The organism is Gammaproteobacteria bacterium (assembly GCA_013697705.1).
Taxonomy (GTDB): Bacteria; Pseudomonadota; Gammaproteobacteria; order UBA6002; family UBA6002; genus UBA6002.
In genome coordinates, this window is record JACCWJ010000001.1 from 1 (window position 1) to 45,234 (window position 45,234).

Consider the following 45,234-nt stretch of genomic DNA (forward strand, 5'->3'; position numbering starts at 1 on the left):
GAGGCTGGATCCCGCGATCAAGTCGCGGGACGACGTGGGGGGGGGTGTCGCGGGACCCCTGTAGGAGTAAGTCGCGAGACCAGATAGGAGTAAGTCGCGAGACCAGATAGGAGTAAAATCGCGTGACCCTGTAGAAGTGTATATCGGGACCACGCGGTGTATATGTCACGAAGGCGAGTGCATAACTTCTTAGTATGAACCGATTGCTACGGACGACCTACTGACGATTTCAAATAAATGGAATATAAACCTCGATCAATAAATTTCGTATAATCGGCAGAATTAAAAAATTCCACCAAGGCGTCCTGGGGAGAAACAATCATATTATTCACGACGACAACAAGATCGGGCTTGCTATTGAGGCGCCAATATTCTAATGCAAGATGATTATTTGAATTCGGGGTCAACCATAACGAGCTAGTCATAGGTTTAAGAGCAGTTAACAAATAAAATCCAGCGCTACTAGGATACACAGCAATATTTGCGGGATGATTTTTGCCAATAATGTCGTGCAGGTCGCTAGACAAAGCTTTTAACGCAATCGCCTTTTTTGAAGTGGTGTACAAAAATTTGTAAGGGCCTTCGGTAATTTGCGAATCCATTTGTGAGTAGTTTGCTTCTCGGTAAATAAAGGCAAATTTATAATAAATCAATGTGCCCAAAACTGCGGTTACCGTAGTGAGGGCGATCATGGAACCTACTACTGCATTTTTTATTTTAAAAAATTTAAAAGTGCTGAACAAATTGATTAATGTCAGATAGATTAAAATAACCGTAGCCAGAAAAGCTGGTAATAATCCAACCATTGCATTCAGGAAACCATTACTGCTGGCAAAAGCAGTGACGCTGCCAGCGATGACAGAGGGTAGCCACATAATCATTACCAAGCGCTTTGCGAAGTGCGGGTGATCTGTAAAACGCATATAGATTGGAGCTAACAAGCTAAAGTTAATAAATAATGGATGCCAAACTTGTAGATTGCCACCCAGGCTATATTCAGTCAGATATATTATCAGCAACATGATCGGCAATAAAACTAAACTACCGTAACACCACATTTCTATGTAGCGGCTCCAAGGAGACGCATTTTCATTCATGGAATTTTTGGTAAAGAAAGATCTGATCGTTTGTAACAGAATTCCTAAAAGCAAAAATACAAACAGCCCCCAATAATAAATACTACCTAACCATGATTTAAATAAGGCAGGTAATTGCGATGTATTTTTGTTTCCATACCCTATTTCCTTTAAATTGTAATAAATATTAAGGACTTCAGTTTGATAGTTAAACACAATTAAGGACAATATAATTATGACGGGTAAGGCGCCTAAAATAAAATTAGAAAAAACTCGTTTGTATCCTAAAACAAAAGCTGCCATCACCATCGCAACCGCAACAGGAATCGCAAAGGGTGGATATGAAAAAACCGCAAGTGCGTAGAATAGGCCCCCCATTTTAAGATAACTATTGTGCGCTGTTTTTTGTTCGGAATATAAAAAAGTTAATAGAGCAGCTGTGGTGAAACAAAAGATGGCTAGGGTGTTATAAGACAATCCTTGAATGTTAAAGGGAACGTAAAGAATTGGAATGGTGGCAATTAATAATGCTCCTCCTTTGCCTACTTCATTTTTAAAAGTGACATAGGTTAATCCCCCCAATAACAGGTTAAATAGCATATACAGATGTCGCGCAAAAAGTATTACGCCATCCGTACTATGATTGATGGAAAAAAAAATTTTGTAAAATGGATAAAGTAAGATAGCCGCAAATTGGCAAATAGAGTACTCATCAATAATAGGTCTACTACCTAAAATAAAACGATAAGGGAGAGCTGCATAAAAGGATTCATCAGTGACATCAACTCCTAGATAGAGCCTTAAGTAGGAGGCTATGCATACCATACTTACTAGCACAATCGCGTATTTTTCAATCCATTTGATATTTTTCATGAAAGATCCCTAATTTAAGACTTAGTTGCTACGGCTAAAATAGAGCCACCAAAAGGAAATTTTATTCCGGAACTAATCAGTATTCTCTCAACATTTTGGATGAATTTAAAACCCGTATTTAACAGGTTAGGAATCTCAAATTCTACTGGCACATTCCCTTTAGAAAGATTGAGTTTATAGCGAAGTCTAGAGAGATACATGATTGGAAAAAGTAGTGTCATAAAAGAAGTCATTTTTGTAATCTGAAATCCTGCCGCAGTTAATTTTTGCTTTAAATCTTTTGCTGTATAGCGACGAACGTGATGTGCGTAATCATCGCTACCACTCCACATAAAAGGATGTTGCGGCACCGTAAGAATCAGGCCGCCCTTAGGCTTAAGCGCTTGGTAAATTTGCGTTAGTACTAGCTCGTCCTGCTCTATGTGTTCTAAAATATCAAAGGCGCCCACCACATCGAATTTATTTTCAAAATCAATTTTCAGTGCGTCCATTTGCACCAGTTCAACATCTTGCGTACGTTGCCTGGCAAAATCTAATCCTTCAATATGCAAATCTCCACCGGTAAAGTGAATATTGGTAAATTGGTTGGAAAGAAATGACAATACACAACCCGTGCCACACCCAATTTCCAAGAAATTATTAGCAGCTGAAAAATACCGCTTTAGCATAGCGCAAATTAGCTTATTTCTTGATTGAAACCAAAAATGATTATTTTCTATTTCAAATAATTTTTCAAAGGCATCAGTCGGGTAAGAATCTGTAAATGTTTCCATAATTAGTCTTTCAATAAATGATAAATATCCTGGGCATGTCTAAATTTAAATCCTAATGAGCTGTAGAGATTTAAAATGGTGGTGTTTGCCATGGAAATTGAACTTGTGATTTCTTTGTGGCCAGTGAGAAATAGTTTTTGACAGATTTGTGTCCAAAAAAATTTGGCTAAACCTTTACCACGGTAATTGCTCTGTAAAGCATGTAGCACAAGTTTGTTATTTACATAGGCGACAAAACCTGCAGACTCCCCTCCATAGGTAAACCTAAAAACATTGCCCGATTGTACTAGCTGCGTTAACCATTGACTATACCTTTTGTCCGCAACGGAATTGTCGATGTTGAAATCACGATAAAAACGACTATAGACGAAAACATTTGCTATCATCGCCTGGACTTCCTGCGTATCGGTAAACTCCATTAAGCCAACTTTTTCATCATAGTGAGCAATAAAGCGCTCTTCGCTGCAAAAGGGCTCAACTAACGTATCGCAATAATAAAATCCCGCATCGATAAACTGTTTCGAAGGAAGAAGAGGGTCAATTTTCAATGTAAAATGGCCAGAGTTAATCTTAATAAAATCAAATATTTCATTAGAAAACTGGCTAACTTCATAGGATGGCATGCCCAAACAGGGGTAATCCCAGGGTGTTTGTTTCAAACCCTCAGGAAGCATTGCAAGTACGCTCTTTAATTATATATAAAGGACGGCGTTTAACCTCATCAAAGGTTCTGCCTAAATAAATTCCAATGATGCCTAAGTTACCGATAATTATGCCACTTAAAAAATAGAGTGACGCCATTAGGCTACTCCAGTTTGAAATGGGAGTATGATAAATAACAGATTTCAGCAACAGTGTTATACCATATAACAAAGCAAGCGCTGAAATTCCAAATCCCACTTTAACCGATATTCTAAGGGGCTTGTCCGAATAAGCGATAATGGCGTCAGTCGCTAATTTAAGACGTTTTCTAAACGTGTAAGTACTTCTACCCACATGCCTATCTTCTCGCTTAGCTTCAATGGCGCCGACGGAAAACCCCGTCCAATTGATCAAACCGCTAAAAAAGCGCGCCTGTTCTCGCATGGTCTTATAGTTTTCTAAAACCGGCTTCGATAAAATACAAAAATTCCCTGAGTACTCTTCATGCTCCATTCCAGATAAGAGACGAAATACTCTATAAAATGATCTGGTAAGTAGCTTATGTAACGGAGACTCTGGACCATTCAATCTTTTGACAAATACAATATCATGCTGTGCATTTATTGCTTTTTCGTACAGGATAGGAATAGTTTCGGGCGGATCTTGCAAATCACAGTCCATCACCACGACCCAGTCTCCCTGACAAAAATCAAGCCCCGCTGTGATGCCATAATGTTGACCGAAATTTCGCGTAAATCGCAGCCCTTTAACACGCTTGTCTTGTTTAGCAAGCGTTGAGATGAGCAACCAGGAATCATCCTTGCTGCCATCGTCGACTAAGATCAGCTCATAATCGAGAGGAAAATTTTGTAAGGCTAAAGAAATACGCGTGTAGAGCACATTGATACATTTTTCTGAATTATAAATAGGCACTACAATGGAAAGCATTGAACCGCTCATACGACTAAGGACGCGGATGTTGATTGGGCTTTATAAATGGCTCCAATTACCGCCTCTATTCCTGTAAAGCCCTCCCACAGGGGTAAGCGCACAATTCTTTTATAAATACTTTCACAAACTGGGAGAGATTCAACAGGCTTACCAAATTTTTTACCTGCAGGAGATAAGTGTAAGGGAATATAATGATGAGGAGCGGTAATGCCTTGACTAGCCAAAAATTGCCGAAGTTGCGTCCCCTCTTGTTCCGTGGGTGCTATCAAATAATAAATATGGGCGTTGTGGAGTGAGCCTTTAGGCACAGAGGGTCGTGAATAGCCCCATTTTTCTATATCTACTAACCCTTCATGAAATTGTTGCCAGATAGTTTGTCGATTCTTATTAATCACGTCCATTCGTTCTAATTGTCCCAATAACACCGCCGCGCCAAATTCGTTCATGACGTATGAAGAACCTAAATCTTGCCAGGTATATTTATCCACAAGACCCTCAATAAAGGCATCACGATTAGTGCCCTTTTGGCAGATCACTTTGGCACGATCTATCAATGCTTCATCATTGATAATTAAAGCGCCCCCTAGGCCCGCTGTAATATTCTTAGTGTGATGAAAGCTTAACGTGCCGAGCTTTCCGAAAGTCCCCAAATATTTGCCATTAAATTGAGCGCCTATACATTGCGCAGCATCCTCGACAATAGGAATACCTTTCGCATCAGCAATTGCACAGATGGCAGCCATATCGCAGGCTACGGCGGCATAATGCATCACCACGATCGCCTTTGTTTTAGGGGTGATGGCAGCCTCTAAGGCAAGAGGATCCATATTCAAAGTATCTTTCTGTATATCAACGAAAACAAGCCGGGCTCCAAAAAGGGCAAAGGCATTTGCAGTTGAGACAAAGGTAAAACTGGGTAAGATAACTTCATCACCGGGCTGAATGTTGAGTAATAGAGCACTCATTTCTAACGCGGCGGTGCAAGAATGTGTCACCAGCATTTCGCGTTGGTAATAATTTTTCAAAAAATCGCGACAGAGCTTGGTGTAAGTCTCGCTAGTTAGGTGAGATGGGTTAGCCAATAGGTCGTTTACCGCGGCTATTTCTTTTTCGCCAAAGTATGAGAGACTGTAAGGAATTTTGCTCATGCACGATACCTGTGAGTAGTTTTTTCCAAGGGTGTATCTTACCAGCTTGCGTTATTTGTGAAAATATTTTTTGAATCTTCGTCGCCTTATGAACGAATGCTTATCTCTTTACCCCTCCAGTCCTCCGCCGTCGTCCCGCGACTTGATCTGACTTGATCGCGGGACCCAGGAATTAGGTGTTACAAACACAAAACGATATACTCCACAGGTTTTTCGAGAAAACAAAAAGGAGTATTCAAAGACCTTAGATTCTCTTCTGGGTTCTTCTGTGGTTCAATTCGTGTCATTACATATTTGGGCTAACAGTCTCGATCCTTAGTTCAGCTAGGGTTTAGCTAGGATCGTTCGTATTCATATAGGTTTAATAATCTAATTTTAGGGATAATGGTGAAAATGTTTGGCGAATCTATAATGAATCGAATAAGCGTCCGGAATCTGTCATTGACAAAATTTGTTAAGGCGGAATTCTTTATCTTTTTAATGTTAAGTGGCATAAATTCTCTTACGACGTATACAGTATATTTATTATTGATAAATATTCTCAACTATAAAGTCGCTTACAGTATTACTTATTTGTTAGGAATAGCCCTTTCCTATTTTACGAACAGTACCATCACGTTTAAAACCCAGCTTTCGTTCAAAGGCTTAGTGAAATTTTATATTATTTATCTGTTGCAATATTTAGTAAGCATCGCTCTATTAAATGTTATGGTCGAACATTTCAATGTTCATAAATCACTGGCCCCCATATTCGTGATGGGCATAGTTGTTCCTATTTCATTTTTCGTAGTTAAATTTGCAACTACAAAGCCGTAGCACTTACACGATATATATAGCAAAAAGATTATTTATGTAGCGGGAAAGAAAAGTGGGCCACTGAGTGCGGCCCACAAATATTAATAGGGATAAGGACGAACAATAGCGCCAACTGCACGTCTATCATTGCGACCATAACAAACTAACTTGGTAACAGGATAAATGAAGTAGCGTTTTGGATGGAAGCAAGTGTATTCACCACGACGCCATTCACAAACAGTCACCCGACGATTAACTCGCACACCTGTTTGATAATAGGTTACATAACGGCACACACGGTTATTTTCGCTCCAAAAATAACGACTTAATTGACGTTCACGCCAGATAAGATAGCTTAACTCTTGGTCACGATCATAGATATCATCCCATTCACGTACTTTCAGTTTTCCGTTATACCATTCACGATCACTCAATGCGCGCTCTCTGTGTGACATGCGATAATCTCTATCCTTTAAGCGATTTTCTCGCTCTTTAATCTGCCAGTCTCTTGCACGAAGTTCGCGTTCACGTAATTCGCGTTGACGAAATTGACTCTCGGTATCCCTATCATGAGTTACGCTTGTTATCTTGCCACTGCGAACATCATTCACCGTTGAGGTTACATCAGAGACAAAGCCCCTTCGTTGTTCTACTTGCACTCTGGGCGTAGGATGTACAACGGAGGTTGTGCTGCCGTCGCGACTATCGCGCACATTGGTAGAAAATGAATTTTGCGAACGTGACTCCTCATTACGGCTTTGAGTATTTCTATCCGAAGGACGTTCTCTGTAAGTATGTTGAGTTACCGTAACACGATTCTCATCGTTAGCTTCCGTTCTTACCGGAGCAGTTTGCCGAGTGTAGGGTCTCGTATACTGCACACGTGAGTTACTTCTCATTGTAGGAGCAGGTGAAGTTTGGGCTTGGGCTTCTTCCGCTTTTTTTTGTGCTAATTCATCTGCTCTTTTCTTCGTTAATTCATCTGCCTTCTTTTGAGCATCCTCTTCAGCTTTCTTTTGCGCTTCCTCTACTGCTCTTTTTTGATTATCTGCCATCTCTCTCGCTGCGTCTGCATTTTGAGTAGAGGGTGATACATTTTCAGTAGCAGCGGGAGCACTGACACTCGATTGGAAGCCAGCCGTAGAGTCATCACCAAAGGCGACACTACAAGGCCCTAATATCAAAACAGCGAAGATCGATTTAGTTAAAATTTTCTTCATAATTATTCCTTCTTATAAACTTTAATTGTAAGTAATGAGACTCATGACATGATCAGCGCGATCTGGGTAATGATTCGCCAACCATTCTTTGAAAATTTTTGAGTTAATGTATTTTAGAAGCCAAGCGATTTTTTAATTTTAGCAGTAATGGATTGCTTCGTCTCAAAGAAATCCTTCCACGGGTCAGTTTTTAACTTCTTTAATCTAGCCTTAATATTTTTAAGGTTAAATTCATCGGGTTTTATTCCCTTTGATAATTCTTTCCAGGTGATTGGAACAGAAATTGAAGCGTTAGAACGAGCGCGGGTTGAATATGCCGCGACGGCTGTTGCTCCCCGTGCATTGCGTAGATAGTCGATAAATATCTTGCCTTTGCGTTTTGCCTTACTCATGGTCGCTATGTACTTGGACGGATCTATTTCAACCACAAGGTCCGCAACTCTTTTGGTAAAGTCACGAATTTCATCCCATTCTAATTTAGGTTTAATGGGAATTACAATATGCAAACCCTTGCCGCCCGTTGTTTTTACAAAACTTTTTAGATTAAGTTGCTCAAAGATTTTACGAATTAAAAAAGCACACTCTACCACTTCGCTCCAGCTAACATCCGGGCCAGGATCTAAATCGAAAATAATCTGATCCGGTTTTTCAACATTCTTATTGTTACTGCCCCAGGGGTGAATTTCCAGTACGCCCATTTGCACCAACCCCATCAATCCATTGATATCATCAATAAAAATATAAGGCTCTAATTTTCCATGCTCTAGTATAGGAATACTTTTAATTGCGCCAGCGACTGTTTCATTCATATGTTTTTGATAAAAACATTTTTTATGATCACCCGTTGGACAGCGCACCAAGGTAATCGGTCTATTTTTGATATAAGGCATAATCCATTTTGCCGCAGCTTCATAATATTCCAACAGATCTTGCTTGGTTAGATTTAGTTCAGGGTAAAACACCCGATCTAAATTAGTAAAAACAATGTTACTTCCCGATTTTTTTGCACGGGTTTTTTTTGTCAGTTTAGGGGGATCTTCCACTATGACAACCTCCTTGGGCTGTTCTAAGGAAACTTCTTGTGGTTTTTTATCTTCCCTTAAACCTTTAAATGAAGGATGACGTAAAATACCTTCCTTCGTCATTTCCAAAAATTCGATTTCAGCAACCACCTTGGGTTTGACCCAATGAATGTCTCGCGTGACCCTTTCCGGAAAGAAATCAAATGCGCTCTTTTTCTGTTCATGCTTTTTTATAATGTGTGCGATTTCTTGTAATGACAGCTGAGTAAAGCCGGTGCCCACTCGCCCACAATAAATAAATTTTTTATCTTTATTATAATAGCCTAACAAAAGAGCACCAAAGTATTGTCTAGAAGACTTCGGATCTGTATAGCCGCCAATAACAAATTCTTGTCTGTGCGTACATTTTATTTTTAGCCATTCTCGGGTTCGCTTAAAAATATAAGTGCTATCAATTTTCTTGGAAATAATTCCTTCTAATTTATACTTGCAAGCATTGGAGTACACTTCATCGCCATTCCCAATAATATGATCATTATATTTGACTTCGTTAACAGCGGACTTACTTTGCAGTATTTTTTGCAAAATATTTTTTCGTTCTACCAAGGGGAGATTTGTTAAATTATATCCGTCATAATAGAGGACATCAAAAACGTAATAAATTAACTCCGCATCAACATTTGCATCCTCCATTGAATTTTGTAGAATTTGAAAATTTGTTTTGCTCTCTTTATCCAAAGCAATCACTTCGCCATCCAATAGAATATCTTTAAACTTAAGAGACTTAAGGGCTTGAGTTAAGGCAGGAAATTGATAAGTCCAGTCATTATTACGCCTTGTTAATAACGTAATTTTCCCCTCCTCTATTCTTGCTATTAGCCGATACCCATCCCACTTAATTTCATGTAACCAATTTTCTCCTTTAGGAGGATCAGTTACTAAGGTGGCTAATTGAGGCATTATTTCTGAAGGCATGCTGCCCTTTTTAACGCCTTTGATTTTTGATAAATGAAGAGCTAGTCGTGTTTTTTTAATTTTTGCTTGGGGGGCTTTTTGCTCACCTTTTCTTGTCCAAATTCGCGCTTTATCTTGCTGAATCTGTTTCATGGAACGATCAGTATCGGCACTATTAGGTGCACTTTTTTTGATATCATACTCAGCTTCACCACGGCTATATTCATCATTAATCTTAAACAGTAACCACTGCTGTCTCTTCCCTTCAGGAGAATTTTTAAGTCGAATTAATTTCCAACGACCCTGAAGTTTCTTACCATGTAAATTAAAAGTAATATTTCCACTGTGATAGGCTTTGCGTACATTATCATCCAAGGGTTCCCAAATACCTTTATCCCATACCATTACGGTACCGCCGCCATATTGACCTTTGGGAATGATGCCTTCGAAATTCGCGTACTTCATAGGATGATCTTCTACATGCACGGCGAGATGTTTAACTTTTGGATCTAAACTCGGTCCCTTGGGAACGGCCCAGCTTTTAAGAACTCCGTCTAATTCTAATCGAAAGTCATAATGGAGATGGGATGCTGCATGTTTTTGGATGACGTATAAAAGTTTAGAACCCTTGGTAAAATCCTTTTTTCCATAGGGTTCTTTCGTTTTGCCAAAGTCCCTTTTGTGGTGGTACTCTTCTAAACTCAAAGTAACATCCTTTTTGACGTACGAATGAAGTATAGCCTATCTTTGTAAATTACCAGTGTGGCAAAAAAAAATTAAAACTGTCTATACTTTAATTTATTTTGTTAAGGGAGTTACAATATGAAAATTGGTATGCTTTCACCTCTCTATGAAAGTTGCCCTCCAAAATTATATGGAGGTACTGAGAGAGTAGTGGATAATCTTTGCAAAGGATTGTCAGAACTAGGGCATGAAGTTGTCCTGTTTGCAAGTAATGATTCAACAACTAAAGCTACCTTAGTGCCTGTTGTACCTCAAGCTTTGCGTCTCGCTAATCCCCCTATAGAACAAGACCTACCGTATATTACTTTACAGCTTGCGAAAGTAATGGAACAAGTCGCAGAGTTTGATGTCGTGCATAATCATATTGATTTTTATTCTTACCCTCATATTGATAGTAGTCCCTGCCCCTGGTTAACGACACTTCATGGTCGATTGGATTATCCTGATCTGCAATTGTTATACAAACATTATAAACATCTGCCACTTGCGAGCATCTCCTACGCACAACGCAAACCTCTTTCTTTTTGTAATTGGCTTGCGAATGTTTATCATGGTTTAGATGTAGAGATGTTTAAGCCCCGTTTCAAAAAAGGCAAATATTTAGCTTTTTTAGGCCGAATCTGCGAAGACAAAGGCACGCATGTCGCGATTGAAATCGCAAAAAGAACAGGCATACCGTTAAAAATTGCTGCCAAGATTGGCCCCCACGATAAAGAATTTTTCGAAAGCAAAATTAAGCACCACATTGATGGTAAACTTATTGAATTTATTGGCGAAATTACCGAAGCAGAAAAATCGGATTTTTTATCAAATGCATTAGCATTACTAACCCCTATAGATTGGCCAGAGCCCTTTGGTCTAGTGGTGATCGAGTCATACGCCTGTGGCACCCCCGTGGTAGGCAGACCCTGCGGTTCATTACCAGAGATTATAGAAGAGGGTAAAACTGGCTTCTTACGCAACTCTCTCGATGATTTAACTGCAGCCGTAAATCAAGTTGAAACATTAGATAGAAACTATATTCGAAATTTTGCTAAAGAGAATTTCTCGTATCAAATTATGGCGGCAAAATACGTAAATTTATATAAAGACCTGATCCATTTACGTGAAGGTAAAAAGCCCTATATTGTGCGACCTTCAGCGGCTTAGTTTATATCACTAATTAGTCTTAGTGATGTTTACGCGGAAGGAGGAAATTCAATAGGATTGTCATAACCTCTCCCCTTCCGTAAGGCTTTCATCTACTTCTGAAAGTAGAGAAGGTTTAATAACCTGTAGAGCCTCATTAATTAATACCGGTAAGGGGTTTTTACTTTCAGGATCCAATTCAATTTTTATCCCTCCTTTTTCAACCAAAACTTTGAGCCATTGTTGATGATATTGCAGATTAAATTGTAAACTTTGGACGCGCATCGGTAATTGCGGAGTGAAACTTAAAGTATTGTTTTTGATTTCCATACCCGCAAAACACATAAGCGCAATATTAAGGCAAGAGGCCATTGCCCCGAGATGGATGCCTTCGGGAGTAGTGCCCCCTTGCGTATCCATTATATCGCTATTGAGAACATCTTGATAAAATTTGAGCGCTATATCTTGCTCTATATATTTAGCCAAAGAAGCCAGCACTACCTTACTCAAGGTTGATCCATGCGAGGTTCGTTCAAGGTAATAAAAAATATTTTTAATTAATATTTCATCGTTGAATGAATAGCCAAGTTTGGCAAAAATTGTGGCCAGCTCTTCACTCGTAAATAAATAAAATAACATCAACACATCGGCTTGCTTTGATACTTTATAGTTATCGGGTGAATCGTTTTCTGCTTTCAAAATCCGATCTAACCGTTCAATATTACCGTATTTTTCTTTGTAATATTCCCACTCAAATTCGGGGAGGATTTCATATCCTTCAAATTGGCTAATAATGACATCATCATGAAAAGGAACTTTCATTTTTGTAGTGATTTCATTCCAGCGTGCCAATTCAATATTATCAATATGTAATAACTCTTGGAGTTCTTTTGATCTCGAGGGACTCAGCAAAGTTAAAATTTCTAAGGCACGCTCAACAGACCAGACCGCCATAATATTGGTATAAGCATTATTGTTAACACCATGATAATCACTTTGTGGATATTTTTCATGATATTCATCCGGGCCCACGATATTCTTAATTTCATATCGCGCTTCGATTTCGTTATATGTCGCAATACTTGACCAAAAACGTGCAATCTCAAGTATCATTTCGGCGCCATAGTCCGCCAAAAAATTCTTATCATTGGTCACTAAATAATAGCGCCAGATGTTATAAACGATCGCTGCATTAACATGTCTTTGATAATGACTATAATCCGGCAACCATTCATTAGAGCGAGGATTCAAATGAATAGGCTGAGTCACTTCATCCCCATTGCTCGCGCTTTGCCAAGGATACATTGCACCTTTATAACCAGAATTACGCGCGAGTAATCTAGCCATATTTAAGCGACGGTAGCGATATAAGAGTAAAGAACGCGCCATCTCCGGAAAGTAAAAAGTATAAAATGGCATAATAAAAAGCTCATCCCAAAATATATGCCCGCGATACGATTCACCGTGCAGCCCACGTGCCGGCACACCAATGTCTAAATCAACAGAATTTTTTGACACGGTTTGTAGCAAATGAAATATATGTAGATGCAGAATTAATTGATCGTCACCTTCGGAGACAATTTTAAATTCACAGCGACGCCATAAAGTATTCCATGCCAGCTGATGTGCCTTCAATAATGACTCAAATTTTTCTTTCTTGATGAGACGCATCATATTTTTGGTATCTGTCAATGAGTCGCTACTTGCCGCATCTTTATTAGTAGCCACGGTCACAAATTTTTCAAGCACCAAGGATTCTTGTGGATTAATAAAAGTCGTAAAATAGCAATAAACTGTGGCAGAATTTGTCTCAATAAAATCAGGTAAATCCTGTAAAAGATTGTCCTTATAGAATCGGTGATGCGCCGTATATGCAACCTCAATGTGGGATTGATGTGTGCGCACTAGCAAACTAATTTTACCATTCTTATAACCCTTTACTTTTAATGTCTTAAGATGATCTTGATTTAAATCACGATAACGCGCTACCCCACTGTTTTTGATGCTTCCATCCAGTCCCGATTTTAAAGTAACGCGACCTGCCCAATTTTCAGCTTTGAGGTGAAATTTCTGACAAGCAAGATGCGAATTCGCCATGCTCACAAATCGAGTATATTCGAGATGGGTAATCCGTCCCTCGTTATCTTCAACTTTTAATTTACGTGTTAACACACCCTGTTTTAAATTAAGGTTTTGGTAATAACTTAACACTTTGAAATCAGCAAAAGAAAACCAGGGACCTTCTTCTATTTTAAAAGTGAGTGGTAGCCAATTCGGCATATTTACCAAATCCTCGTTATAGATATCCTTACCCCCGATAATACTTTTGACTCGGTTGTAACAGCCTGCAAAATAAGTGCCGGGATAATGAATATCATCCGCTTGAGATTCTTCACTCGCCCCACGGGTTGCAAAATAACCATTGCCTAAGGTGCAAAGTGCTTCGCGTAAAGTTTCACGTTCAGGTTCGTAGTCGTTATAAGTTAAATTCCACGTGTGCTCTGAAGAGAGGTTAGTATCAAGTAAGTTAGCAAAAATAGTGTTAAAAAAATGATAAACGTCACGCGGATTATGTAATCGGTAATGCGCATGCGTCTTTTTTACTTCATCAGAGATTAATATTCCAATGCCTATTTTTTTGATGGTATAAAAAACATCTTCGTCGGTGACATCGTCCCCAAGATAAATAGGCAGGACATCTTTGCCCTTATAATCAAGTTGCTCCATTATCCACTTGAGTGCCTTGCCTTTATTCCAATTAAGATTAGGCCGAAGCTCGAATACTTTTTTGCCATAATGTTTGATAAGCGTAGGCTGACGTTTTAACACGTCATCTACAATCTGTTCGATTTCAGGTACATATTTTTCATCAACAAGGCGATAATGCACCGATAAAGAAAGTTTTTTATTTTCAATAAGTACATTGTCAAATGTAGCTAAATCTCGGACAAGGTCTAAGTACGCGGCTTGCACGGCGTCAGAAAACTCTAAGCCTCTTTCAAATTTAGTTGCAAAATGAGAAGGGCCAATGATTTCGAGGCCGTGATTTCCGGCGTAATATAATCCATTGAGTCCGACCATGGTTTCCAGATCTGAAAGTTCTCGACCGCTGATGATTGCAATGGGAAAATAGTTTTGTAATTTTAAGAAAATATCCTTTATATCATTAGAAAGCTTGGCAAGTTCTGGTCGTTTAACAATCGGGGTTAACGTACCATCATAGTCACAGAATAAAATAATTCTCTTACCTTCTAACTTTTTTTCTATTGCTGCATAATTATCGCTCGCTAAGGGTGGATATTTTATGAAGCGTTCTCTAATACGGGAGAGAGGCAGTTCAGACAAGTCATTAACTACGATATCTGCTCCCTGCTGCTCAAATTGAGCAGCCCATTTCTTTTGTCGATCAATACCAATAACTAAACCAAACTTGCCTGCCTTACCCGCTATAATGCCGGACAGCGCATCTTCTATGACCACTGTTTTTGACGGCGTCGCTTCAATTCTTTTTGCAGCTTCCAGAAAAATAGCGGGGTCAGGCTTACCTTTTAAGTTGCAAAGCTGTAATGCCTTACCATCTACAACAGCATCAAAGAGATGAATAACATCTGCTTGAGTGAGAATATCGCGACAATTTTTGCTAGAAGAAATGACGGCCGTTTTAATATTATTTTTGCGTAACTCTTTGACCAGATCAATAGTGCTTTTAAACACACTGACGCCTTCTTTCTCAATTAATTGTAAAAAAAATTGATTTTTGACCTCAGCAATTTTTTCGATTAACTGCTCTTCACTCGGGTTTAGGGTGTCAGCGGATTCAATCAGCTTTCTTGATTGCAAAAAATATTTGATGCCATCTATGCGACTCAAACCATCCACATAACGAATATAATCATCGATGGTAAATGGCTCAAAAGAGATATTTCTTTGTTTCGCATTGTCTTCAAGATAGTGATCAAATATTTTTTTCCAAGCCTTAAAATGGACTTGGGCAGTGTCGGTAATTACACCATCCATGTCAAAGATCGCACTCATCAATTCCATTTTGAGCCCTTACTTCTGGTAATCTTCACATCCAGTGAAGCTAATATCACATAGAGAAAAAATAATAGTAACTATTCAGCACTTGGCAAAGAATGCTCAGATGTGGCTGAACAGTTACTAATAATAATACATGTTCTAGGTTTTTGTATCTACTCGCCCCCACCCAAAGTAATTAGTTGGCTGGGACGTCTTTTCCACCCATCCTTATCTCACCTCTCCCCCTGAATGAGGGAGATGACCTGCATCCAAGGTACGGTATTTAATTATATATTCCTTATTTGGCACCAGATCCATACTATTGACACCTATTTGTACCCTGGCTTGTTGCTTAGGCGTTCTAAGCGGTTGCAGGGTAAGCCAGGCCCGATCAGCATGCATTATCTGGAGCTTAATAGTTTCCTGAGTAATAGATACGTGGAAATTAAAATCTAAATAAGCGAATTGGAGTGACACATTATGCAAGTTGGGAGGAAGCTGTGGATTTATCGATAGTTGTCTTTCTTCGATACGAATACCGCAAAATCCATAAACCAGCGCTACCCAAGAACCCGCCACGCCTGGCATATGCATGCCCAAATGAGTATTTCCGAAAATATTTTTTTTATCAGTGTTCAACGATATATTGAAATATCGATAGGCTTTTTCATCAAAATTGAGTTGCGAGGCGACCCCAGCATAAATAGGAGCACTCCATGAGCTCTTGTGTAATGACCTTGCATCATAAAAATGGAAATTGCTCTCGGCTGTTTTTCGATCAAATAAGGTGGGCAACAAAAATAATAACAAGACAACATCCGCTTGCTTAATCAACTGAGTCTTGTTTAAATCAATTAAAAGCAAGTCTGGAGGGAAGGTAGGTAAACCAAAAACATCTAAATTGGGCAATCTTACATTTTTAAGGGATAAAAAATCATCAAATTGTAAGATGATTTTTTCATGCGCAGGAAAATGTAGACGATGAGAAATTTTTATTAATTTTTGTTTTTCTTTGGCATAAAATTTATTATCTTTTAAAATTTTTGTGGTTTCTGTTGGATATTCGCTTAGAAATAATTCAATTAATTCCAGCGTTTTTTCCAGAGACCATGAGACTAGTTTATTGGTATACGCATTATTATTGACATTATCATGAAATTCATCCGGTCCCATAACCTCTTTTATTTTGTATAAATCATGTTGCTTATTATAGACGGCCTTACTTTTCCAAAATCGCGCCATCTGAATCGAGAGTGTTAAGCCCATTTGAAGCATGAACTCGATATCGTCTGTGGCAAAAAAATAATGATAAATGGCATAAAATATAGCCACATTAATATGCAGTGATTGCTTACCCGTATGGACGATTTTGAGGGTGGCATCTAAATCTTCTGACCAGGGAGGCGTTTCATCCTTGCCAGACTCTGCTGATTCCCATGGAAATAATGCACCTTTAAATCCACGTTTGTGGGCCAATTCTAACGCTGCAGGTAAACGTTTAAATCGATACTCCAGCAAATGACGAGCAATCAATGGGTCATAGAATAAGGCGCTGGGGACAAACAGTAATTCCGTTTCCCAAAAAGAATGTCCTTTATAACCCTCACCGGTAAGTAATTTTGCACCAATGCTTACATCTTTAACTTCTGGATGCGCTGCGATCAAAAGATGATAGAGGTTGAAACGTAAAACAGATTGAATATCAGTGTCACCCACTATTTGTATATCGAAGTTGACCCATTTTTTTTCAAAAATTTGAATATGATCGGTTAATAACTGATTAAAACCTTTTTTTATTGCATTTTGTAAGGTGGTTATAGTAGTGGATTTTAATTTTTGCCGGTCTGCCGTATTTCCTGCAGTATCAAATGTAATAATTCGTGTAATTATGGCCGTTTGACCTTTACTAAGATGAATATCAAAAATATTTGTTTCAGAAATACTCCGAGGCTCACCGTCTACGGTTAAAAATAATTGTTGCGCATAACCAATTTCATTTTGGCAGTCTAATGACTCCACGGAAAGATAATGTAGACCATCCTTCTTTTCAACATCAAAAATATTAAAGGTTTGCACGTCTTTTTCCAGAATGATGCCTTTATTTTTAATGGAGATATTTATGGACGCATCGATAGTAAATTCTTCAGAGACATCCAAGGGGGTTAATACTACTTGCATCGCGGCTAGATTGAGATTATGACTCGACAGAAAGCGCATGCTTTGATAATCGATTCGATTCCCTTGTGCCATCTTAAAAACGGTTTGGCGTGACAATAAACCTTTTTTTAAATCCAAGGTTCGTTGATTCGTTACAAAATTTGCGTCTTCAAGTGTAAGCTTATTATTTTTTGAGATAACAGAAAAATGGAATAGATTAGGAGCATTAATTAATTCTGCAACTTTGGAGGCTGCGTGGTCAAAAATGCCTGCGAAAAAAGTGCCGGGAGTGGAGTTAACAGATGCTTCCTCATAAATACCACGACTTCCAATATAGCCATTGCCAAGCGCAAACAATGATTCATTAATCGGCTGCAAACTAGGATCATACTTATCTTCCTGAAACAGCCATTCAACTTCTGATAAATATTTTTGGAAATAGTCATCCATACCTTATCTCATATCATGACAGGAGAGTAATCGCTTTATCTGTGGTAAAGCTTTACGACCTGCAATAAGCCCCTCTTGATATAATTTTTCTTTGTTCGATAAATCAAACATTCCCACACATCCTACCTCGGGGCGAATAACCACATCCGCCTCTTTGAGATTATAACGCGTCAGGGACATCATCATTAAATCTAGACTCTGACTTAAGATATTAGTCAAATTTAAAGGGAAACTGCGTTGAAGGTCTGAAGCTACATTAATAGCAATGATTACTTTTGGGTGATATTGCTTAGCGACATCGACAGGAACAGGATCGGTGATACCTCCATCCACTAAGGTCATATTCGCAAAATGAACCGGCCTCACAATAGTGGGCACCGCGCATGAGGCCTGAACTGCTAAGGCTAAGTTGCCACAACAAATAGGAATGGTACGTCCAGAATGCAGATCTGAAGCCACCGCGATAAAGGGAATTTTCGTTTTGTTGAGAGTACAATACTCAGTATGCTTACCGATGAATTTTTGGAGTTGTAGTCCAATGACAGGGCCGAGCAGCGCTCTAAAAATAGATATATCCACATAATCAGAATAAGAGCTCTCCATCATAATACGGGTAACGCATTTTATGTCTGGATTAGCAGCATAAAGACTGCCCACCAAACTTCCTGCACTCGTGCCTACTATAAGATCAATAGGAATGCCGGCTTCCTCAAGTGCTCTAATGACACCCAAATGCGCAAAGCCTCGCGCTCCTCCCCCTCCTAAGACCAATGCAACACGTGGTTGTTTAGACAAGCATAGAGGTTTTAAATTTAAAGGCGGATAAATTTTAGGGGGAACACAGCTGCATGCGGTTAAAAAAATTGCACACGCGATGGCAATTATAAATTTCATAAATTCCTTATCGTCTTCTTTGTAATAGCTTCGCCTCCTTATACAACTCCCGTCGCCCCAAGAAGTCGTGTGACGAAATAGTTTGAGAAGGCTCTTACCCCGACGCTTTCTCAAACAACAAACTACTATACTATAATATCTTGAAAGTTGAAGGAGCCGATAATGTTTAAACGCGTGGCACTATTTCTGATAACCAATATTTTAGTTATTGCAACGATCTCTATTGTGACCTCTTTACTTGGGTTACACCAATATTTAACAAGTAAGGGCATTGATTATCGAACATTGGCAATTTTCTGCGCCATTTGGGGTACGGGCGGCGCGTTTATTTCACTCTGGATGTCAAAGTGGGTCGCAAAAAAAAGTATGGGTGTCACGATAATTGACCCCCAAACGGCAAGTGGCAGTGCGAGAGAACTTATCAATATGGTTTATGGACTCGCTAATCGCGTCGGTATTACGAAAATGCCAGAAGTGGGCGTCTATGACTCTCCCGAATTAAATGCATTTGCCACTGGACCCTCTAAAAATAACTCCTTAGTCGCCGTCTCAACAGGCTTATTAAATAATATGGATAATGCTGAAGTCGCTGCTGTTTTGGGTCACGAAGTATCGCATGCGGCGAATGGCGACATGGTTACGATGACATTGATACAAGGCGTTGTTAACGCTTTCGCCCTGTTTCTCTCCCGCATTTTGGCGTATGCCCTGTCGGTGGCTACCTCTCGAGGAGAAAACGATACCTCGGGTGGTTTTTCAACCATGACGTTTTACGCACTTTCAATGGTGTTTGATATTTTATTCACCTTGTTAGGATCTCTCGTCGTTGCGGCATTTTCACGACACCGAGAATATCGAGCAGACATTGGGGGCGCGCGCCTAGTAGGTAAACAAGCCATGATAGCTGCCTTACAAAAGCTCGGCATGAATCAACCCCAGATGGAAGATAAACGGGCTCCGTCGTTGGCCACTTTGAAAATTTCTCATCGAAGCGGTTGGTTATCCTGGTTCGCGACACACCCCCCTTTGGAAAGTCGGATTCGTCGTTTAGAAGAGATGCAATAACGTCGCTAGTGATGAATGCAATGGAGTGTGCATGTACTTAAAATTACTAGCTATTTTTACGTTATTATTATTGGCAGGATGCGCAACCTTTCCCCACCAGCACTCTCCTATTGCACCAAAATCACGCCATACCCTTCGCATTGCTACATACAATGTCTATTGGCAAAATAATAGTAAAGATAAAAAAAATCCGGATAGTATTCTGAGTGTAATTCAAGAAATTCAGCCGGACATACTCGCTTTACAAGAGACATTTTGCTTTTCAGCTGACCGGCTTGGAAAGTATTTTAAAGCATCTCACCCTTATCAATTATTTAGACAAAGCGATAGTTCAACTCATGAAGATGGTTTAGGTATCCTTTCAAAATATCCCATTGTAAAACAAAAGTATTTTCCACCTGTTTATGGCTGGTTTCCTGGATGGTTATTTGTCATTAAAACCCCTAAAGGTTACATACAAGTATTGAATGTGCATTTGCATCCTCGCCTGGTAAGTGAGAATAACATTGGATTATTTGCCGAGGGTTTATGGCTAACGCCCAGGATGAGGTTGCAGGAAATTGCCTATTATTATAAATTTTTAAATCCCTATCTTCCGACCATTATTGCCGGCGATTTAAATGAAAGTGATTCTGGAGCCGCTTGTCATTTTCTAAGACAACATCATTTTGATGACCAATTGCAGAAGGTAGCGCCCCATATTAAAACCTGGCACTGCCCTTTTGGATGTTTTGTTTTTACCGGACGTTATGATCGGATTTATACTTCCCCCTGCATTCGGACTTCAAAATGCATTGTGCTACAGAAAGGGTATTCAGATCATTTCCCCGTCTTTACTGACTGCATGTTGCCTTAGCCCCGTTTCTTTTTTAGATACTGCTGATGATATTCTTCAGCACGGTAAAAAGGGCACTCAGGTAAAATCTCGGTGACAATCTTCGATGGGAAAATTCCAGACTGCTCTAATTGCTCCTTAAACTCTTCTGCTTGTAACCTTTGCTCTTCAGTATGATAAAAAATTATTGAGCGGTATTGCGAACCCACATCAGGCCCCTGTCTATTGAGTGTCGTGGGGTCATGCAGCTTCCAAAAAACATCTAATAATTGTTCATACGAAATTATCTCTGGATTAAATTCCACCTGCACAACTTCAGCATGACCACTATTATGCGAGCAGACTTGCTCATAGCTAGGATCGTGTGTAATACCTCCCGCATAACCCACTTGAGTCAATAAAACTCCGGGTAATTTCCGAAAGGCTTCTTCTACTCCCCAAAAACACCCTGCCCCGAATGTTGCTTCTGCCATTATTTCCCCTAATTACATACTAAAGTGGCGCCACTGTAATAACAATGTCTGGAACTAGAACCATAATGATAATTATAGTAATTAGGTGTTCCACCATACCAATAAGTACTCGTGGTATGAGTAGCAGGATAGACTACATAATGGTGAGTATTATGAGTAGCAGGATAGACTACATAATGGTGAGTATAAGGTTGCGGGGAAACTTGCGCTCCGTAGTAACTCGCCGGAAAATAAGAAGGATGATAAGTGTAAAAATAATCCGCAAATACAGGAGTAGCAGCTATTAGCGAAAGGCCAAATATAAGGTTTCGTAATGGATTAAAAACGTTCATACGCACTCCTCTTTTTTATAAATTATAGTATTTATGCTATATCCGGGACAAAAATTAACTACGACTTATTTCGTTAGTGACCCATACTTTGCCAGCGTTTAGTTACTTACAGCCCCTTGCAGCTATGTTGGTCTAGGGCCTCACTGCTTAATGCCAAGCTAACTTATCGAATTCATATAATTCATATTGTTTATTATTAATTTTGTCACCTTCTTGGAGCTTCTTACCTACCGCTACTTTTTTACCTAGAAATCTAAGTTTACCAATATATTTCCCTAATCCTTTAATTTTGCAATCGTATTCCTTACCGAATTTTTTCATATCTTTGTCTTCATCGTAGAATACAAAGCCCTGTCTATTTTCAGACTTACCATTGGTATAGACTTTACCTCGTTCCGCAATATCATTAAATCTTTTAAAAATAACACTATTCGCCACTTCGTATTCTAAACAGGCATTGATGAACCAATAGGTAGTCGTGCCATTTTTCTTACGCATTTTCTTATACGGCGAATGAATATCCCCTTTTATATGAGGAGGATGATTTGAGTTATTCCATTGAATTATGACAGGTGAGTTTGAAATGGAAATAGGAATTTTAGATACGGAGTTGATTATAGTAGCGTCTGGTTTCTGTATTGTGTGCCTAGATTCTTCCTCTTTAGGCCGCGCATACACTTTAAATAGATTTTCTGGAACGGCAGGAGAGCTATTATTATCAGTAAAATGAGATTCTTCCGAATCATGCGTGGGAGGCTTAAGTAAATGGAGTAGCTTGTGAATATTTATTTCAAGGAGATTAAACACAAAACAGTCGTCAATTTCTTCAAAGGGTATATGTTTATATTTCAGAGAAGATCGAAAAACGTCAACGCACTCAACATTCGGCATGATTGAAATTTCAAAATTATTATTATTATAAACTGTTTTGAGTAGGGTATCAGGCGCATTAGAGACAAAAAATTGGTATTTCTCATCACCTAGTTTTGCGTTTGAAATCCCTAAGAGTTTTTCGACAATTTCGATTTGCTTTACAGCTTGTGGAATTTCTTGGCTATTTTTATAAATGAAGGATTGCACCTCATCTGAAATAAGAATTTCCTTACGTCGGGCAAGCAGTAACAATGCCTCTTCGTACCATTCAATTGCAGATTCCCAACAATCCTTATTAAAATAATAGTGGGCAATTTTGCCGTAGGTGGCGACCAATTCCTTACCCACATTTTCACGCAAGGTAAAGCCTTGATCAATATAAAATTCAGCCAATGCCACATATTTTTGTGCCTGTTTTAAATTGCCACGATAAACCGCAATGATCGCTAAATCTGAATAATAGCGCTCATAAAAAAAATACTTTTGATTGGTATTAGGCTTGTGTTTGACACTTTCCTTGAGATATTTCTCCGCCAAATCAAACTGCTTGTTTAGTAGATAATAATGCCCCAGAAAATAGTAGTTTTCAGTTAAAATTTCACCGCACTTGATATGCACAATCTTTTTAGAATCCATTACATAATGTTTCTCTAAAAGAGCATCACATTTAAGTTGATTTTCCATTAATTCAATTGCTACAGCACAGAACCTGCCATTTATCAAATGTTGACACAACTTCATAATATTAGCTGAAATAAATTTGACGCTGTCTAATAAACCTCCCTCTAAAATCATTGTAGTGTCAGGTTCGCTCATCTCACGATACACATCGTTCATCTTCACCTGAAGCGTCTGTAAGGAAGCTTCCAGATTTAAATCGCCTTGGAGAGATTGTTTATGACACTGGGTTATGCACGTTTGTAACGCAATCAATCTCTCGCTCAGCCAACAAATAGCAAGCTCCTTGTTTTTCATTTTTCGAGAATCGGAGAGCTATTATGATTTAACTTTATCAGCCAGCTTTCTAATTCAGTCACTAAATTTTTGGCAGTATATTTTTTGATTGTTTCTAGGTCCTTGGAAGTAACTAGAGTGTTAAAAGAGAATTTTTCTTTTAACAATTGAATAAATTTTTCCTCAAATTCTTGCTTAATGAATACCCTATCATCCGAATTATTGTTATTAGAGTTATCCGTGGGTGAATTAATTACGATGCCTATTGCTTCTTTAACCTTGACAGCTACTGCCCTTTTATAAGCACAAATGGGATCTTGATCATTTTTAAGATTATTACCGCTTAGCCTTCTCCCCATAAAACTAAACCGACTGTGTTTTTGGGAATCCAAATCTGAGGGAGACGATGTAGGGCTGGGAGGGTTTTTTGGATCATGAGTTGTTTTTTTAACTGCAAATTTTGGTACGAACTCAAACTCAATTCTATCGATAATTAAATCAATAGATTTATATTTATCATCCCCAAACTCGACTACATCACGTGTAATTTCTTTGTCGTGGTTTTGCTTATACTTATGATTTAGTCTACTTTGTTTCCCAAATTCTTTCATGGTGTCGAAAAGGTTTTGATAAGCTAAACTATACTCCCCTTCTTTCCTTAAACTCTTGAGATTATCTCGCAAATACAGGGGTAAATTTGACAGAATGAATCCTCTGGTGAGAGCAGTCACCAATCCATCTTCTAAACTTTCTGAGAGCTTATAACAAACTAATTCTTCCGAGGTTATGGAGGCACTGGCAAATTCATCATGGAGAAAGTTTCCGGTAAGAAGTCGTTCCTTCATGGGACTATTACTACAAGCTATCGTAACAGACTGCAAAATGTGAGTCTGTAAAGATTTGAAGGTGCTTATATTAGTAGGTACTTCGCTAAGTATATTATTGAAGATATTATCAACTATCTCGCTATAAATAACATTTTGTTTCGCTCGTAATTGTACAGCCTTGTTATTTACTTCAATCCCTTTAGCAAACCCTAACTCTAGACTTGATAGGAATGTTTTTGACTTATACTTTGTTAGACGTTTCGAATTGCTTTCTGCCATGTCGCTATAACAAAGCGAGTCGCCTTGTATTGGAAGAATTATTTTTTTCAATTCCAACTTTTCTTTGTTGGGTTTTAAGGCTTCTAATTCCTGAACGAAAGTTTCTGATAAGTATTGTGTGTTACGGGGTGATTCATTCGATGAAGTTGGATTTCCATTATATTCTAAGTAAGTAGCAGTTAATGATCGCGAAGTTCGCCTAGGTGTGGTGGGAGTAGCCCCAGATAAACCATCCTCATCAGATGGGTTGTTAGTAAATGTTGGCAACTCTTCTATGCTCGAGCTTTGTAATTTGAAACGAGTCAATTGTGATTGGAGATTTTTATCAGAGGATATTTGTCGCGTATAATATTGATATGGGATAGGCTTCCATTGCTTCTTGTTCTTGAACCCCTCAAAATCTTTTATAACAACACTATCCTGCTCAATACTAACGTCACTGTATTTTGCTAGTTCTTGATCAATTGATTGAATCCTACTCACAGTATTAGACTGTGGGTCATAGAGTTGCGTCGCTACCGCACTATTATTCTTCGTGTCTACATGCCACAATAGTGGTAAATTCTTATATGTAAATTCTTTAAAATAGCATTGCATTATGTATTCCTTTTGTTCTTCATTAAAGTATTATCGGACAGCTAGCATGATTTAACTTGGCCTGCCAGTTTTCTAACTGGGCCACGAGATGTTTGTCATTCTGTTTTTTAATTACTTCTAAATCCTTTAAGGTAATTTGGCCATTAAGACTAAATTCATCTTTTAAAAGAGTACTAAAATTTTCCTCTAATTCTTGTTTGATAAATAAACCCTTCTCAAAATCATTGGTGTTATTATTGTTATTGTTTGAATGATCTGCTGAAGTTTTATTATTATGCACTTTATAAAAAGCTTCCTTAATCTTGCTTATAATCAATCTTTTAAACGGTGTGGTGGAATGTTGTTCATTTTTCAAATCTGTACCACTTAGTTTCCTACTAAATAAACTAAAGCGACTAGATCTTTGTGAGTCAGAGGTAGTTTTGGACTGAATCAATGGAGGGCTAGGAGGAATATTCTTATCAGTATCCGTATTCTTGTATGCTAAAAATTTTGCTTTCGAATCGTTTGAAACGTATGCAGGAATAATTTTGTCAATAATTAAGTCAATGGATTTAAAAACGAAGTCTCCAAAATGAATTTCTTTTTGATAAATTTCCTGGCCGCGTTCTTTGTAACGATTTTTTTCGCGGCATTGTTCCCCCCACTCTTTCACAGTATCAAACAACCGCTGATAAGTGTCCTTATACCTATCTTCAAGACATAAAATTTTAAGATTTGTTTGAAAATATTCGGGTAAATTGTTTATAGCAAATCCCCTTATCATAGCCGTTATTAATTTACTTTCTAATATTACCGAAGTTTCATAGCTTTCCGTCTCTTCTTTTGAGAGAATATCCGCAGCAGGTGCATCATGAAGAAAATTACCACTAAACAGCTGCCCCCTTACGGCACAAATTTTACAGGCGGCGTCAACTGATAAAAATATATGATGAGTAAGTGCGTCAAATATTTTTTTATTAACCGGAAATTCGTCAAGCACTTTATTAAAAACTTGATCTACTATTTCCTCGAAAATCTCATTTTGTTTTTTTCGTAATTGAAGCGACTTATCACTTGTTTCAAGTTCTATGAATAAAAGGGCTTCCTTGCTTGAAAGAAAAGGTTTGGTTTTAAACGCGTTCAAATATCTGGTATTTTTTACTGCTAAGTCGGTATAACTAAGCGAGGTGCCTCCTAGGGATTCAATTATTTTATCGAGTTTAAATCTTTCTCGACTGGGCTTTAACCCTGTAATTGTTTTCATTATTTCTTCTACACCAGTTGAATCGAGAGAATATTTTCCTGGAGGAATATCAATTGCGTCTATTCCCATCCGGCGTAAATGAAATAACTCCTCACCTCTACTACTGGCACCAATAGCACCCGATGTTAAAGCACGCGAAGTTCGTGGTGTCGTGGGAGGAGTTTGGGGTGGCTCTTTATCATCGGATCGGTTTTGTGTCCGATCGGGTAATTCGCTGGCGCTAGAGCTTTGGAGTTTCTGATATGCGACTAATGAATCATTAAGATTGGAGTCAGAAGAAATCTTAACAAGCGGTTGTAGATATTGGGTGCTTTTTAGCCCATATTTTTTCCTAAACAAATCGAAATTTTTTATTACGAAGCGATCTTGTTCTAGAATTACGTCAGTTCGGTGGCTTAAATGTTTGAGATCAAATAATTGAATCTTAGATATTTTGTTTAATAATGGATCAACGAGCTGTGTCGCTACTGCAGTATTGTCACCCTCATTTACTACCCATAATAGTGGCGCATTCTTGTAAGTGAATTCCTTAAAATAGCATTTCATCCTATACTCCTTTTTAATGTATTAATTATATATATGGTATAGATCCGTGACCAAATCGCCTGACAACAGCTCTGGGGTCAATCTTCAGCCCACCACAATGTCTACAAAAATATTTAAGACAAACACACAAAGCGACAAATGTTAACACCAATATCATTCAGGAGTCATCAAGGAGATTTAAAGATGAAGATTAATTGCATTAGAAAGATAAAGTAATGATGTTACCTGATATGGCAGGCACTCTATCTCCAGGTAAAATAATCCCCACAAGATTTAAAGGATCGGCAGCGCAAAGCGTAATTGTTTTTGAGGAAGGATCTTCTTTTTTGATGGCTCGCAAGGAATCTACCGCATAAGGCAATGCAAATTGCTCTCCTAAAAATCCATTCACAAAGCGCCCGCCCCTAATTTCACCTCGCGCTTCTAAACGACGAAAGGCAACCAGTAGATCACGCCACCTGGGAATATTCTTTTCTCTTGTAAGCAAATCTCTAAAAACAATCCCATAGCGTTTTAATAACATCCAACATGCCGCTTCAACTTGTTTCACTTGCTCAACTGCTTCATGTGGATTTAATACTGACCAACGCCCGCTGCTGTACCGGGTTTGCAGATGACGTCTTCTTTTATCTAATCTCCGACGCGGATCAATTAATCCACGAAGATTATCAAACCCATCAGCAGTAATTAATCCAACAGCCACTAGTTCCCAAAGGCCATTTTCAATTTCTGACTTTAAGTGGCCGGTGCCCCTTTCAATATCATTAAAAAAAGAAGCTCCTTTTAATTTTAAATAACTGTAGAGACTATTAGCGATGTGACTTAAGCCCGCCAATTCGTCTTCGGAAGACAAATGATCAGGGGTTCGCATCCAATCAGATTCTTCTCGCACAAAAAAAGTGATCGGTGCAATACTCGTTGGTTTAACTTTTTTCTTGGTGACAGAAAGTTCTTCTACATCAGGATGCGTAGAAGGATGCGGCGACAAGCGACCCCAACCGATAGCGCCTGACAAACAAAGCCGATCTAGCATTCCCGCATCATAACTTGCCACTCTTTTTGCAAGTATTTGTCGCTCCCAAGCATTCGCTGGAATTTCATATCCTTGTAGTTGTCGAATCACCTCTATTAAGCCTTGCTCCCCACGTAATTGAACCCCCGGTATCAGGTGTTGCCACTTCAATAACCAGCGTACAAATTGAGCGGCTGTCACAGGTTCAATTTCTTTACGTAACCTTCCCAAGGTATAACGATGGATTCTCGCCAGTAAACGTCTTTCACACCATTCCAAAGTCGCCTCTGGTCGATATTTACCCCGCAGGATAAAACCCGAGGTTTCTAATGCTAATAAGGATTGCTCCATATCAAATTTATTGATCTCCAGAAGATTGCCCACTTCTTCACCGGTTACGGGTCCAAGATGTAACATCCATCCTCGAATCATATTAACTATGGCGGCTTCCCGTGTGACAGGTTTTGCTTCAATCTCTACCAAGGATTGTTGAAAAATTACTTCAGGGTAAATAATTTTAACTATCTCCGCTTTTTCCGTAGCGACCCAAAATAATTTATCGTTCACCCTGCAAGTCCCCACCCGTCCTTCCAAAATCAATTGATCAATAAAATCTATCCACAGAGGTAGAACAGTTTGATTATGATTGAGCTCAAGTTGCTTAGGCATCGCTATGACCGTTTGTAAAAAATCATGTAGATCATCCTTGCTACGAATGTCAGGCCAGGCTTGTTGCTGTACTTCTGCTATGGCTTCAGGGTCTAATTTGCCTACTTCCTGGAGAATGGAATCGGGCAGAAATCGGCGCATTTCAACCGCACGTGCCCTGCGCTCTTCAAGCGGTGCATCATCTAAAAAGGCATATGGATTAGCATTTAAAATTTCATGAGAAAATACGGATGGCGTCGGCGTGTCTACAGCAAGACACTGAATCTTACCATTGATAATATCGCCTAAGAGTTCAGTAATTCCTTCCAGATCAAGCGCCTCGGTCAAGGCATCCTTCATAGTTTCGTTGATGAGTGGATGATCAGGTAGTTTTATATCTTCTCCGGCCAAATTATCCTGACAGGCAGCAGCATCTGGAAAAACTGCGGCTAAGAGATCATCAGATAACATACGCTGAATATTAGGAGGCACTTTCTTCCCATTTCTAAATCGAACCAACGCAAGGGATCGAGTTGCATCCCATCGCCACCGGGTATTAAAAAGCGGGGATTGCAACACAGCTTGGGTAAGAACGTCTTTAATAGTATTGGGATGTAAAAAATTAAATACATCAGCTAAAGGAAAACTATGTTGCTCTGCCAAGGCAATATTTAAGCCGTCGTCAGTCGCCGCCGCTTGCAGTTCAAAATTAAATGAGCGACAAAAGCGCTTTCGAAGAGCGAGACCCCAGGCTTTGTTAATGCGGGCGCCAAAAGGAGCATGAATGATAAGCTGCATACCCCCGGCTTCATCAAAAAAACGTTCCGCAATAATTGTTTGTTGCGTAGGCACCGCCCCTAACACTGCGCGACCTTGCAGTACATATTCAATGAGTTGCTCAGCCGCCATACGTTCTAAACCACAATGCTCCTTAAGCCAATTAACCACTGGCTGCCCATTAGGCTGGTTTTCAATATTGACGATAGAAGGGCTACTGCTTGGTAACATATCACTTAATGTTTGACGAAGCTCCGATACTTCTTGCGATAATTCACGGGTGCGGGCGGGAGCCTCACCCCGCCAAAAAGGCACACTCGGCGGTGAACCATGCGCATCTTCAACCAACACCTTACCTACCGCTCCTTCAATTCTTCGCACTCGCCAAGAAGTAGTGCCCAGTAAGATGATATCTCCCCGGTTGCTCTCGATTGCAAAATCTTCATCTAAGGTGCCGACCATGATTCCATCGGGTTCCGCAATCACCGTAAATAGCCCTGTTTCAGGGATGGCGCCGCCGCTGGTAATAGCAGTTAATCTACTGCCTCGGCGCCCTTTTACCACTCCGTTAATGCGGTCACGATATAAATAAGCCCCATAACGGCCACGCGACCCCGCTATGCCATCAGAAAGCATCTCCAAAACGGCATTAAAGGTTTCTAGTGTTAAATTCTGATAGGGATAAGCTTGTTTCATTAATGAAAATAATGCTTCCTCTTGCCATTCTCCTGTGGCACAAGTAGCAATAATTTGTTGCGCTAATATATCAATCGGCTCATGGGGAATGATAAGCTGATCCAACTTTCCTTCTCTAATCGCATGCACTAACGAAGCGCATTCCATTAATTCATCACGAGTCGTCGCAAAAAAGCGCCCGCGAGATATTGCTCCCCGCCAATGACCCGCTCTTCCTATTCGTTGTAATGCAATAGCGATGGCTCTCGGAGAGCCAATCTGGCATACCAGATCGATCATCCCAATATCGATTCCAAGTTCAAGCGATGCTGTCGCAACCAGAGCTTTTAATTGGCCGGACTTTAATTTGTTTTCTGCATCAAGTCGCAATTTTCGCGATAAACTTCCGTGATGTGCCGCAACTTGGTCCTCCCCTAAGCGTTCAGACAAATGATGGGCCACCCTTTCAGCGAGTCGCCTAGTGTTCACAAAAATCAGGGTAGAACGATTCTGTCTTGCATGTGCAGCTAATCGATCATAGATCTCATCCCACATTTCATTAGACGCAACCGGTCCTAATTCACTTGATGGAATTTCCACGGCAATATCAAGTTGTTTGGCATGACCGATATTAACAATCTGGGGCGCCGGCCTATTACCTGTCAGAAAATTAGCCACTACTTCAATGGGTTTTTGAGTGGCTGATAAGCCAATTCTAACCGGAGAAGATTCACAAATAGCTTCAAGCCGTTCGAGTGACAAGGTTAAATGCGTGCCACGTTTATTATTGGCTAGCGCATGAATTTCATCGACGATAACGGTTTTAACATTGCGTAAAATTGCGCGACTTTTCTCTGCAGTGAGCAAAATATAAAAAGATTCCGGAGTCGTCACTAATATATGAGGCGGCTTTTTAAGCATAGCTTGCCGATCACGGGTCAACGTATCTCCGGTACGTACTGCCACACGAACTTCTGCTAAATTTAGTCCTCTTTGTGCAGCAAGCGCAGAAATTTCTTTGAGGGGTTCAGTCAAATTCTTATGAATGTCATTGCTCAACGCCTTTAGAGGCGAGATATAGAGAACTTCGGTTTTATCTTCAAGTTGGCCAGTGAGCCCTTTTTCAATGAGGCGTTCTAAACACGCGAGAAAAGCAGCAAGGGTTTTGCCTGATCCTGTCGGCGCAGAGATTAGGGTGGTTTTGCCTGCTAAAATAGGCGGCCAACCCTGAATTTGAGGTTCTGTAGGCGAGCCAAATTTTTCAATAAACCAGTCACGAACAATTGGATGAGCCCATTTAAGGCTAGCGTGAACATCATCTGCCATCGTAATATTTTACCAAATTAATAGGTAACTATTCGCCCCTAGAAGCGGACGTCCTAGCCAACGAATCGCTTTGGGTGCGAGTAGATTACATTAATAGTTTATTATAGGCTTTTTCAGGCATTAATTCCTCCACTATGTTAAATTGCCAAACTCACACACCTTTGTGCCCATCGACTCAAAACGCAGAACGAGAGGGTACGAAACGCTTAAACTTTATTAAGGAGTTAACATGATCAAGAAAAGTATTGGGATATTAGGATTTTTAAGTGTATGCAGTTTTGTGCCACATGTTTATGCTGAAGAAACCCTCGCCGCAAAACCCTCTGAGACCACGCCGATCGACAATAAAGTTATTGGCCAGGCTTTTTTGGCAAAAAACATGACTGTTCCCGGCGTAGTCACCCTTGCTGATGGATTGCAGTACAAGGTGTTAAAACAAGGCCAAGGTCCTATGCCTACTGCCAAAGATACTGTTACGGTCCACTATGCTGGAAGACTTATCAATGGCACTGAATTTGACAGTTCCTACAAACGTGGCGAACCCGCTAAATTTGGGGTAAGTGACGTCATACCCGGATGGACAGAAGCCCTACAGCGCATGAACAAAGGTGCAATCTGGGAGCTGTATATACCTGCTTCATTGGCCTATGGAGACCGAGGCGTTCCGCCTACCATTGGTCCCAACGAAACTTTAATTTTCAAAGTTGAATTAATCGATATCAATAAATAAAACCTAAAAAAAAAATCACCCGCAAAACGGGTGATTTTTTTAAATGAAATTATTAACGTTTGCCACGCGCACTAGAAGTAGTAGTGGTGCGTGAACGTGATGCGGATAATTTGCCAGATTTAACCTTTAATTCAAGAGCTTTCACTCTTGATTCAAGGGTAGGTTTTCTTACTGCAGCAGAACGAGCCGTAGTTGTTTTTTTAACAGCCGTTTTTCTTGTACTAGATTGTCTTAAAGTCATATAAGTCTCCTTGATAGTTAATAACTTAATTTAGTATAGTTTATTTTCATTTTTGTGCTTTATGAGATTTAGACGGATTATTACTATACTTACAGGAGATATTTAATAAGGAGACGAGTAATGGCTAGCAAACAGCTTGATGTTAAAACAGGGACAAAACAATCCCCTAAAGAAAGAGACCATCATTCCCCTGCTATTTCTATTAAAAAATTATCACGATTTTTTAACGAGGCTAATCACACTGCTGATACCCAAAAGGCAGAACAAGAGAAGCCTATTGAAAGAAGTCCTAAATAATATCTTGCTTTAAAATGCGGATTAATTGTGACAGCGCCAATTGAACAATTTGATAGTTAATATGGGTGCGATCACCGGTAAATTTCTGACAACAAGTTTCAATCTCTCTATTTTTTACCGACCAACTTATCCAGCATGTGCCGACCGGCACGTTTTATTCATTATCATTAGGACCCGCTATAATTAAATTATTCTATCTCCAAAAGGAAAAAACATGATAGATAAAATTGCTAGTGAGTGGGAATTATTAGGTTATAGCTGCGATGTCTGGAAGGACGTTCCGGGTCAACGATGGGAAAATTTTACTCATGACAGCGATGAATTATTTATGCTGATCAAGGGGAAAATTGAATTAGAAATTGAGGGCAAAAGTTGTCAGCCACTACAAAATCAGGTAGTTCACATCCCGGCTAATACGATGCATTCTGTCCGTAATATTGGCAAAACAGAAGCGCATTGGCTGTACGGCTACAAACTACCTAATGTCAATGAACATGATATTAAAAATTTTAATCAGTAATCCTTTCGATTAAAATTTCATCCCTCTAAAATTGTTGTTATTATTATTGTTGTCGTCGTAAAAACTATTGTTATTGTTATTGTTATTGTTATCTGCCAAACTTAATTCATGCATACTTTTCACATTGGCGGATACTCGCACCTCAACTGCACGCATCCTATCAGCTGGACTCGCGATCTTAGCTAACTCTTTTGTTGCAAAATCCATCTCTGACAAAGTTTCAATAAATTTATATTTAAATACTACAAACTGTATAAGCTTGGAAAAATCTCTATACATTTCGGGAGACTGAGCGTATGAGATTTTTTCTTTAATGCTGGGTTGCCACTCGACTAACTGAGTAATAAGTTTAGGCGAATCTAACTGAGCAAGTTGTTGTGCTTTAGCCTCCCACTCAACCAGCTGGGGTGCTTTAGACTTCTTCTGCTGCAAAGATTGTTCTCTAGCATTCCTCAAATGCGCGTATTTTGGATCATTCGGAAAAGCCTCAATGAGCATGTCTATAGCGGCATCCCTATCAATGGTTTCTTGTTTGGTTGCAATGCTAGAGGGCATCTGCAGAATGCCATCATATTTACTCACGAAATTTTTTACTAGCGCCAGAAAAGTATCTTTTAAGGTAGATTCTTCATTCCAACATTTTTCGTATTCAGAAGATTGAGCAAGTAATGCCTTAATAATGGCCAAATAGTGAACTCTATCATCAACTGATTTATCATATGTATTCGGCAAAAGTTGAGATGCATTCGTTTCAATTACTCTTAACAGCTCAAAATTCTGAGTTACAATCGCATACTCAACTAGATCTACCTTTTCGGGCATAAATTCTGGGAGGGATTTTTGTGCCAGTAATGTCACAATTTTATTATCAACACGTTGCTGTATTGCATACTCTAGAAGGGCTTTTCCGCCACTCTTCGCTTCGGCATAGTGGAAACCTGGTAAATCAGTAATATAATTAACCATGACAATATTGCTGTTGAAAATTGCTTCCTCAAGTGCGGTTAAACCGCCGCCCTCTGAACTGATGACCTCCCGGGGAATTAGATTCTTATCTTTATAAAGAAAGCAAAGAAGCTGCCATGCATTATTCCTAGCCAACCAGTTTAGGGTCACTATACCTTGTGCCTGTGTGACTTGGTGAGGAGATTTGAGTAAACGTATTACGCTTAATTCGTTTTGTTCTTCAACAGCCACTCCTAGAGGCGTTTTGTAACTCACGTTCATAATGTTTAAATCAATCCCTGGCGCATTAGTTAGGACATCAATAACATCGTACTGCCAAAATTCAACAGCACGATGCAAAGCAGTATTTTGATCTTCATCTTGCAAATTTACCTGAGCGCCTTTTGTTAGTAACAATTCAATAAGCGGAATATGGCCATACTGACTAGCTACATGAAGTGGCGCTCCAAAATCGGAATAAGCTACAATTTCATTAAGGTGGGCATTGGATACAATTAATTGCGTTGCCACCTCAATGTTTCCAGCTATACATGCGCCAAATAATAAGATGTCATTTAATCTTGATAGGAAACCTGGTGCTTGTAACGCATTAAAAAAGGCATTCAAGTGCGTAGGTAGACAATTTGCAATTTTTCTTTCGAGCTCTACTGACTTGGTTTTATTTTTGAGAAGAGCTGGTTGTTTTTTAGTTCTAATATTCTTTACGAATTCTTGTAGGTCTTTAGTGTGGATTTTATTCGCAAAAAAAGTAAAGTTATCAGCTATATAGTTACCTGCTAATTCCATTAAAGTTAGGACACTATAGTTAGGAATGGTTGCCAAAATAAGCGTCGCTTTGATTCTTTTCAACTCATGATTGAAATTAGCTCGCTGATTTTCATCTAAATTTGCTCTGCCTCTGGAAATTGCAATTGCAGAAAAAATACCCGAGCACAGATGTTCAAGCGAGGCTAGTATACTTGTGGCTTCCGGCTCCAATACCCCCTCCTCCCCCCATTTTCTAACCTGATATCTAAGAAACTCAAATTTAGTATATGAATTATCCCCCATAGCCAAAACCCTATCGATGGCCATAATCATAAGCTGGGGGATGAGTGTACTTAGCTGAGATTTATGTTCTTGGTTTAATATCATTTCTTAATTCTCGCATTTTAGTGACTAATGAATTTGCTAGTTAAATGGGCACACATTAACTTCCAGGTTTTAAAGATGCTATAAAATATAACTAATGTAGTCATTACATTAGTAAAATGGTCTCGGTATAGGAGTGTTATTGTTATTGTTATTGTTATTGTTATCGGTCGAATTTAATTCTTTCTCATTCTTTAAATTAGTAGGGTATAGTCGAGCCGATTGCTGCACGTTCGCACTGATAATCCTGTCACCTTGACTTAAAAGCAACGCTAGTGCGTCACTGTCTTTTGCTGTGACATTCATATGCGAAAAAGTTTGAACAAACTTACATTTGAATACAAAAAACTTTAACAGTTTAGAAAAATTCAAATGTATATCATAAGTATGATTGATCGGAATTTCTTCTTTGAAGCTGGAATACCAGGCAACTACCTCACTAATTAACGCAGGCGAATCCAACTTCACAAAGTGTTGAGCTTTATCATCCCAATTCAAATTCGGAATGATCTTATGCTTACCTACGAAATCATTAATTAGCCCCTGAAAAGCGTCTTTTAGCGTGGTTTTTTCATTCCAAATTTTTTCGAATTCAGGAAACTCAGAAAGCATGGACTTAATAATTGCCAAATAATTAACTCTATCATTAGATGATTTATAGTATATCCTCGGCAAAAGACGGGGCATTTGATTTTCTATTACTCTGAGCATTGCAAAATTCTGCGTTAAAATGGCACGCTCGACTAAATCTAACTTTTTAGGCATTAACTCTGGGGGTGTCTTTTTCGCCAGTAATGCCACAATTTCATTATCAACATCTTCATTTATGGCATACTCTAGTGGGCCTCGTCGGCAATCACTTTCTAGGTCAAACCGGATACCTGGTAAATCGACAATATATTTCACCATGTTAATATTATTGCTTAATATTGCCGCATGAAGTGCAGTTAACCCGTCCTCCCAACTCGTTACATCCTCGGGAATTAGATTACACTTTTTATAAAGCAAGCATAGGAGTTGCCATACATTATTTCTGGCCAGCCAGTGTAGGGTAAACACAGCGCGTGCCTGATGAAATTGGTCAGGAGATTTGAGTAAGAGAACTGCGCTTAACAAGTTGTGTTGCTCAGCCGCCATCTTGAGAGGCGTTTGATGACTTCTGTTCATAACATTTAAATTAATCTCAAGCGCATCGGTTAAGGTATCGATAACCTCGTACTGGGAATATTTAACAGCACGATGCAATGGTGTATCTCCACAATGTTCCAGATTTACATTAACCCCTTTTTTTAACAACAATTTAACAATGGCAGTATGACCATACCGACTTGCTATATGAAGTGGCGTTTCAAAATTCGTGAACCCGGGTACACTTTCATGAATATGAGTATTAGCTTCAATTAGTTGCTCTGCTATTTCAACATTGCCAGCTATACAGGCGCCAAACAATAATATGTCATTAACATTTGAGAAGGAGCCAAATTTCTCTAATGCATCAAAAAAAATTCTTAAATTAGTTTGTAGCTCAAATGTTTGCTTTTTATTTTTGAAAGGAGCTGCTCCATTTTTAATTCTCGCGTATGCCATGAATTCTTGTAAATCCTTTGGCCTTTCTTGCGGAAAAAAAGAAACGTTGCGAGCAATATAGTTACGGGTTAATTCCTTAAGCGATTTGACCTTATCTTCGGGAATTGTTTCGAGAATAACACTCGCTTTAATAATTTTTAATTTATGGTCAAAATTATCCTCATGTTTTTCATCTAAACCTCCTCTGGCAGAAGCTTGAATTCCTTGAATCTCATTGCACAGCTCTTGAAGTGAGTGGAGTACATCTGTGGCTACCTGCCCCAATGTCCCACCCCCCCATTTATTAAAATAAGGCTCAAGAAAACCACCTACATATAAACGATCCCCCATAGCCATAATCATAAGCTGAGGGATGAGTGTATTTAGAATAGAGTTGTGTTCTGGCTTCAATGTCATTACTTATCCTGCATTTTTTTGTGACCCCTTCCCTGACGAGGGGTCAGACAAGGGGTCAGATATCAAATTGCCATTTGTTCGACAAGGGGTCAGATATCAAAATGCTATTTGTTTGAATTTCTGATGATTCAAACAAATAGCATTTTGATATCTGACCCCTTGTCAATTAGCAATTTGAGATCTGACCCCTTCCTTGTTTTTACCCGGCTATAATTATGGCCTCATGTTATTGTTGTTGACATCCTCTTCTTCGGCATCACTACAAACAGCTTGGTCAGAATTTAAAAGTGCGGCAGTTACTTGTCCTCGGTAGTCAGCAATGATTTTTAAATCAGCTTCGCTTAAAAGGCCTGTTACTTCAGAAAACTCGGCTGAGTCCGTATCCATATTTGCGACAGTTTGAATTAGCTTACATTTATAAACCATAAACTCCATAAGTTTGAAAAAAGCTGAATGCACAATCTCAGGCCTAGCGAAGGGAAGATTTTCTTTTATGCTTTTATATAAAGCAACCACTTCATCAACCATGTGAAAAGTGCCTGATTTTATAGCTTCCTTAGCTCTATACCGCAATTCAACAGTAGCTACGCAAACAGGTACCTGCTCCTCAAAATGCTCGAGCTGCTCTTTTAAAGCAGATTGTAACTTGTCTGTGTCTAGTCCCCAAATTTTCTGATTGCCTTCAAATTCCTTTAGTTTAGTGGCGATAATTGCAACATAATTGATTTGGTCATTATCAGATGTATGATCAAGCTGCGGCAAAAGATCAGGAGTATTGTTTTCAATTACTCTTAACAGCGCAAAATTCTGAGTTAAAATGGCATGCTCAACTAGATCTAGCTTTTTGAAAATGGTCTTTTGTCGGGTTTTCTCTGCTAGTAATGTCACAATTTCATTATCAGCTCCACACCTCACAGCAAAGGCTAAAGGTGAATCATGACTATCTGTTTTCCGCTCAAAATCTATGTCCCATGATTTAGCAATAAATTGAACCATTTTGAAATTATTGTGATGAATAGCGGCATGCAAGGGCGTGAATCCATTTTTTTCTGCATTCACCGAGTCGCTCGAAGGATAATTTGCTTTATAAAGCATGGTCAGCATGTCCCATGCTTTTGTACTTGCCACCTGATGAAGGTCCAAAATATTTCTGGTTTCATTTACTTTATAAAGTACGCACAGCATGTCCCAGGCATTTGTACTTGCCAACCAATGAAGGTCCAAAATATTTCTCGCTTCATCCAACGATTGCCGAGGTGATGTTAATAATAAATTTGCGCTAGTTCTGTCCGCATGCTCTGCAGCAATCATTAAAGGTGTTTTTTTCCATGTTTTTTGCATATTTAACTTGATATGGTCAGCTTGAATCAAGTTATAAATAGCTGGATACTTAGAAAATTTGACAGCTAAATGCAGGGGTGTATTACCATCATTATCTTGAGCATTTACAGCAGCGCCCTTTTTTAACAATAATGTTATGATCTCATCGCAACCATACTCAGCGGCGAAATGAAGCGGAGTTTTGCCATCCAACATGCTTTTTAATATACAGTTGACGTTAGCGTTGTTTTCGATCAGCTGCTTTACAGCCTCAACATTGCCTACTACACATGCACAGAACAATAAGATATCCATCGGTCTGTATGAATTCTTCTGCCTCAATAATATATCATTCGGTCTGTTTGAATTAGTCAGCCTCAATAAACTAAAAAGCTCTCTTAGCTGAAGTTCAAAAAAACTTTTATGCTCCAATTTTATCGGGGAAGGCTGCTTCTTTCCAGCCTGTAAAATCTCTTGTAAGCCCACAGGTAAGAGATTCAATCTTGGGCGGAAAAAAGCAATATCTTTGCCCACAAAATCTCTTACTATTTCTGCGGGCCTCTTTGGCTGAAAAGATATTTTTATTTGTTCAAATCGTTTAGTAAAATCCGCTTCTTGATCCTTGGTTGGAAGTCGAATTTGAGCTATATCGTCGCGAAGCTGAGCAAGCATTTCTAATTTGGCTTTTGCATCTTCTCCTAATTCATTTTTCGCAAGATCAAAATCAGGGTAAGCACTTACTCTAAATTCCACTGCCTTAGTCAAGAGTTGCGGAATCAATATATCCTGAAGAGACCGGTATTCGTCGTTTAATGTCATTTATTTGCTCCAATTTATTTAATAAAAAAAAATACCAGTCCTTATGGATTAGATGGTCATCCGACTTGTAACGTTGTTGTTATCGTAATCATTATTGTTGTTGTTATTTGCAAGATTAATCAAGAGTGGTGCATCGATTAACCTCCTCACATAATCAATGATTTTAATATCCGTTCCACTTAAGAGGGGCACTATATCCAAATATTCATCTGATCGTAGATCATCAAAACTTAGAGCCGTTTTAATTAGCATAAATTTAAACACTACAAACTGTAGGAGTTTCAAAAATTTCCTGCGTTCATCATCATCGTTGTTGTGTATGCTTCCAATAGTGCCATAGCCAGGTCTTGTCTCCTGAGAGCGGGCAATTGCAAGATATTTTTTAGGTCTCTTAGCTTCTTCACGTTGTTTCATATAGAGGATTACCAATCCTTCGATGTTAACTGGCTCATCTGATGCATAACTTAATGCAGCTTGAAGTAATTGATCAACGTCAGGAGACGAATTCTTAATCTTGAAATCTTCAAATAACTTTATCAATACAACTGGCAGACTCTCAACGTCTCCACCCCATATACGCATACTATCTTTAAATTCATCAAGTGTAGCTTTGATAATTGAGATATAGTTCACCTTGTCATTTTTTGACTTAAAATGATTTGGTAAAAGCTGAGGTGTGCGATTTTCAATTACTCGAAGTAGTGAAAAATTCTGATTTAAAATGGCATTTTCAAATAAATTTTGGGCTTCGAAAATAGACTTATTTTCCGTTTTCTTTGCTAGCAATGTCACAATCTCGTTGTGAGCACTGCTGTCTATCGCGCATTCCAAAGGTGTTCCGAGCCCAGGCATTGTTACATCACATTCAGCGCCCGGTACGTTGACAAGATACCGAACCATTTCAGTGTTATTGTGAGAAACGGCAGAATGGATAAGGGTAAAGCCCTCTTCCACACAGTTCACCTGATATTGTGAAGGAGGCCCTTCTTTATAAAGGAGACATAAAACTTCCCAGGCATTATTTTGCACCAACCAATTTAGACTCAATATACTTCGCGCTTGACTAATACGTTGCGGTGTTCCTAGCAATATCTTTACGCAAGGATTGTTTTGTTTTATAGCCATACCAAGCGCAGTTTCTTTATCCGAGTTTTTAGATTCTATTTTGAGACCCACAACATCTGCCAATGTATTGACAACCTCATACTGACAAAATTGAACAGCAATATGTAACGGTGTGTTTTTATCCTTATCCAATAGATTCATACTGGCCTCATCCAGAAATTTTTTCTTGGAATTATTTATTAATAACTTTACCAGCTCATTGTGGCCATATTGACTCGCCAAATGAAGTGGCGTTTTATTATCAAGGAAATCTATTATGATCTTATCAACGTCAGCATTTTTTTTAATCAACTCTCTCGCTACTGCCACATTACCTGTTATGCACGCACAAGATAATAGTATGTGAAGTGATATTGTTTTAGAGCGCTCCTCTAATATCACCAAAAAAATTTGGCGCAGTTGAATATTTAAAGAATTTTTAATTTTGGCTTCGAGTTGAGGTGGCTTCTGTAACTCTTTTATTAACTCAAGAGGTGAAGGCATCGTTGTTAGCCTAGATTCAAAAAAAGAAAACCGTTGTGTATTATTATTATTCGATTCAGGAGACTCCGCGCTCGGTGGGGTAGCTTTCTCACCGATGAATTCATCAAAATGTTTTTTTACCTTTTCTAGCTCTGTTAAAAATTCACTCCCCACTTTATTAGAAAGAGATTGACTTTGGCTTTGATTAAAATTCTTACTAATCAATTGCAAACTTTCTATTATCTTTCTGGCTTCAGGCCTGAATGCGATGATCACTGATTTAAGACTTCCCTGGAGATAAAAATTAATATCTATACGCTTTTCCACAGCTACAATTAGAAGCTGGGTGACTAGGGTCTCAACTAAAGGTTTGTATTCCATACTATTTATCATTCGTAAATTACTCACTATAATTGTTAATTATCCAATTCATCCGAGAGAACTCTTGTAACACCCTTATATTAAAATAATATTAAGAACTTAAAGTTGAGCTACGATTTTGCCAAAGCAATCGCCTGCAAGCCCTTTGCCCGCCAAAAAATAGGTTTATTAATAAGTTTCTTATTAGATCAGGGGGTGGTATTATAGATAGTTAAACATTAAATTTAGCTTACTTGTACGGGTTTCTTATTTCGAATAATAGAGTGACCCCAAAGAGGCACTACCAATATTCGGAGAAGAAATGAATACATTTTCTGCTTTAAATCTCAATGCCCAAATTTTTAAATCTATCGATGCTTGCGGCTATAAGCAGCCTACAGAAATCCAAGCTAAAACGATTCCACTTATATTAAATGGCCAAGATGTTATCGGTGCCACGGAAACGGGTTCTGGAAAAACCGCTGCTTTTGTATTACCTATGCTTCATATGCTAGCAGAAAGTAAAAAGCAACAATTGCCTCGTATATTAATCCTTACCCCTACTCGTGAACTTGCAGATCAAATCACGCAAGCCATTAGAAAATACGGTCAATTAATTAGACCTAATACAGCGAGCATCATTGGCGGCGCTTCTTATCGAGAGCAAGAAAGAATGCTTTCTCGCTCGCCCGATATTATTGTTGCTACACCAGGACGCTTGATTGATCACTTACGCAATAATCGAATTAATCTTTCAGCAATCGAAATGTTCATATTAGATGAAGCAGATCGCATGTTAGATATGGGATTTATTGATGACGTAAAATTAATTGCGAAATCTACTCCCGCCAAGAAACAAACCTTACTTTTTACCGCCACAATGAATAAAAAATTAATCAGCTCCGTAGGTTATCTGCTTAATAACCCTACCGTAGTGGATTTATCAAAACCTAAAATGATTCCAACACAAATTAAACAACAGTTATTTATTGCTAATAGTCAACAGCAAAAAATTACCTTCCTGGAAAATTTATTGGTGGGTGAATCCGTTTTTAAAGGCATTATCTTTACCGCCACAAAAATGGGCGCTGATAAAATTGCCGATCACCTTCGATCTCAGGGCCACAGCGCATTAGCACTCCATGGCGACTTAAAACAACGTGTACGAAAAAAATCACTCGAAAGATTCAGTGAAGGATCTACTCAATATTTAGTGGCAACCGATATTGCTTCTCGCGGCATTGACGTAAAAGACATTAGCTATGTTATTAATTACGACTTACCACGCTGTTCTGATGACTATATCCATAGAGTTGGACGTACTGGCCGCGCTGGAAAACCCGGCGTTGCAGTCACAATTGCAACTCGCGATGAACGTCGACATATTAGCTCACTTGAGCGAGATGTAGGCAGTAAGCTTGATGTTATTGATCAAAACAGAGAACCCTCTACTGAAGTCTATATAGAAGAGCCACGTAGTACAGATAGAAAACGTTCAGGAAGATCATACGGCCAAGGGGGAAATTTCCGCGGTGGTAAATCCTTTGGCTCAAACGACCGTGGTTCAAGAGAAGGCAGATCATTTAACTCTGATGACCGCAGAGGCAGATCCTCTAGCTCTGATGAGCGCAGCCCTCGCGGCGGCAGATCATTCAGCTCCGATGAACGCGGACCACGCGGACCAAGATCTTCTAGCTCCGATGAACGCAGCCCTCGCGGCGGCAGATCATTCAGCTCTGATGAACGCGGACCACGCGGTCCAAGAACCTCTAATTCTGATGGGCGCACAGCAAAACCCAGAAAATCGTTAACACTGGGTGATCGCAGCAGCGATCGTGCTGACAAACCTTTCACTAAGGGCCCTCGTAAAACACGCCCGAGCAAACCAGGTGGTTATGCACATCGTAGTTAAGTTCAGTAATTTTTATACGGATTAAATAAGGTGGGAGATCGAAGGTTGGTCTGGCCTTTGTGATCTCCCTTGGGCTGATTCATCCATCTGCTGATCAAGGGCCATCACAAAAGCCAGTGAGCACATTCTAGAAAACTCATCCTCTTGTGAATAGAGGACATCCCACCTAATTCCTGTGCTAGATAATTCCCCATGCCTGTAAGAGATGTCTTACACGGCTATAAGCTTAGTGTATCACTTAAAATATGTGTGAAAACAACCAGATCAAGAGAAGGATCACAAGAGGTACGCCTAAGAGCCACGCTATAATATATTTCATATTCCAACCTCCTTTTAATTTAAAGTATAGATTATAAGACCGTTAAGTAATAATAGCTAAAAGCCAACCATTTAGCTAAAATAATCCTTTTTATCAGGGAGGCTATATGAAAAAAACTGTTGCCTGCGGTTTTCTGTGTGGATTAGGTTTTTTAATGTTCTATGAAGCAGTTACCGCTCACACACCCTCCCCCTGTTTTGATCCACGCAGTTATTGCTGCCCCCAAGGAAACCAACTTTATTTCAAGTTAGAAACAGGGTGCTCTCATTCAAGATACACTGATATAAATGTGGATCCACGCATATGGGATGCGGCAATTCAAGGCTATGGCAATGACTTAGGTTGTTCGGAGTTCTATGGGGCAGCTATCGGATATCAGATTAATCCTCTCCTGGGCGCCGACTTTTCAGTAATACGCCGTCCATCATTTGAATATCAAAAATTTCAAACCCCTCCCAGTGCCGACACTCCTAATTTTTTAGGCACTAAAACAAGGTACTTTGATTTTCAAGACACTAGTATTATGTTCAATCTCACCCTTTATGCTGCAGGCCTCTCTGATTGCCTCACCCTGCATGTTGGGCGCTCTGCATTCATTCAACCCTTTATCGGAGCAGGGTTAGGTATTGCTTATAACACCGTCGAAAATTTCCATTCGGTATTAGGCGATGACCCCAATGCATTTCTAGCACCGGTGTCGTCGATCATGTTAGAGGAAACGAAATCTGCCTTTGCTTGGCAATTAAATGCAGGCCTTGAACTAGTAAGTGGTCAAAATTGGCATGCAGGCGTGGGTTACCGTTATTTTGACGGCGGCAGATTTAACAGCAATGACTTTGTTATTAATGAGATCCTGTCTCAAAAAGTATCGCCTTGGCAGGGGGATTTTAGAAGTAATGAAGGTTTTGTTTTCTTAAAATACGCCATTTAATACCAATGAGAATCGCTGTTTCAGGAACACATTCGGTTGGTAAAAGTACGATGGTCAATGACTTTGTACAAGCGTTTCCCAATTATATACACGAAGAAGAACCCTATCGCGCACTACGCGATTACTACAATATTAAATTTGGCAAGGAATCAACACGATTTTGCAATGGATTGCAATTGTATTACAGCATCAGCCGAGCTAAGCAGTATTGCGCTAATACCTGTGATGTTATTTTTGATCGATGCCCTGTTGATTATATTGCATATTCTAAATATACCGCCAATTACCGTGAAACAGACATTGATGATACTTTCATTGAGAGTTTTGTGACACCAGTGAAAGAAGCTTTGTCTTTTATCGATATCCTTTTATTTGTTCCCATTACAGAGAAGCACCCGGTCGCTTTTGAAGAAGATGGCATTAGACCCACCGATAGACAATACCGTATCGAAGTCGATGATATCTTCAAAAAAATTTACTATGAAAACGCCTATGATGTGATGCCCCCAAATCCCCCGAAATTAGTAGAAATCTGGGGAAACCGCGAAGAACGAATAGCAAAAATCAACCAAGCAATTTTAGAGTTCCTATAACCTAAGGGGAACGCATCCTCCACTACGACGGCATCTCGCGACCCATCTTTCTTCGTGTCCTGCGGATCCACCCCTATCGACCGCGACACGCCCTTCTCGTCGTCCGCGACCAACCCTTCCACGTCGTCCGCGACCCACTCGTCCCGCGACCAACCCTTCCACGTCGTCCCGCGACCCACCCTTCCACGTCGTCCCGCGACCCACCCTTCCACG

32 protein-coding genes are annotated in these 45,234 nt (G+C 39.3%); 10 read left to right on the forward strand and 22 right to left on the reverse strand.

Annotated features, from left to right (window positions below; genetic code table 11):
- Nucleotides 1–206: 206 nt before the first annotated feature.
- The 5 genes from H0U71_00005 to rffA are packed head-to-tail and all read right to left on the reverse strand — an operon-like array spanning nt 207 to nt 5,463.
- The gene (locus tag H0U71_00005) at nt 207–1,949 is read right to left on the reverse strand and encodes a hypothetical protein (protein MBA2653434.1); all 1,743 of its coding nucleotides are present in this window, start codon (nt 1,947–1,949) and stop codon (nt 207–209) included.
- A 14-nt stretch (nt 1,950–1,963) separates the two neighbouring features.
- A complete protein-coding gene (locus tag H0U71_00010) occupies nt 1,964–2,722 on the reverse strand; it encodes a class I SAM-dependent methyltransferase (protein ID MBA2653435.1) in 759 nt (252 codons plus the stop codon).
- 2 nt (nt 2,723–2,724) lie between these two features.
- The gene (locus tag H0U71_00015; GenBank protein MBA2653436.1) at nt 2,725–3,381 is read right to left on the reverse strand and encodes a GNAT family N-acetyltransferase; all 657 of its coding nucleotides are present in this window, start codon (nt 3,379–3,381) and stop codon (nt 2,725–2,727) included.
- Between the two features lie 4 nt (nt 3,382–3,385).
- Nucleotides 3,386–4,324 (reverse strand): glycosyltransferase family 2 protein, encoded by a 939-nt coding sequence (locus tag H0U71_00020; GenBank protein MBA2653437.1) that lies wholly within the window; start codon nt 4,322–4,324, stop codon nt 3,386–3,388.
- Entirely contained in the window at nt 4,321–5,463 is a 1,143-nt protein-coding gene (rffA, locus tag H0U71_00025) for a dTDP-4-amino-4,6-dideoxygalactose transaminase (protein MBA2653438.1), read from the reverse strand. Before rffA ends, H0U71_00020 begins: the two co-directional genes overlap by 4 nt.
- 441 nt (nt 5,464–5,904) lie before the next feature.
- On the opposite strand from rffA, the gene H0U71_00030 reads away from it, so the two are divergent.
- Nucleotides 5,905–6,279: a GtrA family protein gene (locus H0U71_00030; GenBank protein ID MBA2653439.1), complete on the forward strand. Its 375-nt coding sequence runs from the start codon at nt 5,905–5,907 to the stop codon at nt 6,277–6,279.
- 80 nt (nt 6,280–6,359) lie between these two features.
- Here H0U71_00030 and H0U71_00035 read toward each other — a convergent pair whose 3' ends face one another.
- Both H0U71_00035 and ligD read right to left on the reverse strand, forming a co-directional pair.
- Nucleotides 6,360–7,478 (reverse strand): hypothetical protein, encoded by a 1,119-nt coding sequence (locus H0U71_00035; protein ID MBA2653440.1) that lies wholly within the window; start codon nt 7,476–7,478, stop codon nt 6,360–6,362.
- Between the two features lie 113 nt (nt 7,479–7,591).
- Complete coding sequence (ligD, locus tag H0U71_00040; GenBank protein MBA2653441.1) at nt 7,592–10,159, reverse strand: DNA ligase D; 2,568 nt, start codon at nt 10,157–10,159, stop codon at nt 7,592–7,594.
- Nucleotides 10,160–10,276: 117 nt separating this feature from the next.
- Here ligD and H0U71_00045 point away from each other — a divergent pair, with 117 nt between their 5' ends.
- Nucleotides 10,277–11,347, forward strand: coding sequence for a glycosyltransferase family 4 protein (locus H0U71_00045; protein MBA2653442.1), 1,071 nt, complete (start codon nt 10,277–10,279; stop codon nt 11,345–11,347).
- Between the two features lie 60 nt (nt 11,348–11,407).
- Here the strand turns inward: H0U71_00045 and otsB are convergent, their stop codons facing one another.
- The 3 genes from otsB to H0U71_00060 form a co-directional block, all read right to left on the reverse strand.
- On the reverse strand, nt 11,408–15,370 hold the full coding sequence (otsB, locus tag H0U71_00050) for a trehalose-phosphatase (protein MBA2653443.1): 3,963 nt from the start codon (nt 15,368–15,370) through the stop codon (nt 11,408–11,410).
- Nucleotides 15,371–15,574: 204 nt separating this feature from the next.
- Nucleotides 15,575–17,953 carry a glycoside hydrolase family 65 protein gene (locus tag H0U71_00055; protein ID MBA2653444.1) on the reverse strand — a complete coding sequence of 793 codons (2,379 nt, stop codon included), beginning with the start codon at nt 17,951–17,953 and terminating at the stop codon, nt 15,575–15,577.
- 3 nt (nt 17,954–17,956) lie between these two features.
- Nucleotides 17,957–18,847: a patatin-like phospholipase family protein gene (locus H0U71_00060; protein ID MBA2653445.1), complete on the reverse strand. Its 891-nt coding sequence runs from the start codon at nt 18,845–18,847 to the stop codon at nt 17,957–17,959.
- 159 nt (nt 18,848–19,006) lie between these two features.
- Between H0U71_00060 and htpX the strand changes: the two genes are divergently transcribed.
- Together htpX and H0U71_00070 are read left to right on the forward strand one after the other, a co-directional pair.
- A complete protein-coding gene (gene htpX, locus H0U71_00065; GenBank protein MBA2653446.1) occupies nt 19,007–19,912 on the forward strand; it encodes a protease HtpX in 906 nt (301 codons plus the stop codon).
- Nucleotides 19,913–19,943: 31 nt separating this feature from the next.
- Complete coding sequence (locus H0U71_00070; protein MBA2653447.1) at nt 19,944–20,768, forward strand: endonuclease/exonuclease/phosphatase family protein; 825 nt, start codon at nt 19,944–19,946, stop codon at nt 20,766–20,768.
- Here the strand turns inward: H0U71_00070 and msrA are convergent.
- The 6 genes from msrA to H0U71_00100 all read right to left on the reverse strand — a co-directional run bounded on the left by msrA (nt 20,765) and on the right by H0U71_00100 (nt 31,312).
- Nucleotides 20,765–21,220, reverse strand: a complete 456-nt coding sequence (gene msrA / locus H0U71_00075) for a peptide-methionine (S)-S-oxide reductase MsrA (protein ID MBA2653448.1) — start codon at nt 21,218–21,220, stop codon at nt 20,765–20,767. The two genes, H0U71_00070 and msrA, sit on opposite strands and share 4 nt — an antisense overlap.
- Nucleotides 21,221–21,228: 8 nt before the next feature.
- A complete protein-coding gene (locus H0U71_00080; protein MBA2653449.1) occupies nt 21,229–21,552 on the reverse strand; it encodes a hypothetical protein in 324 nt (107 codons plus the stop codon).
- A 147-nt stretch (nt 21,553–21,699) separates the two neighbouring features.
- Nucleotides 21,700–23,400 carry a hypothetical protein gene (locus H0U71_00085; protein ID MBA2653450.1) on the reverse strand — a complete coding sequence of 567 codons (1,701 nt, stop codon included), beginning with the start codon at nt 23,398–23,400 and terminating at the stop codon, nt 21,700–21,702.
- Nucleotides 23,397–25,082: a hypothetical protein gene (locus H0U71_00090; GenBank protein MBA2653451.1), complete on the reverse strand. Its 1,686-nt coding sequence runs from the start codon at nt 25,080–25,082 to the stop codon at nt 23,397–23,399. Before H0U71_00090 ends, H0U71_00085 begins: the two co-directional genes overlap by 4 nt.
- 22 nt (nt 25,083–25,104) lie before the next feature.
- Nucleotides 25,105–26,874 (reverse strand): hypothetical protein, encoded by a 1,770-nt coding sequence (locus H0U71_00095; protein MBA2653452.1) that lies wholly within the window; start codon nt 26,872–26,874, stop codon nt 25,105–25,107.
- A gap of 199 nt (nt 26,875–27,073) precedes the next feature.
- Entirely contained in the window at nt 27,074–31,312 is a 4,239-nt protein-coding gene (locus H0U71_00100; protein MBA2653453.1) for a DEAD/DEAH box helicase, read from the reverse strand.
- 229 nt (nt 31,313–31,541) lie between these two features.
- Between H0U71_00100 and H0U71_00105 the strand changes: the two genes are divergently transcribed.
- Complete coding sequence (locus H0U71_00105) at nt 31,542–32,042, forward strand: FKBP-type peptidyl-prolyl cis-trans isomerase (protein MBA2653454.1); 501 nt, start codon at nt 31,542–31,544, stop codon at nt 32,040–32,042.
- A gap of 52 nt (nt 32,043–32,094) precedes the next feature.
- On the opposite strand, the gene H0U71_00110 is transcribed toward H0U71_00105, so the two are convergent.
- Nucleotides 32,095–32,283, reverse strand: a complete 189-nt coding sequence (locus H0U71_00110) for a hypothetical protein (GenBank protein MBA2653455.1) — start codon at nt 32,281–32,283, stop codon at nt 32,095–32,097.
- A gap of 120 nt (nt 32,284–32,403) precedes the next feature.
- On the opposite strand from H0U71_00110, the gene H0U71_00115 reads away from it, so the two are divergent.
- Nucleotides 32,404–32,580 carry a hypothetical protein gene (locus H0U71_00115; GenBank protein ID MBA2653456.1) on the forward strand — a complete coding sequence of 59 codons (177 nt, stop codon included), beginning with the start codon at nt 32,404–32,406 and terminating at the stop codon, nt 32,578–32,580.
- On the opposite strand, the gene H0U71_00120 is transcribed toward H0U71_00115, so the two are convergent.
- On the reverse strand, nt 32,573–32,731 hold the full coding sequence (locus H0U71_00120; protein ID MBA2653457.1) for a CinA family protein: 159 nt from the start codon (nt 32,729–32,731) through the stop codon (nt 32,573–32,575). The genes H0U71_00115 and H0U71_00120 overlap by 8 nt on opposite strands.
- A gap of 63 nt (nt 32,732–32,794) precedes the next feature.
- On the opposite strand from H0U71_00120, the gene H0U71_00125 reads away from it, so the two are divergent.
- Nucleotides 32,795–33,100: a cupin domain-containing protein gene (locus tag H0U71_00125; GenBank protein MBA2653458.1), complete on the forward strand. Its 306-nt coding sequence runs from the start codon at nt 32,795–32,797 to the stop codon at nt 33,098–33,100.
- A 9-nt stretch (nt 33,101–33,109) separates the two neighbouring features.
- Here the strand turns inward: H0U71_00125 and H0U71_00130 are convergent, their stop codons facing one another.
- From H0U71_00130 to H0U71_00145, 4 genes are all read right to left on the reverse strand, one after another.
- On the reverse strand, nt 33,110–35,200 hold the full coding sequence (locus tag H0U71_00130) for an ankyrin repeat domain-containing protein (protein ID MBA2653459.1): 2,091 nt from the start codon (nt 35,198–35,200) through the stop codon (nt 33,110–33,112).
- A 108-nt stretch (nt 35,201–35,308) separates the two neighbouring features.
- Nucleotides 35,309–37,180 carry an ankyrin repeat domain-containing protein gene (locus H0U71_00135; GenBank protein ID MBA2653460.1) on the reverse strand — a complete coding sequence of 624 codons (1,872 nt, stop codon included), beginning with the start codon at nt 37,178–37,180 and terminating at the stop codon, nt 35,309–35,311.
- 213 nt (nt 37,181–37,393) lie between these two features.
- Nucleotides 37,394–39,319, reverse strand: a complete 1,926-nt coding sequence (locus H0U71_00140) for an ankyrin repeat domain-containing protein (GenBank protein MBA2653461.1) — start codon at nt 39,317–39,319, stop codon at nt 37,394–37,396.
- A 48-nt stretch (nt 39,320–39,367) separates the two neighbouring features.
- Complete coding sequence (locus H0U71_00145; GenBank protein ID MBA2653462.1) at nt 39,368–41,287, reverse strand: ankyrin repeat domain-containing protein; 1,920 nt, start codon at nt 41,285–41,287, stop codon at nt 39,368–39,370.
- A gap of 301 nt (nt 41,288–41,588) precedes the next feature.
- On the opposite strand from H0U71_00145, the gene H0U71_00150 reads away from it, so the two are divergent.
- The 3 genes from H0U71_00150 to H0U71_00160 all read left to right on the forward strand — a co-directional run bounded on the left by H0U71_00150 (nt 41,589) and on the right by H0U71_00160 (nt 45,021).
- Nucleotides 41,589–43,178 carry a DEAD/DEAH box helicase gene (locus H0U71_00150; GenBank protein ID MBA2653463.1) on the forward strand — a complete coding sequence of 530 codons (1,590 nt, stop codon included), beginning with the start codon at nt 41,589–41,591 and terminating at the stop codon, nt 43,176–43,178.
- 425 nt (nt 43,179–43,603) lie between these two features.
- On the forward strand, nt 43,604–44,428 hold the full coding sequence (locus H0U71_00155; GenBank protein MBA2653464.1) for an outer membrane beta-barrel protein: 825 nt from the start codon (nt 43,604–43,606) through the stop codon (nt 44,426–44,428).
- Between the two features lie 5 nt (nt 44,429–44,433).
- Nucleotides 44,434–45,021 carry an AAA family ATPase gene (locus H0U71_00160; protein ID MBA2653465.1) on the forward strand — a complete coding sequence of 196 codons (588 nt, stop codon included), beginning with the start codon at nt 44,434–44,436 and terminating at the stop codon, nt 45,019–45,021.
- Nucleotides 45,022–45,234 lie beyond the last annotated feature (213 nt).

Excerpts from the sequence above, each read along its gene's own strand:
- H0U71_00150 (MBA2653463.1), top strand. The coding sequence starts at position 41,589 with ATGAATACATTTTCTGCTTTAAATCTCAATGCCCAAATTTTTAAATCT.
- H0U71_00125 (MBA2653458.1), top strand. The coding sequence starts at position 32,795 with ATGATAGATAAAATTGCTAGTGAGTGGGAATTATTAGGTTATAGCTGC.
- H0U71_00140 (MBA2653461.1), bottom strand. The coding sequence starts at position 39,319 with ATGACATTAAACGACGAATACCGGTCTCTTCAGGATATATTGATTCCG.
- msrA (MBA2653448.1), bottom strand. The coding sequence starts at position 21,220 with ATGGCAGAAGCAACATTCGGGGCAGGGTGTTTTTGGGGAGTAGAAGAA.
- H0U71_00100 (MBA2653453.1), bottom strand. The coding sequence starts at position 31,312 with ATGGCAGATGATGTTCACGCTAGCCTTAAATGGGCTCATCCAATTGTT.
- H0U71_00070 (MBA2653447.1), top strand. The coding sequence starts at position 19,944 with ATGTACTTAAAATTACTAGCTATTTTTACGTTATTATTATTGGCAGGA.
- H0U71_00090 (MBA2653451.1), bottom strand. The coding sequence starts at position 25,082 with ATGCAATGCTATTTTAAAGAATTTACATATAAGAATTTACCACTATTG.
- H0U71_00045 (MBA2653442.1), top strand. The coding sequence starts at position 10,277 with ATGAAAATTGGTATGCTTTCACCTCTCTATGAAAGTTGCCCTCCAAAA.
- H0U71_00130 (MBA2653459.1), bottom strand. The coding sequence starts at position 35,200 with ATGATATTAAACCAAGAACATAAATCTCAGCTAAGTACACTCATCCCC.
- H0U71_00160 (MBA2653465.1), top strand. The coding sequence starts at position 44,434 with ATGAGAATCGCTGTTTCAGGAACACATTCGGTTGGTAAAAGTACGATG.
- H0U71_00105 (MBA2653454.1), top strand. The coding sequence starts at position 31,542 with ATGATCAAGAAAAGTATTGGGATATTAGGATTTTTAAGTGTATGCAGT.
- H0U71_00055 (MBA2653444.1), bottom strand. The coding sequence starts at position 17,953 with ATGGATGACTATTTCCAAAAATATTTATCAGAAGTTGAATGGCTGTTT.
- H0U71_00005 (MBA2653434.1), bottom strand. The coding sequence starts at position 1,949 with ATGAAAAATATCAAATGGATTGAAAAATACGCGATTGTGCTAGTAAGT.
- H0U71_00035 (MBA2653440.1), bottom strand. The coding sequence starts at position 7,478 with ATGAAGAAAATTTTAACTAAATCGATCTTCGCTGTTTTGATATTAGGG.
- otsB (MBA2653443.1), bottom strand. The coding sequence starts at position 15,370 with ATGGAATTGATGAGTGCGATCTTTGACATGGATGGTGTAATTACCGAC.
- H0U71_00110 (MBA2653455.1), bottom strand. The coding sequence starts at position 32,283 with ATGACTTTAAGACAATCTAGTACAAGAAAAACGGCTGTTAAAAAAACA.
- H0U71_00020 (MBA2653437.1), bottom strand. The coding sequence starts at position 4,324 with ATGAGCGGTTCAATGCTTTCCATTGTAGTGCCTATTTATAATTCAGAA.
- H0U71_00145 (MBA2653462.1), bottom strand. The coding sequence starts at position 41,287 with ATGGAATACAAACCTTTAGTTGAGACCCTAGTCACCCAGCTTCTAATT.
- H0U71_00010 (MBA2653435.1), bottom strand. The coding sequence starts at position 2,722 with ATGGAAACATTTACAGATTCTTACCCGACTGATGCCTTTGAAAAATTA.
- H0U71_00115 (MBA2653456.1), top strand. The coding sequence starts at position 32,404 with ATGGCTAGCAAACAGCTTGATGTTAAAACAGGGACAAAACAATCCCCT.
- H0U71_00135 (MBA2653460.1), bottom strand. The coding sequence starts at position 37,180 with ATGACATTGAAGCCAGAACACAACTCTATTCTAAATACACTCATCCCT.
- H0U71_00095 (MBA2653452.1), bottom strand. The coding sequence starts at position 26,874 with ATGAAATGCTATTTTAAGGAATTCACTTACAAGAATGCGCCACTATTA.
- H0U71_00155 (MBA2653464.1), top strand. The coding sequence starts at position 43,604 with ATGAAAAAAACTGTTGCCTGCGGTTTTCTGTGTGGATTAGGTTTTTTA.
- H0U71_00085 (MBA2653450.1), bottom strand. The coding sequence starts at position 23,400 with ATGAAAAACAAGGAGCTTGCTATTTGTTGGCTGAGCGAGAGATTGATT.
- H0U71_00080 (MBA2653449.1), bottom strand. The coding sequence starts at position 21,552 with ATGAACGTTTTTAATCCATTACGAAACCTTATATTTGGCCTTTCGCTA.
- H0U71_00060 (MBA2653445.1), bottom strand. The coding sequence starts at position 18,847 with ATGAAATTTATAATTGCCATCGCGTGTGCAATTTTTTTAACCGCATGC.
- rffA (MBA2653438.1), bottom strand. The coding sequence starts at position 5,463 with ATGAGCAAAATTCCTTACAGTCTCTCATACTTTGGCGAAAAAGAAATA.